Genomic DNA, 55,112 nt, shown 5'->3' with positions numbered 1-55,112 from the left:
TTTCACCCTGCACCACGTGATACCAGGCCGCCGTCAGCTGTACCTTCAGCATGATGCGATTGGTCGATACCCCGTCGAGGACAAGGATAGTTCCCTGCACAGACATAGTTGTTCACCGTTGATTGCATGCGTGAACAAAGTGTTTATGACTCTGGTTAACAAACCCTTTCCAAGACTGGATCTGACCCAAGTTTATGCCGATATCCTCTGATTCCGCCGAAACTCTTGCGCTGACGGCCCTGGCCTGGCTGGTCAGCAACGACGCGCTTTTGCCTGTCTTTCTGGGCTCCACGGGCGCATCGATCGAGGATGTGCGCGATCGGGCAAGCGATCCCGAGTTTCTGGCGTCGGTTCTTGATTTTCTGGTGCTTGACGATTCGTGGGTCATGGCGTTTTGTGACGCCAATTCACTCGCCTATGATCTTCCCGCCCAGGCAAGGGCGGTATTGTCAGGCGGCGCTGAGATACACTGGACATAACCATATTTTCCGCAGGAGCACCGGATGCCGATAGATGCGATCATCTTTGACAAAGATGGCACGCTGTTTGACTTTGCAAATACGTGGGGAGGGTTCGGACGCTCCATGCTGTTGCGCCTGTCCAACGGGGACGAAGATCGCGCGACCGAGCTTGGCCGTGTCATCGGATATGATTTCGAGCAAGGGAGATATACCGAAGACAGCATTGTAATCGCCGCCACGGTCGAGGAAATCGCAGAGGTTCTGATTGCCCATGTCGATGGCGTGACCTTGCAGGAGATCATCGATTTGATGAACTCCGAGGCCGCCTCGGCCCCGCAGGTGCCCGCCGTTCCATTGGTTCCGTTCCTGGAAGGTCTGCAAAACGCTGGTATAAAGCTGGGCGTTGCGACGAATGACAGTGAACATCCCGCTTTGCAGCATCTCGAATCTGTCGGGATAAGGGGGCATTTCGATTTCGTCGCAGGGTATGACAGTGGTCACGGGTTCAAGCCGGGACCGGGCCAGTTGCTTGCCTTTGCCGCCCATATCGGGGTCGAGCCATCTCGTATCGCGATGGTGGGCGACAGTCTTCATGACTTGCAGGCCGGGCGCGCGGCGGGGATGACCACGATCGGTGTTTTGACCGGTTTGGCCGAGGCCGATGCATTGGCGCCGATGGCGGATGTGATTTTGCCGGATATCGGGCATATTCCCGAATGGTTGGCCAAAATTTGATTTTCTAATCCGGGATTCGACAATACGGAATGAAAAACCGACATAATCTGTCGCAGACGGAGCGGCCATAGGCGTCTCTTCGGGGCTTGCTTGACGAAAGCAAGAACAGGAGGCACCGATGGCCGAGACCAAGACACGCAAGCGCCGCGGAGGAGGGCGTGCAGGGGCGGCTGCGCGCAGGGGCAGTGCAGCGATTGACCAGATGCCCTGGGATCCGCCGGTCAATATCGATCGACCTACAGAACCTTTGGGTCAGGCCGGCATCGAAGCGATCCATGAAGGGGCGATGCGCATCCTCGAAGAGATCGGAATCGAGTTTTACAACGAAGAGGCAATAGGCATCCTGCGCGAAGCCGGTTGCACCATCGACGGCGACAATGTCCGCATGGGGCGGGACTTTGTCATGGAGATGATCGCCAAGGCTCCCAGCCGGTTTTCGATCACCCCTCGCAATCCGGATCGCAAGATCGAAATCGGGGGGAAGAACATCCTGTTCGGCAACGTCTCTTCCCCGCCGAATTACTGGGACATGGAGATCGGGAAAAAAGTACCGGGCAATCGCGAGATGTGCCGGAACCTTCTGAAGCTGACGCAATACTTCAACTGCATCCATTTCGCCGGCGGATACCCGGTCGAGCCGGTCGATATCCACGCCAGCGTTCGCCATCTGGATGTGCTGTACGACAAGCTGACCCTGACCGACAAGGCCATGCACGCCTATTCACTGGGCAAAGAACGCGTCGAAGATGTCATGGAAATGGTGCGCATCGCAGGCGGTTTGAGCGACGAGGAGTTCGAGGCCGCGCCGCGCATGTATACCAATATCAACTCGACCTCGCCGCTGAAACACGATCACCCGATGATCGACGGGTGTCTGCGCCTGGCGCGGCGTGGTCAGGCGATTGTTGTCACGCCCTTTACGCTGGCGGGTGCGATGGCCCCCGTAACCATGGCGGGCGCCGTGGCGCAGTCGTTGGCCGAGGCGCTGTGTGCCATTGCGCTGTTCCAATACGTGCGCCCCGGTATTCCCTGTGTGATCGGTACATTCACGTCGAATGTGGATATGAAATCCGGCGCGCCGGCCTTTGGAACACCGGAATACATGCGTTCGACCCAGATGACCGGCCAGATGGCGCGGTTCTATGGTTTGCCCATGCGGTCTTCGGGTGTTTGTGCGGCAAATGTGCCGGACGGGCAGTCAGTGTGGGAGACTTCGAACTCGCTTTGGGCGGCCGTGCAATCGGGCACCAATATGGTCTACCACGCAGCCGGTTGGCTTGAGGGCGGTCTGATCGCCAGCCCGGAAAAGTTCATCATGGATTGCGAAATCCTACAGCAAATTCAACGCTATATGAACCCCGAGTTGACCGCCACAGGACCGGACGAGATTGCACTGGATGCAATCAGGGCAGTTGGTAATGACGGCCATTTCTTTGGCATTCAGCATACGCAGGATCGCTATACCACGGCCTTCTATCAACCCTTCTTGAGTGATTGGAAAAACTATGAAGGATGGGAGGCCGCCGGCGGTATCTGGACGGCAGAACGCGCGCATCACATGTTCAAAGAGATCATCTCGAGCTTTGAAGCCCCCCCGATCGATGAAGGCATTCGCGAGGAACTGGCCGCTTTTGTCGAACGCCGCAAAGCGGAAGGAGGCGCGCCCACGGATTTCTGACCGGACAGGTGGTATAGATCTGATACTCGGTTGAATTCGCTGCAACTCAGGGTGGATTTTGGCTATTTGTTAAGGTTTTTCCGGCCACAGTGCACAGGACACCAAACTGGGGCATCTGATGCATGGTCTGATCAATCGGGCGATACAGTCCTTTGTCTGTGCGACCTACGGGCGATCCTGCTGGTTGCGCGTGACCGAAGCCGCACGGCTGGGGTTTGTCGAGTTTGAAGCCATGCTCGTCTATGACGATGACATGACGTCCAAGGTAATGGAGGCGCTGGGCGCAGACCTCGATCGGCCGCAAGCCGAAGTCTTTGAGGACCTGGGAACGTATCTCGTGTCTCATCCGAATATGGAAGGGCTGCGCCGCCTTCTCAGGTTTGGCGGTGTCAGCTACGTGGAATTTCTTCACTCGCTCGACGATCTGGCGGACCGCGTGCGGCTCGCCGTGTCTGATTTGACCCTGCCGGCCCTGGAATTGAGAGAGCTGTCAGCCACGGAATTTCAGCTGAGTTGTTTCCCGGGTCTGCCCGGCTATTCCAATGTCATGGTTGGGGTCCTGCGCGCAATGGCGGATGACTATGGTGCGCTGGTGATGCTGTCACACGAAGGGCAGCAGCAAGACAGTGATGTCATTTCCATCATGTTGGTTGAAAGCGCTTTTGCTGAGGGGCGGCATTTTGATCTGGGGGCTCGGAACGGATGACAGATACCCAAGAACTGGCAGGTCTGCTGGAAACGATTTGCCCGATGTTCCTGTTAGTGAACCAAAACGGGCATATTCAGCAAGCAGGTCCGACCCTGCAAAAGTTGCGACCTGAACTGCCGCTGGTGGGGCAGGGGTTTCTGGATGTGTTTGAACTGATCCGCCCCAGAACGATCACCACCATTCCCGCCCTGATGTCAATGGCGGGGGCGAAGCTGCATCTGAGGTTTCATTATGAACCCCGCACAACCCTCAAAGGCCTGGTCGCTCCCTTGCCGCATTCCGGTGGTGCGGTCATCAATCTGTCATTTGGTATCTCGATTTTGGATGCGGTGCGGGACTATGCGCTGACAAGTGCGGATTTCTCGGGCACGGATCTGGCGATTGAGCTGTTGTATCTGGTCGAAGCCAAATCCGCCGCGATGGAGGCATCCCGCTCTCTCAACCTTCGGCTACAGGGTGCGATGCTTGCAGCCGAAGAGCAGGCCTTTACCGACACATTGACCGGACTGAAGAACCGAAGGGCGATGGATCACTTGCTCGAGCATTTGATCTCGGGAAATTCCACCTTCGCGCTCATGCATCTGGATCTGGATTTTTTCAAATCTGTAAATGACAAGCTGGGCCATGCGGCGGGTGATTTCGTCTTGCAGCAGGCCGCCCGCATCATGCAGCAGGAGACACGAAGCAACGACACCGTGGCCCGGGTCGGCGGGGATGAATTCGTCATTGTTTTCAAAGATCTGACTCGAGAGGATACTCTGGCCTGCATTGCTGGGCGTCTGATATCAAGGTTGAATGAACCGATGACGTTTCAAAATCAGAGTTGCTCGATCTCGGCCAGTATTGGCACCGCCCTGTCCACGCAGTTCGACTGCCCCAACGCCGCCGACATTCTTCACGCAGCAGACTTGGCCCTTTATCAGGCCAAACGCGACGGCCGGTCTTGCCATCGCATGTATTCAGCGTTGAGCAAGGCGCAAACCTGAATTCGTTCAGAAACACGATGGGCAACATATCGGGGCTTCAGGCTGAATCGAATGCCGCATTTATCTTTTTGGCAATCTGCTGCCGGATCGGTGGCAGCTCTCCCACCACCGGTAGGACCACGCCTGAAAACCCCGCGCGATCCAGCTCTTGCGGGACGTCTTCCTGCACATGCCCTCCGGCACAGGCAAAGAACGGAAGGCACAGTGCCTGATCTTCGGTGCCGTTTGCAGCGTCTGATATGGAAGGTGGCTCTTCGACGAAACCGACGCGAACGGATTTGAACGCAACCAATCCCGCAAGCTGTTTCGCAAACTGGAACGCCACGGCCGACGGGTTCCGGCTGCGCCCGGAACCATGCGCGGCAATGACCAGATCGGTGGACCGAGCGGCCCAGTGTTTGTCGGATAATTCCGATCGCAAGGCCTCTGCAGTCAGGGCCGGCAGGTCCGGGTCAATTCCAAGCGGGTCCAATATCCGTGCCGGATGGTGCCCAAGCCGTTTGGGTAGCGCGCTGGTGACAAACCACCCTTTTGCCATGAAAAGTGGATAGATGACCGATTTCTCGGGCGCGCGGTCCAGCGTCGCCTCTAACGCGCCCGGCGCGGCCAGAGTGGCCGAATGCACCGACACATGCCGGGTCAGCGCGTCGACCTCGGCGGCGAATGCCGCAAGTGCAGCTTCGGCCGGTTCCGGGTCTGACGGTTGGCCATGAGCGACAATTATGGCATGTGACATTCGGATCTCCTGCTGCGTTGCGCGATAGGTGTTTCACGTCAACCTGAAGTCAACACCACAGTTAGCCCAGAAGTGTCAGCCATAGCCAGACGGTCAGAATGGACGAGGCTGTTCCGATAAGTACCGCCGACGCTGCGACCCGTTTAGCGCGACCATACATGTTGGCGAAGATATAGGCGTTGAAACCCGGAGCCATGGCGGCATTCAAAACCCCCGACCGAAACAGATCCTGCGGCAGGCCCGTGGATTTGCCGAACACCCACACCAGGCTGGGATGCAGCATCAAAGAGATACAGCAGACATAAGCAATGGTGCGCAGGTCGCCCTCGGGTTTGTATTTGACCAGCACACCGCCCAGGGCAAACAACGCCCCGGGCAGGGCAGCACGGGTGATCAACCCCAGCGCTTCGTCGACCACGGCAGGGATCGCCAGGCCGGACAGGTTGACCAGAAACCCAAGGGCGATACCAAGGATCAGTGCATTCTTGAACATTGCAGACAAAACAGACCGTGCCATGCGGATGCCACCATGACCGCGATTTCGCACGACCTCCATCACCGTGATCCCAACGCCGTAACAAAACGGAGAATGGAAGGCGATGATCGCGTAGTTGCCCGTCAGGTTCTCGGGCCCATATGCGCGTTCGGTTATCGGCAAACCCAACAGGACAGAGTTTGAGAACAGGCAACAAAACCCGATGGCGACGCAATCCTCCCAATCGCGCCCGAAGATGATGCGCGCGCCGAACAGACCTGCTGTGAAACACAGGGCGGCAGCGGAATAGAAACTGGCCAAAAGCCGGGGGTCGAAACTGGCGCTGAGGTCCAGATGCGCGATGGCCAGGAACAAAAGGCAGGGAATCGCAAAGCCTTGGGTGAATTTCATCAGCCCATCGACATGCGCTTCTTTGAAGTACCCCGTGCGGGTTGCCGTATACCCGGCCCCGATTACAAGGAAAACCGGAAGAATGACGTCGATCAGGCTTTGCAGCATGTGACCCCCGTGCGACGGGCCTGCTGCGATATCTTGCGGGCGACGGGCAGCGGCCTACTGCGCCTGATGAATCACCATCCCGTCGAAGGCGGGGGTGATGTGGTCGGGGGTTTCCGCATCGACGGTCGCATAGTCGAGATCGATATGCATGTTGGTCAGAACCGCGCGCTTCGGTTGCAGCTTTTCGATCCACCCAAGCGTCTTTTCCAGATGCGCATGTGTTGGATGAGGTGAACGGCGCAGGGCATCGATGACAAGGCAGTCCAGCCCTTTCATCTCGGGCCAGGCGTCGTCGTAGATCTCGGCGACATCCGGAAGATAGGCGAGTTGCCCAATGCGGAACCCAAGGGAATCGATTGAACCGTGATTGACTTTGAAAGGACGAAACGGAATCGGGCCGCCGGGGCCGTCGATTTCAAATGGGCCGTCGATAGACTTGAGCTCGAGTATCGGAGGATAAGGAGAGCCTTCCGGCTGAATGAACGCGTATCCAAACCGCCCCAACAAGGCGTTCTGTGTGTCGCCATCCGCCCAAACGGGAACACGGGTTTTCATGTTGAACACGATCATGCGCAAATCATCGATTCCATGCACATGATCTGCGTGGGAGTGCGTATAGACGACCCCGTCCAACCGCCCTGTACCTGTATCCAGCAACTGGCTGCGCATATCCGGCGTGGTGTCGATCAGAACCGAGGTTGTCCCATCCGGCCCGTCGCGTTCGACCAGCATCGAACAGCGGCGCCGGATGTTCTTGGGGTTCGCAGGGTCACAATCGCCCCACTGACCGCCCAGCCGCGGCACGCCGCCAGAGGACCCGCAACCCAGAATTGTAAATCGGAAGCCGGTCATGCGGCGGCCTTGTATGATGCCGCTTTGGTAAACAGCCGGTCGAAGTTTGCCTGTGTCTGGTCAGCAAAGGCGGCATAGTCCATGCCAAAGATTTCAGCCCCCTTACGCGCCGTGTGCGCGGTATAGGCTGGTTCGTTGCGTTTGCCGCGGTACGGCGGCGGGGCCAGATAGGGCGCGTCGGTTTCCACCAAAATGCGATCCACCGGTGCGCTTGCGAAAATGTCTCGCAATTCCTGACTTTTAGGAAAGGCGGCTATGCCGGACATGGACAGATAAAACCCCAGCTCCAGCGCAGCCTTGGCCAGTTCAGCTGAGGATGAGAAGCAGTGCATGACGCAGGAATAGGGTGCGTTGCGATATTCTTCGGCCAGAATGCGGGCCATATCTTCATCAGCTGCGCGGGCGTGAATGATCAGGGGCAACCCGGTGCGCTGGGCCGCTTCGATATGGATGCGCAGTGACTGTTTCTGCACTTCGGCACTGTCGGCGGTATAGTGATAGTCCAAGCCGGTTTCACCGATACCGACGAATTTCGGATGCTGTGTCAGGGCGACCAGATCGTCGACCGAGGCCAATGGCTCGTCCGCGGCGCTCATCGGGTGCGTGCCTGCGGCATAGAAGACCGGCGCGTGGGCTTCGGCAATCGCACGGACGGCGGGTTCGTTGCACAGTTTGGTGCAGATCGTCACCATCCGGGTCACGCCAGCCTGGGCAGCACGCGCGACGATGTCGTCCAACTGGCCTTCGAAATCCGGGAAGTCCAGATGGCAATGGCTGTCGGTAATCTGGGGGGTGTCGCTCATCTGTTCTGACCGGCAGTTTCCTGTATCTTGAACACCGTATCTAGGACCAGAGCGGCAGGGTCAAGGTTGACTGCCTGACCATGTCGCGCTCGGGCTGTGATCGTTGCGGCGACCTCGGCCCAGCGACGGGCTTGATTTGGCGATGCTGACAGACGCGCCAGCGTTTCACCCTCGTTGGGGGCGGCTTCAGGAAGCGGGGGCGTACCCGTTGCCCCGGTGAGGGCCAGCCGTGACAAAGCGATGTCGATCAGGGTAAGCAAAAGTTCGAACCGGTCCGCCGCGCCGCGCTGTGCTGCCGCTTCGGCCAGGGCCAGCGCGCGCTGGCGATCCATGCGGGGCAGGGTGCCCAGAATGGCGATCAGTTCGGCATAGATGTCCAGACCACCCAGATTGATCAAACGCACTGCGTCTCCGACTGAACCCGCGGCAAGCGCGGCAAGGTGTTCTGTCTGCGCGGGAATTTCGGTTTCCGTGTGTGACAGGGCGGCTTGCATGTCTTGCGCGTTCAGCGGGCCGAGGCGCAGCGTGCGACAGCGTGAACGGATGGTTGGCAACAGGCGTGAGGGTTGATGCGATACCAGCAAAAGGGTGGTACGGGCAGGCGGCTCTTCCAGCATTTTCAGCAACGCGTTGGCGGCGCTGACGTTCATTTCGTCTGCTGAATCCACGATCACGACGCGGCGGCCGCCGTCCGCAGAGGACAGGCCAAAAAATTTCCCGAGCTTGCGGATGTCATCCACGACGATCTCACCGCGCATCCGTCCCTGATCGTTCAGCGACCGGGTTATCGCCGCCAAACCCGGTTCTGCCCCGGCCTGAATGCGATGGGCCACCGGGTGGTCGGGATCGATATCGAGCGTTTCGGGCGGAGGCGGCGCGCCGAACAACCCGCCATCCTCGGCCGGCGGAGTGGCAAGCAGAAACCGTGCAATTCGCCAGGCGAGGGTCGCCTTGCCGACACCACGTGGCCCAGTCACCAGCCAACCGTGATGCAAACGGTCCGATGTGTAGGCGGTCAGAAATGCCTGTTCAGCCGCGTCTTGGCCAAAAAGCCGACCGGTTTCGCGCGGATGTGGTGCGCCCGGCACCTGATCCGAAGAAGGGATATCGTCGCTCATCGTCTACCGCAGTGCTGTCTGGACGATTTCTGTCACATCCTGCGCAACGCTGTCCATGTCCCTGTTGCCATCCACGATGTGAAACCTGTCGGGGAACTCATCGGCCAGCGCCAGAAACCCGGCGCGCATCTTCTTCTGCAATTCCGGGCCAAAGTCCTCGAACCGTTCTTCGGTGCCTTGTCGCCCCTTGGCGCGTGCCAGGCCCGTTTCAGGGTCCATGTCGATCAGCAGCGTCATGTCCGGTTCGCGCCCGATCATCAGGCTGTGCAACTGATCCACCAGATTTCGCAGATCACCCCGGGACAAGCCCTGATACATTCGTGTGCTGTCAGCAAAGCGGTCGCAGATCACGACTTTCCCTGCCGCCAGAGCGGGCTCGATTGTACGCTCCAGATGGTCGCGGCGGGCTGCGGTGAACAGCAGAATCTCGGTCTCGGCCGACCAGCGATCCGGGTCGCCCTCCAAAACCAGGCTGCGAATTTCCTCGGCCCCCGCGGAACCGCCGGGTTCGCGCGTCAGTACCACCTCGTGACCCTGCGCGCGCAGATGTTCCGCCAGCATCCGCGCCTGGGTTGACTTGCCTGAACCGTCAATGCCTTCGAAGGTCAGAAATAACCCCGCTTTCGTCACATCGACTCCAGCGGGTTGTTGATCACGTCTTTCAATACGATACCGCCGACGGTCAGCATGCGCACCACAAACCCGCCAATCGCAACATCTTCGGCTGCCACCAGCGGGCGCCGGATTTCCGGCAACCCTTCGGGCTTGATCACCAGTTCGGCCAGTTGCTGACCTTTCTTGACGGGCGCGTTGATCGGGCCGTCATAGACCACTTCGGCCTCGACATTCTGAGCCCCCAGAACAGGGAACAGCACGTTCAGATCACCTTCGGGAACAAGCCCCACGGTCTTTTTCTCGCCCATCCACAGTTTGGCTTCGGCTATCGGCGTTTCCGCGGTGGCAACTGTCCTCTCGACAAAATTTCGAAACGACCAGTTAACCACGGCCTCAGCCTCCTCTGCGCGCTGGCCGGTGCTGTCGAGGCCCGTCAGCACAAAGATCACACGCCTGTCGCCTTGTTTGGCGGACCCGACAAGGCCATAGCCCGCTTCTTGCGTATGGCCGGTTTTCAGGCCATCTGCGCCGATATCCAGCCGCAGCAACGGGTTGCGGTTGCGTGCGTTTGACGGCGCGCGGCCATCGAATTCGAAAACTTCTTCGGCGAAAAGGGGGTAGTATTCTGGAAAGTCGGTGATCAGCCGGTCTGCAAGTACGGCCAGATCATGAACCGACATCATATGCCCGGCGGCGGGCCAGCCGTTTGAATTTGCGAAGTTCGAATTGTTCATGCCCATCTGCTTGGCGCGCTGGGTCATGTATCGCGCAAATCCTGCTTCGGTGCCATCCGGGCTGAGCGCTTCGGCAATGACGACGCAGGCGTCATTGCCCGACAAAACTATAATACCGCGCAGCAGATCTTCGACACGAACGCGATCCTGCGTATTCAGGAACATCGTCGAGCCGCCATAGCTCATCGCGTGATCCGAAACAGGCAGCGTTTCGTCCAGCGTCAAGCGCCCGTCCCGCAATGCTTCGAACGCAACATAAAGCGTCATGAGCTTGGACATCGACGCAGGCGGCAACGGTTGGTCGGCTTCTTTCGACAGCAGCACGGTGCCGGTGGTCTGGTCGATAACGTAAGCCGCGCGGGCGGATGTATCAAAAGCCTGGGCCGGTATCGCCAGAACGGCAAGCCCAAGAGCCAGAACAGATGTTCGTATTGAGGATAGCATGTTACGCCTCCCTGAATTAGTCGGTTACCGTGAACGCATCTTTGAAGCCAAGGTCTTTCACGTCCTTTTGAAAGGCTTTGCGCTCGGCCCGGGTTGAGGCCGGGCCGACCAGCACGCGCCAGACTGTACTATTTGCTGTTTTCAGTTCCCGAACAACTGTGGGCAATCCGTTGCGACGCACCTTTTGGGCTGCTGACTTTGCGTTCGCCTCGACGCTGAAGGTTCCAATCTGAACATAAGGTTTGTTCAAAGATGTCGCCGATGTCGCGGCGGCGGCAACAGGCGTGGCGTCTGACGCATCAATTGCGGCTTCGGCCCCCTCCACCGGGTCCAGCGGTGTTTCGGTGATCGCAGCGGGGTCTTTCTTTTGCCACCATTTCCGCTTGGCAGGTCGCTCGGCGGGGGGCGTGACCGGTGCATCCGACAAAGAGGGCGTCGCCACGGCTGCAGCGGCTTCGGCGGCTACGTCTGCGCTGTCGGTCGCTGTATCTGCCGCGGCCACGGCAGTTCCCGCAGCCGCAGCTGCGGGGGCTTTCTTCTGCCACCATTTCCGCTTGGCAGGTTTTTCGGCAGGTGCTTCGATCTGATCGTCGGCTGATGTCGGCGTCTCGGCATCTTCGCCTGCGGTCTCGACGTCTTCAGCCGTTTCATCGGATGAACTGGCCACACCCGCTGCAACCGCAGCCGTCCCAGCCGCGGCGGCGGGTGGTTCCTTTTTCTGCCACCACTTCCGTTTGACCGGTTTTTCCGGCTCTGTGGACGTTTGAGTGTCGGACGCTCCGTCAGCAACTGCGGCCGTGGTTTCGGCTGTCGATTCTTCTGCCTCTGGCGCATCCTCTGGCGATGGTTCTTCGATCTTTTCACGGCGCAGTGCGACGATGCTGACTTTTGTCGGCGCGCCCGCAAGCATTCCCAGCTCTTTCGCGGCAGCGGACGAGACCTGAAGCGCAGGTCCGGGCAGGTTGCGCTCGCGCCGGAACAGGGCGCCGGTCACGGATTTGTTGTTGGACGTGTTTCTGATCACGACACGTTCAGGTTGGGACGCATCCGGGTGCGCAACCCATATCCCGCCAAGAGACGGCCGGCCATCCCAAAGCCCTGCTTCGGTTGTCTGAAAAACCTCGGGGGCCTCGATATCACGCTGAGAGCCGGTGGCCACCTCGGGCAGGAGTTCCGTCTTGCCCGAATTGTCTTCCGGTTTTTCAGCCGAGTCAGAAGTTGACAAAACCTCTTCGCATCCGGCCAATAACGTGAAAGTCAACGCCAGATACGCCAGCCGTTTCGGCCCCGGGCGTGTCTCGATCGCTCGCTTCATCTGCTTTTCCCTTGCCTGAAGGGGTTTCGTTTTCCGAACCCCACTGCCGGTCTGCTGGTTCTGAATGCCAGCATGTTGCGGTCTTTCCTGCGGATCATAACGTGGCTGAAGTGTCATGGAAAGACCGCTGCACAGGCTTCGGCAAGATTTCCCGATTTCGACTTGCCTCTGGTCGAACTTGGCCTTAGACCCTGCTGTCGACGGGGAGGTGGCAGAGTGGTCGAATGCGGCGGTCTTGAAAACCGTTGGGCGTGAGAGCGTCCCCAGGGTTCGAATCCCTGTCTCCCCGCCATTGAAATATGGCAAATCCGACCACACGCTGACCACTTCCTGTATTTTCCAAACCTACGGTTTCTCCAGAATATTCCCATGTTTGGTTCCTGTTCTGGTCCGCTTGGTCTGAGCCCGCTTTGCGAGTCGCTTTTGGCCGGCACCTTTCGAGTATTCTTGAACCATCGAGAGGCTATTGTGACCTGTGGTGGCCGCAATCTGGTGGTCAGTATACCCAGCCTCGGCCAATTCGCTTGCTGCGCTGTATCGCAGGCAATATCGGCATCTACGAAGACCGCCCCCGGATGATCACCCGAAATGGGACTGGGGCGGGGGGCGGCCAGAAACTCGGCCCGGGTCAAGCCGGAGTGTGGCTTTCAGCCTTGCGGGTTGAATTGCTGGTCTCGTATGAAAAACCGGGTTGAGGCAGGCAGGCGCCTCAACAATCGACACGGCCATTCTGTATGCGCAAGCTTGGGCCGTGTCACAAACACCGCGCTGATAGAACTTCCACGGCGTCATCAAATGTTCGGGTGGTCTTCTCGGCCCGCGCCGTCAGATGAGCGCCTTCCAGCAAGGCCAATGCCGCGCGTGCTTCTGCTTTCGGATCCTCAACACCCGTGATCGAATGATCTGTTTTGCCAAGCGCAAAGACATTCTCGATCCACCGGGTCACCATGCGCCGGAACTCGCGGATTTTGTCGGTAACCTCATTCGACAAGCTTTCCCGGCTGATGATCAGCGACACACATAAGCACAGGGTTTTTCCGTCGTTCAAAGCCGCACGATACAGCGCGATCAGTGCACGCATGCGCGCGCCCGCCGTGTCACAAGTTTCCTCGATCTCGACGCAGCGCCCGGTAAACTCGGTATGGTAGCGTGTCATCAAAGCTGCTGACAGCGCGGCTTTGGTCGGGAAGTGATAGTGGATCGATGCCTTGCGGATGCCCACATCATTGGCAAGGTCGGCATAGCTGAACCCGTCGAAGCCTTTGCTGCGTACGGCAAATTCGGCAGAATTCAGCAGAGCAGTTTTGGTGTCTAATTCCATGCCGGGCTCCTCCTTCTTGCGCTCAACAATGCCGCGGTGTTTTCTGCCGCTTCCAATGCGCCTTCAAGATATCCCCCAAATTGCGCGGCTGTTTCAGTGCCACTGAAAATGATCCGGTCTTCCCAGATCCGCGTCATGGCCTTGGGCATGCCGTATTGCGGATGGGCATATACGGGCTGAAGATCCAGGTCGGTGGCTGTGAAGCGGTCAAACGCCCAGTCTTTTAGCAAAAGCGCGATGGGGCTGGTCGCCTTGCGCCCGAATAAGCGCCCCAGCTGAGCCAGAACCTGCTGCCGCAAAGCCCCTTCATCCCGGCGCGCTTGCCCAGCGATACCGATGAAACCGAACAGCGCGAAGGGACCACCGCTGGCAGGCGACGCGTCATGGATTTCCACCATGGGCCCGCGCCGGCTCATGGCGCCCCCTGACAGCCCGTCTTCGCGCCAGAACGGAGTATCATAGACCGCAACCGCTTTGGCCTGACCGGCCATCCAGGTCGCGATGTGCCGCATGGCTGACAACGTGCCATCGGGCAGGGCGGGCTCATAGATCAACTCGGCCGCGATGCGTGGGGGCATGGCAAGTACCACACGCCTTGCCCAAATATGCTGCCCAGATTGCGTGGTGACCCGAACTCCGCCTTCAGTGCGGGCCAAGGCGGTGATCTGCGTGGACAGGTGGATTGCCCCATCCGGCAACCGTGCCGACAGAGCATCCGTCAAAGCAGCGAGCCCCCCGACCAGACGATATGACCCTTCCATGGATGAAAACCCGCGGCCCCGCTCAACACGGCCCTGTTCATCTTCGAAGCTCAGCGCGCCGGAACTGAATTGGTCAAACCGGTGCAGGCCCAGCCGGTCAGTCAGCGCTGCAATTCGTGGCTGGCCGGGCCAGAACCAAGCCGGCCCCATGTCCAGATGGGCGCCCCCCTGGACCTCGGTCAGAATGCGCCCGCCCAGACGGCCGCGTGCCTCAACAACCAGTACTTCCTGACCCTGATCCACAAGCTGTGTCGCCAGGCCAAGCCCTGATAGCCCGCCGCCGATGATGAGCGTATCAGTGCGCATGGGTCAGAACCCCTCAGTTGCAGGGTGCAGGTCCAGCTTTTGGATCCAGGTCGACCGGGGTTGTTGCTCCAGGGGTTTTTGTCCAGCCATCGGTTACACCGCCGGCGGTTGGGCGTAAGGCAGGTGGCCTGTCTTCATCCAGATCTTGGCCCCACCCGGCCCCGCAGCGGCCATCAGGCTGTGGCCTTCAGGAAGGCGCAGCCAATCGTTTTTGACCAGTTCATCACCGCCTTCGGTGACCGACCCGTCGATGATCAGAACCTCGATCCCGCCAGGGGCGTCCGAGCGCAGGGTGGCGCCCGCGTCCAGATGAGAGTAGGTGACGATCTCGCGCGCATCCTCATGCAGGACTGCGGTGGCGATACCGTTTGCAGGCGCGCGCAGCTCATCCACCATGTTTTTGCGAAACTGGGTTCGGTCGTCCAGGTCGAACTGCCAGAGCTTGACGAAGATGGTGCAGCCCGGTTCCGACCCCGGTGTGTGCTGCGAGGTTGGCGGATTGCGCACATAGGTCCCCGCCGGATAGTCGCCATGTTCATCCTGAAATACACCGTCAAGGACAATGAACTCCTCGCCGCCCGTATGGGTGTGGGCCGAGAAATGACTGCCCGGCGCATAACGTACGATAGTGGTGGCCCGTGCGACCTCGCCTCCGATCCTGTCCAGCATCCTGCGATCCACACCCTTCATGGGAGAGGCCTGCCACTCCAGCTGGTTTGAGTGAACGACCACGCGGTCAGAGAAGTCCGAATTGATTTCCATGGGGTCAGTTCTCTTTCTTGGTTGCGACAAGGATGACTATCTACCAGTAGGTAGGCAAATGCCAACTGAAATGTTGGAATAGGCGACGCCTTTCACAGAGTGTTGAACGGTTTCTTGTCAGTGGGGCTTGGTTTTACGGTTGGGTGACGCAATTGCCGGGAAGAAGTGCCACGCCTTTTTTGGGGGTGGGCGCGATACGCAAGATCAGGCCCGTGAAGTATCGGAATGATATCAGTTGCTTCGTGCGAAAGGGCAGCTTCACCACCCGTTTTGAAACTTTTTGTGCCTTCTGCACGGGGCATTTCAGTGCTCAAGAAACCAGCGGGTATTTTCGGATTCACAGGTTTCGGAGGGGCAGTTTTAAATTGCGGGTAGTCGAAACAAACTTGCGAAAATACCGCATTCAAGAGGTATAAAAACGTATCCCTTGAAGGGTAGCGCATCCGCATGCTTCACTTTTGGAGCTATGTAAGCCTGTGAATTTGCTGGCCCAAAAAACCCGAAAGGCGCGGCCTTTCCACACCAAAAAACCTGAGCGCACCACTGCCCGAAAGGGTGAGAAAAACAAACGCGGATACGACCCAACACGGAGATATCAGATGAAAAAAACTGCAACGCTACTTGGAAGCGCGTCCTTCGCGATTGCCGGGCCGGCCATGGCCGCAGATATCGTGATCGGTGTGCCCAACTGGGCCTCGGTGAACGCCACGGCACATATTCTTGAGGTCGTGATCGAAGAGAACCTCGGCCTGGACGTGGAATTGCAAAACGGCACCAACCCGATTGTCTTCGAAGCCATGGACAGCGGCTCGATGCATGTCCATCCGGAAGTGTGGATGCCCAATCAGCAGAACCTGCACGATACCTATGTCAAGGAAAACGGCACCGTCGTCATGAACCAAAATCCGGTTCAGGCCGAGCAGGGCATGTGCGTGCCGACCTATATCGCGGAACAATATGACATCAAATCGATCGATGACCTGAGCGACCCCGACAAGGTCGCGATCTTTGATATCGATGGCAACGGAACACCCGAAGTATGGATCGGTGCGCCGGGTTGGGCGTCGACCGTTGTCGAGAAGATCCGGGCCAAGTCCTATGGCTATGACCAGATCTTCGATTTGACGGAATACGAGGAAACCATCGCCTATGCCAATCTGGCAAATGCGACCAAAGCGGGCGACCCGTGGATCGGGTTCTGCTACAGCCCCCACTATATCTTCGTGACACAGGATCTGACGGTACTGGAAGAACCGCCTCATGACCCGGCCACCTGGACAATCGTTCAGCCCACGGATGATCCGGATTGGCTGTCCAAGTCCGAGGCGTCCTCGGCCTGGAACGGGGCAACGCTTCATTTGCACTACGCCAAGGAACTGGAAGAGAGCTATCCCGAAGTGGCCGCCCTGTTCAGCAACTACCAGATGACAGGCGACGATCTGAGCGCGATGGGCAAGGCGCTGGCCGTCGACAACATCGAAGCCGCGGATTTCGCCAAGGAATGGGTGGCTGCGAATGAAGATACCGTCATCGGCTGGCTGACAAACTAAATCACCACTCATCGGGCCGTCGCGCAAAACCGCGGCGGCCTTTTTCTGTCGGGCAGGGCATCGCCCTGGGGGGATAAATGGACGAACCTGTCGTAAAATTGGAAAACGTTTGGAAGATCTTCGGCTCGCGTGCCGAAGAGGCAATGGAAGCCGTCAGAAGCGAAGGCATAGGCAAGCCGGAGGTTCTGGAACGTTTCAACTGTGTGGTTGGTGTTCAAGGTGCCACGTTCGAAGTGCCGAGGGGTGAGATTTTCTGTATCATGGGGCTGTCCGGCTCGGGCAAGTCCACATTGGTGCGACACGTGAATCGATTGATCGAACCGACGGCGGGCCGGATCGAAATTCTGGGTCACAATGTTTCGAAACTGTCGGAATCCGAGTTGCGGCGCATTCGTGCCCAGCAAATCGGTATGGTCTTTCAGCATATGGCGCTGATGCCGCATCGTTCCGTGCGCGATAACGTGGCCTATCCATTGGAGATCCGAAAGGTGTCCAAGTCAAAGCGCTGGGCCGTCTCGGATCACGCGCTGAGCCTGGTGAATCTGACAGGTTACGAGGACCGCCTGCCCAAAGAGCTTTCGGGCGGGATGCAGCAACGCGTGGGGATCGCGCGGGCGCTGGCTTCGGACCCGGAAATCCTGTTGATGGATGAACCTTTCTCTGCTCTGGATCCGCTGATCCGCCTGCAATTGCAGGACCAGTTCAAAGCACTTGTGGCGCAGCTCAAAAAGACCACGCTGTTCATCACCCACGATCTGGACGAGGCCATTCGGATCGGCCACCGGATTGCGATCATGAAGGATGGCGTCATCGTACAGATCGGAACCCCCGAAGACATCGTCATGAACCCGTCCGACGATTACGTGCGCGAATTCGTTCAGGGCATCTCAAAGCTCAAACTGGTCAAGGCGCATTCCATCATGGAGCCGTTGGACAGTTATTCAGGGTCACTTGACGGTGCGCCCCGAGCCGACGAGGGCGCGGATCTGGATCAACTGATCGACCTGGCCGTGAATTCTGATCTGCCGGTCGTCATCACGGATGCGGGTATCGATGTGGGTGTCGTGACCAAGCCGCGCCTGTTGCGCGGTATCCAAGGGGGCAAAAATGACTGATGCAGCAACAGAGATGAAAGTAACTGCCGCCTCTGATATCGAGGTCGATCGCGAGGCCCTGGACCTTTCCATCAAAGAGTTCGCTGGTCCGAACGGGGACTACTATGTCAATGCGTTCCACAGGATTCATGATGCGACCAGCGCGATTCCCAACACGTTCAACACGTGGGCCGCGGTGCTGGGGCCATTCTGGTCTGCGTCACGCGCCATTTGGGGCATGTTCTGGACCTTTCTGATCCTTGAAATCATCGCGTGGGTCCAGATCGGCAGGGGCGCGTGGGGCAATCCCGGCGCGGATTTCGCCGAGCGCGCCGCACGTCAGCAGGAACGCGCGGCCGAACTGTTGGCGCGCGCAGCGGATGCCACGGAACAGGCCGATATCGACCGTTTCACCAAACTGGCCGAGAACATACAAAAAGCAGCGGCCACAAGTCTGGAAAGGGCTGCCGCTGCCCAGTCCGAGGCGGCAGGAATCCTGATTACCGGGTTGTTGATGTTGCTGGTGTTCAAGTTGGTTCAAGGGTTCTACGCTGACCGCGTCTACGAAAAACAGTATTCGAACTGGCGCATCGATCCGGACAGCACTGAAAGCGGGCGTTCGACCCGTAATATCGTCATGGGTGCAATCCTTGTCGCAGCAATCGGACCTTTGATTGTGTACAAGTTCACCGTGAACGCATCCCTTCCATTGTTGGATGCGTTTCCGGAACAGCAAGTGTCTGCGATATTTCTTGGCGAAGGCAACGGCACGCTGTTCTCGAGCCTGGCAAGCTGGATGGAGGCCAGGATTGATGCCGCGGCGGCGGCGGGCGGCGACATCTTTGACGGGATCGTGGCGGGCGTGCGATCGGTGCTTGATGCGCTGACGATTGCGCTGATCGGGTCACCCTGGCCGGTGGTCATGCTGGTCATCTGTGTGACCGCCTGGCGCGCGGCGGGGCCAAGGGTTGCCATCTTCACCGCGTCTTCCCTGGCCTATATCGCGTTGCTGGGGTATTGGGGCGTGGCGATGGAAACGGTTGCTCTGGTCGGTGCGGCGGTGTTGCTGTGCGTCGTTTTCGGCATTCCGCTGGGTATCTGGTTCGGCAAATCGCAGCGCGCGTATCGCGCGGCGGAACCGGTTCTGGACCTGATGCAGACGCTTCCCGCCTTCGTTTACCTGATCCCGATCATCGCCTTCTTCGGCACCGGCAACCCGCCGGGGATTCTGGCCACCATCATCTTTGGCATGCCGCCTGTGATCCGCCTGACGGCACTGGGCATGCGCGGGGTGCCTGAAAGCATCAAAGAAGCAGCCGTCGCCTTTGGCGCGTCGAAATGGCAACTGTTGAAGGGTGTTGAAATCCCGCTGGCGCTGCCATCGATCATGACCGGTGTGAACCAGACGATCCTGATGTGCCTGTCCATGGTCGTCATCATCTCGCTGATTGGCGGGGGCGGTTTGGGAAAGGAGATCCTCGAGGCGCTGCAATACGCTGCCAAGGGGCCGGGCCTTCTGGGGGGTTTTGCCATCCTGTTCCTTGCCATGGTCATGGACCGGATCGTGCAGGGCGCATTCCGGCGGGAAGACGAAAAACTCTGAGCGCAAACGCCCCCGGTTCTGATCGGGGGCGCTTTTCTTTGATCCGAGGAAACCATGACAGATCCGTATGAACAATCGATGATGGACAACCTGTATTGGTGGGGCGTGCCCACATTGTTCCGGTGTCCCAATGTCGGGCCCGAAGGGCAGGATATTGCGCTGGCCGGCGTGCCGCATTCGACGGGCAACGGCACGACCGAACGGGACCAGCACCTGGGGCCACGCGCGTTGCGGCATGTCTCGGCCGTACAACGCCGGGTGCACTCGGTCTTTGAAATTGATCCCTGGCAGAGTGCGCGGATCGCCGATGTTGGTGATGTGCCCTTTCCAAAGGCCAACGACAACGAAGACTGCATCGAACGCATCACTGAATTCTACAAGACCATAGACATGGCCGGAGCGCGCCCCGTTTCCGTCGGGGGCGACCATTCCATCACCGGTGGCATTGTTCAGGCTTTGGGTAACGGCAAGCTTGCAGGCGGGCAGCCGGTCAGCTTTCTGCATCTGGACGCGCATACGGACGTCTTTACCAAGGTCGATCACTTTCTGGGGGCCAAGAAATCCGCGGCCCACTGGGGGGCCTATCTGGCCGATCAGGGGCAGGTGGATCCAACCCGGTCGATGCAGATCGGTCTGCGGGGCCATCCACGCAGTCTGGACTGGCTGCAACCGTCTTACGATTACGGGTACAACATCGTCACCATGCGAGAGTTCCGACAGCGCGGATTGCAGGACGTCGTGGCGCAGACCAAAGAGGTTTTGGGTGACCGCCCGGTTTACATCACCTTTGATCTGGACTGTCTTGACCCAACCGTCGCGCCGGCCGTGTCCAATCTGGAACCGGGCGAGAAGGGGTTTGACATAGATGAGGCGGTCGGCATCCTGCGTGCGGCGCGCGGATTGAACATCATCGGCGGCGATGTGGTCTGCATGATGCCCACCAAGGACAGCCCCAACAACATCACCGCGCTGACGGCGGCGGCGGTGATGTTCGAGATGATTTCGATGATTGCCGAGAACGTCGCGCGGGCCTAGCGCCGCGCGTCGATCGCCTGTGCCAGAACGCAAAGCAGCTCGAACATCAGCGAGATGCCAAGCCATGCCGTTCCACCTTGGGGGTCGAATGGCGGTGACACTTCGACAAGATCGGCGCCAACAAGGTTCAGGCCGGACATCCTGCGAATGACCTGCTGAGCCTGAAAGCTGTTGGGCCCGCCGATTTCAGGTGTTCCTGTACCGGGGGCGTAAGTTGGATCGACAAAGTCGATGTCATAGGTGCAGTAGGTCGGCTGCATGCCAACGATTTCGCGCACCTCGTTCATGACGTCGTCCATGCCCCGGTCGAACAGCTCTTCGACGCGAATGATGCGGATGCCCTGCGCCTCGCCCCATTCGATATCTTCAGTGTTGTAGGCCGTGCCACGGATTCCGACTTGTACAAAACGCTTTGGGTTCACCAACCCTTCCTCGACCGCGCGGCGGAACGGGGTGCCGTGGGTGAATTTGTGACCTCCGAAATAAGTGTCGAACAAGTCCGTGTGACTGTCGAACTGGATCAGACCAACCGGACCCGAAGCGGCCAGGGCTCGCAGGACGGGCAGGGTGGTCAGGTGATCCCCTCCGGCGGTCAAGGGTGTGATGTTGTGGGTTCGAAGATCCGTGTAGAAACGCGTGACCCGATCCAGCGTGTCTTCTATGTCGACGGGATTGGGGGCGACGTCTCCTAGATCTGCGCAGTTCACCATTGAAAACGGTGCCACACCCGTAACCGGGTTCATCGCCCTGATCATGGTGGAATAATCCCTTAATTGCCGCGGACCATGCCGGGCGCCGGGGCGATTGGTGGTTCCGCCGTCCCAAGGGATACCGACGATGCCCAGTTCGACCTCCGAGATCCGTTCGTGCGCCAGATCCAGCATGGGCAGGCGCATGAATGCGGGAATGCCGGCAAATCGGGCCAGTTCCATGGCGGATACCGGTTGAAAAAATGAATCGGCCATGATGCCCCATCCTCTGCAAGTTTCTTCAGCGACCCTAGCGGTTCAGGACCGGGCTGGAAATGCCCGCCGCTCTTCAAGACAGGATATGAAAACGCCGGCGGATTTCGGCGTCTTGTTCAGGGGTGAGATATTCGGGGTAATGCGTGCGCAACACCTCTTGAGCGACGCGCCGTGCGGATGACCACGCATCCATCGCACCATCGGTTTGCCAGGTGCGGGGCTCCTGACGATCGGCGAGTTTCGGATAGAAATAGTCTCGTTCCATGGCTTCATAGGTTTGCTTGCTGCCCAGAAAATGCCCATCGCCCAGAACCGAATGGCATATGGCGTCAAAGCCAAGGTTCGCTTCGGTGACCTCGATCCCACGCAAGACGCGATACGTGTGCGAGTGCATTTCGTTGTCCAGAACGAAAGCCTCGAAACTGACCCCGAGCAGAGATGCCGTCATCCCCGAGCTTTCATAGATCAGATTGCCTCCTGCCAGCGCTGCCGCCAGCGACGTGATGCCTTTTTCTGCCCCATGCTGGGCGTCGATGGCCTTGGCATCGGCCATCGAAGCGGCCACGCCCGACGGCAAACCCAGCCAGTTCGTGATTTGCGCCGACGCCGCATTCAGGATTGCGGTCTCGCCGCTGCCCCCTGCGAATGAGCCGGTCCTGAGATCCACGATGAAGGGCCAGTTGGAAAAGACCATCGGAAAGCCGGGTTTGATCGCGTTGACCATCACGAGACTGGCCAGCGTTTCGGCCAGTGACTGCGCCAGAAATCCGGCCAGAGTTGCCGGGGCGGTTGCGCCCGCCTGCGCGGCCGTGATGCAGGACATCGGTATGTTGTTGGCGATGCACTCATAAACTACGTCCACGGCATCCTCGCCGTATCGCATTGGTGAAATGATCGGACTTATATGGGCTTTCAGGAAGGGGCGTTTGGCGAATTCCCCGGCCCCTCCGGCGACGATGTCCAGCATCTCGACGATCGGGCCGACATGTTCCGCCAACGTGAAAGACGTTGCCATTGGCTTGGTTGTGTTGCGTACCAAAGCGTAAACGGTGTTGACGTCCAGATCGAACACATCGGGGACGTCGGTCGCCACGCAGCACCGGGTGAACCAACTCACATTGGCCAGCGTATCTTGTAGCCGGGTGAAATCATGCAGATCGGCCAAGGTGGACGGGCGATAAAGCCCGCTGTTGATATCAAGGGTCTGAACCGCAGCACCGCCGGTGCCAAAATACACGCGGTCGCCACCCAACTCAATGGATCGATTTTCATCCCGGCCATGAAAGGTAAAGCGCTTCGCGGCCGAGGCGATAGCCTGTTTGACCATTGAACGGGGAAAAACCAACCTGTTCTGTTCCCGATCCTGGGCACCCGCCGCCCTGAGATCGATCGCCAGCCTGTCCGGCACGTCTCCCATCCCCAGCTCTTCCAGCAAACGCAGCGCCGTGTCATAGATTTTCTCGATTTCCGATGGGCTCAAGGGCTTGAATGCCCCGCCTTTCTGACCGGGCGGGCAAGGATCAATGACGGGCTTGGCCGCACGCTGTGCATGCCGTGCTTTGCGTCCGCTTCGTTTGATGCTGTCGGATGGCATGTGTTTTCGTTACCTTGCGTTTTCCTGCACCGTAGGACCCAAATTGTCCCGGTATCAAAGAAGAAGTGCCGTTTTCAGAATCCGAAATCGCGGTTTCGATTTTCCGGCACCCGCATCTGCCCTGTTGTCTGCCCTTCCCGTTATTCAGCAAGACTGGTCCCGAAGATGAAGGAGCAATGCCATGAAGTCGCGTACCAGAGCCGTTGTGATAGGGGGCGGGATCGCCGGATGTTCGACGCTCTACCACCTGACCCGGGAAGGGTGGACCGATGTGGTTTTGGTCGAACGGAATGAACTGACCTCGGGCACGACATGGCATTCGGCGGCGCAGGTCACCAATTTCGGCATGAACCAGACGATGGTCGGCCTGAAGTCTCATTCGATCCGTCTGTACAAGGAACTGGCCGACGATCCAGATTACCCTATCAACTATCACCACGCAGACGGTGGGATCCGTCTGGCGAACACCGAAGGGCAAATGCAGGGCTATCGCCACTTTGCGTCGATGGCGCGGGGGATGGATGTGCATTTCGAGGTGATCGACGCGGATGAATGTGCCCGGCGACACCCGTTGATTTCGACCGACAATCTCATCGGTGGGCTTTGGGATCCGCTGGACGGCGACATCGATCCGGCGCAATTGTGCCAGGCCCTTGCGCGCCGGGCACGCAAGGCGGGCGCCGAGGTGTATCGAAATACGCCGGTGACCGCGCTGACACAGCACTGCGATGACACCTGGACCGTGCATACCGAGCACGGGGATATCGACTGTGATGTCGTCGTCAACGCCTGCGGCTACAGGGTCAACGAAGTCGGCGCCATGATGGGTGTTCATCATCCCGTGTCGTCCATGGAACATCAGTATTTCCTGACCGAAGAAATTGAGGCCATCCGGGATGCCGGGCACCGGATGCCGCTGCTGCGCTGCCCGATCAGCGATTACTATTGCCGGCAGGAAAAGAACGGCCTGTTGCTCGGGTTCTACGAGCAGGGGTGCAAAACCTGGGGTATGGACGGGATTGATCCGAACTTCGTGAACGCATTGTGCCCGGATGATCTGGACCGCGTGACCGATGTGCTGGAAGGGGCCTTTGCGCGCATGCCCGCCTTGATGGAGGTTGGTATTCACACCGTGGTCAACGGGCCGATCACCTATACCATTGATGGTGCCCCATTGGTCGGTCCGATTCCGGGCAAGCGCAACGCGTACTGCATCATTGGACTGCGGGCCGGGCTGGGTGAAGGTGGCGGTCACGGATGGTTGCTGGCACAGCAGATCGTGCATGGCGAGGCATGTTATGACACGTGGTGCCTCGACCCGCGGAGATTTACGGGTCATGCCAATGTGGAACTCACCGCGCTCAAGGCGATTGAAGATTATCAGAACGAATTCAGGTTCCATTTTCCGCATGAACATCGCCCTGCGGGCCGACCTGCCAAGACAACCCCTCTGACGCCTGTTCTGGCATCCGAAGGGGCCGAGTTCACTGTGGTCAACGGATGGGAAAGGGTGGACTATTTCAAAACCGATCCCGGTTTTTCGCCGACGCTCAGTTTCGATTTTGACGAAACCTTCGATTTGGTGGCCGCCGAAGTCGAAAGCATTCGAACCGGCGTCGGGCTTGCAGAGGTAAACGGGTTCAACCGCATCGAGATCACAGGATCGGACAGGCACGCATTCCTGGATCGGCTGTTTTGCGGGCTTGTTTCTGGGCGTGAGGGGCGTGTCGGGTTGGGATACCTGTTGAACGACCAGGGTATGATCAAGGCAGAAGCGACGATTGCCAATCTGCCCGCCAGCGACAGGGGTCCGGCCCGCGTTTGGTATGGTTCCGCTGCGGCAAGCGAGTTTCACGACATGGATTGGTTGCGCCTGCATCTGCGCAGCGATGAGGACGTTCAGTTGCGCAGCCTGACAAATGATCAGACCATTCTGGTTCTGGCTGGCCCGAAGTCGCGTTCTGTCTTGTCAGCCTGCGCCAGAGGAGATTGGTCGGCAGATGCGTTCCCGTGGCTCAGCGTGCGCGAGTGCTTTGTCGGTATTGCTCCGGCCACGGTCATGAACCTGAGTTACTCGGGCGAGCTGGCCTATGAAATCCATGTTCCCAACGCCTCGCTCTATGCGGCCTATCTTGCCTTGCGCGAAGCCGGCGAAACGCACGGGCTGAAACTGTTCGGTGCCAGGGCCGTTGAATCCATGCGCATGGAGAAAAGCTTTTTGCACTGGAAAGCCGATCTGATCACGGAATTTGATCCTTTTGAAACCGGGCTGGATCGGTTCGTCCGGCTGGACAAGGGTGCATTCGTGGGGCGCGATGCCCTGTTGAGACGGAAGTCGGAAGGACCACGACGCAAGCTGGTCCCCTTGCGCATCGATTCAACCCTTGGCCCGGCGCATCCCGGCGCATCACTGATGCAGGATGATACCGTCGTTGGCACTATCACGTCGGGTGAATGGGGGCATCGCACGGAACTGAATCTGGCGCACGCTTTCATTCTTCCGTCCCTGGCGCAGGTTGGCCGCGAAATGGAGCTGGACAGCTGCGGGAATCGGATTGGTGCGACGGTTATCAGCCCAAGCCCGTACGACCCGGATTTTGTGCGGATGAAAGCCTAGAATCGACCCTTTCGATCAACTTCTTCATTGCCGCATGGGCAAAACTTTGCTTCGCTAGTTTCGAACAAATCGAAACAATGGTCGGTTGCCGTGTCCAAATCTCTGAGTCTTCGATGGCTGGAAGTGTTTCAGCTGATCGCCAAATCCGGATCGATTCAGCAAGTCGCATCAGAAACAGACTTGTCGATCAGCACGGTTTCGAACCACCTGCGCAGCCTTGAACGCGCGTTGGGTATTGAATTGGTCGACCATGGGCGCCGCCCGATGGGCCTGACACCGGCGGGCGAGGTGTTTGCCCGTTATGTGCGTGAGGGTCTGACTGTGTTGAAACGCGGTGAGGCCGAGATACGAACGGGAAACTGGCAGCACGCGACAGATCTGCGGCTGGCTTTGATCGATGATTTCGACAACCAGATCGCGCCCGATCTTGTTCGTTTTCTGGCGCAGGCTCTGCCGCGGTGCAATTTCCGCCATTTCACGCGCCCAAGCCACGAAATTCTTGCCAAACTTCAGGAACACAAGCTTGACGTGGGCGTCGCCACACGACCGCTGGGTCGTACCGAGGGGCTGATCGAATATCCGTTGATGAGAGACCCCTTCATCGTCGTGGTTCCCAACAAGTTCGAAGGGTCCCCGGAAGAGCTGTTCAACCCGGATGCCGATTTGCCATTGTTGAGGTATTCGCGTGACTATGTGATCGGCAAGCAGATTGAAACTCAACTGGCCCGAAGCAAGTTCAGCCTGCCCAACCGGTTTGAACTGGAGTGTAACCAATCCATCATCGGCCTGGTCGCGCAGGGCAGTGGCTGGGCAATCACGACGGCGGCGTGTTTTCACCGAACGCAGAGGTTTCATAACAGCGTAAAGGCCATGCCATTTCCCGGCAGCAACTTCGTTCGCACAGTGTCGCTGTTTACAACCGAAGTATACCCGGCAACGACGTCGCAGCTGATCCAGAAGGCCATGAGCAAATTGATACGTCAGCATTTCACAAGACCGATGTGTGCCCGGCACAATTGGCTGAAGAATGAGTTCCGCACCATGGAGATAGAGGGCGTCTAGCCCCAATCTGACCGGGTTGCCGAACGGCTGGTGGCTGAGGACGAATGCTCGCAGGGCTTTGACTGGATTTGCCGTGTTGGTGTTTTGGAACACCGGGCCGGTGTTCGAATTGCGGTCTGCGCTGGTCCGGGTTCTTATTGACAGGGTGTCGAATTCATCTCGCCTCGGGCTCAAAGCGCTTCTAGTCTCGGAACCACAGGCAATCACGTCAACAGGAAGCCAAATGAGCTGGATCAGAACCATCCCATTCGAGCAGGCCACAGGTAGGCTGAAGAAACTCTACGACCGCGTCACGGGCCCGGACAACAATGTGGACAACATCATGATGGCGCATTCGTTGCGTCCGCATTCGATGGAAGGGCACATGGCGATCTACAAGGCGGTACTGCATCACTCGGGCAACAAGATACCGAAATGGTTTCTCGAGGTGCTGGGCGTGTGGGTCAGCTCTCTGAACCGATGCGGATATTGCGTCGAACACCATTTCGCAGGGTTGCAGCGGTTGCTGGACAACGAAGAACGGGGAAACGCGATCCGAGCGGCGATTGAGGCGCGCGATCCGGCAGCCGCCCCGTTGGATGCAGCGCAGGTGGCGGCCATGACCTATGCGCGCAAGCTGACCGAGGATCCGGGCGATCTGGTCGAAGCGGATGTGATCGCGCTGCGCACGGCAGGGTGGGATGATGGAGAAATCCTCGAGATCAATCAGGTCTGTTCCTACTTCTCTTATGCGAACCGCACGGTTCTGGGGCTGGGATGTTCGACGGAAGGCGACGAATTGGGTCTGTCGCCCAACAACTCTGACAACCCTGACGATTGGGGGCATAGATAAAGCCTGAAGCAAAGGGATCAGCGACCCGGTTCGCCATACGGGCGCCAGCTTTGGCCATGTTGGCCGAGGCTGGTTCAAAAAGATGTCAGTGAGGATTCAGGCAAGGGCCGCTCGGGCACAGCTTGAAAAATGGCGTTTGTATCGGAACCTCGGATCCGGTGTGGAATTCATGGGTTTTTGAGGCATCTATTTGACCCCAATCAAAGCGCATCCTTGGCCTTTCTGCTAGCTCCTTTTCGGGACAACAGAAAAGGAAAGATTTCATGGAAGCCATTGCTCGGGTCGAAACAAATTCAACTCAGGTCAAGACCGGGCCGACGCCGGTTGCAGACGTCGCAGAGCCCAGCCCTGAAAAGATCCGGCAGGCGTTTGAAAGCGGCAAGTACCCTTATGGTCGCAAGATGGCGCGGTCGGTGTACGAAGAACAAAAGGCCAAGCTTCAGGCAGAGTTGCTGAAGGTTCAGTTGTGGGCGCAGGAAACCGGGCAGCGTTTCGTTCTGCTGTTCGAAGGGCGCGATGCTGCCGGCAAGGGCGGTACGATAAAGCGCTTCATGGAGCACCTCAATCCGCGTCAGGCCCGGGTCGTGGCCTTGAATAAACCCACTTGGGAAGAAAAGGGGCAGTGGTATTATCAGCGCTATATTCAGGAACTGCCAACGGTTGGCGAAATGGTGTTCTACGACCGGTCCTGGTACAACCGCGCGGGTGTCGAGCGGGTGATGGGCTTCTGCTCTCCCAATGAATATCTGGAGTTCATGCGGCAAACGCCAGAGTTGGAGCGGATGCTGGTACGTTCGGGCATCCAGCTTTACAAATACTGGTTCTCGGTCACGCAGGAAGAACAGCAGCGTCGTTTCAAAAGTCGCGAGACGGATCCTCTGAAACAGTGGAAATTGTCACCGATTGACAAGGCCAGCCTCAGCAAGTGGGACGATTACACCGAAGCTAAAGAGGCCATGTTCTTTTACACTGATACCGCGGACGCGCCGTGGACGATCATCAAGTCGAATGACAAGAAACGCGCGCGGCTGAATTGTATGCGCCATTTCCTGTCGACACTGGACTATCCGGGCAAGGACCACGACATTGTGGGTGAACCCGATCCGTTGATCGTGGGGCAGGCGCATCACGTGATTCACCGATCCGAGCATATTCTGGGTACAGCGCTGCATCCGGACGCTCGTTAATCACGCCGGTGCCCGCCTGGACCGCGCAAGCGGGCACCGGAGTCTCAAAATGAAATTGTGGTAATCCTCTCTTGTCTCGCGCCAAGCCCGCGCATATGGCTGGTGCGATGACAAAAGTGATGACATATCCGGCCCACTTTCGGGCAATTGCCGTGCTTGGCCTGCCGTTGATCGGCGGCCATCTGGCGCAGTTCGCCATAGGCCTGACCGATACCGTCATGCTGGGCTGGTACGGGGTCGAGGCGCTGGCGGCGGTTACCCTGGCCAGCAGCTATTATTTCGTTCTGTTTTTGTTTGGTGCCGGGTTTGGCTGGGCCGTCATGCCGATGGTTGCCACCGCAGCGGCAGAAGGGGACGAAACCAGCATTCGCCGCTCGACCCGCATGGGGCTGTGGTTGTCACTGCTATACGCTGCGGTGGTCATGCCGTTGTTGTGGTGGTCCTATCCGATCCTGATCGCCATGAAACAAGAGCCGCATATCGCTGAAACCGCGTCGGAATATTTACGTGTTGCCGGTTGGGGGTTGTTTCCGGCGCTTATCGTGATGGTGTTGAAATCCTACCTTGCGGCTCTGGAGCGAACTCAGATCGTGCTGTGGATCACGGTTACGGCGGCGGTTGTGAACGGGTTTACCAACTATGCGCTGATCTTTGGCAACTGGGGCGCCCCAGAGCTGGGCGTGATGGGCGCAGCGATCGCTTCGATCGCGACGCAGGTCGTTTCACTGGTCGCGGTTGTCGTCTATGTGGTCCGGACCTTGCCGGAACACAGCCTGTTCCAGCGCTTCTGGCGTCCGGATTGGGAAATGTTCATCAGCGTGTGGAAACTGGGCGTGCCCATTGGCCTGACCACCCTGGCCGAGGTGTCGCTGTTTGCAACATCCGCCGTGATGATGGGCTGGCTGGGTCAGGTTCCGCTGGCCGCGCACGGGATCGCCCTGAATCTGGCGTCGGCCACATTCATGGTGCATCTGGGGCTGTCAAATGCGGCCACCATCCGGGCTGGCAACGCGTTGGGCCGCCGGGACAAGGCGCATCTGGAGAAAGGTGCGATTGCCGTGACGGGCATGTCGCTGGTCATGTCCGTCGTGACCGTCATCCTGTTCCTGACATATGCCGAGCCGCTGATTTCCCTGTTCATGGAGGCCGATGATCCGCAGCGCGGACAAATTCTGGCAATCGGGACAGGGTTGCTGGCCATGGCTGCCCTGTTCCAACTGGTCGACGGGGCGCAGGTGATTGCGCTGGGACTGCTGCGTGGTTTGCAGGATGCCAAGATACCCATGGTTATGGCGGCGCTCAGCTATTGGGTGGTGGGAATTCCGGCGTCCTACTATTTCGGCTTCGTCCGTCAGATGGACGGCATCGGCGTCTGGCTGGGGCTGGTGCTTGGCCTGGCTTTTGCGGCGGTGCTGCTGATGGCCCGGTTCTGGATGCACTCGGTGCGGCAGATGCAGGCGCCGGCGGAACCTGCCTAGTCTTTGCTCAACCGGTCGGCCTTTTTCCGAACCAGAACCGTGCGCAGATCGTGCATCGCCATCAGCAACCTGTCGGTCACATCTTCAAGCTGTTCGTCGCTTGCCTTGGACTGCGCCCACTGTGTGGTCAGATTCAGATGGTCGACCGCGCGGTGAATGTCGTCGATGTCGCGCTGGGCCAGTATGGCCCGGCGCTCGTCCATCCATTGGGCGATCTCTGCCTGATCCCGTTCGGACAAAACCCGTTGCCCGTGCGGCTTGACCTCACCGTTGCGGATGTTGATGACGGCGATCTGGTCCATCTCGATCCGGCGCTGGCGGTTTTCCGTATCGATCCGAAACACCGCGGCCCCGTTTTCACGGATGCGAAAATAGTATTCGGGCAGGTCAGCAGACATGTTTACCTCAGCGATGCACAAAAGCGCTGTATACGAGCGCAGGCTTCGGTCAGGGCTGCATCGGACGTCGCATAGCTGACCCGAAAGTTGGGTGACAGGCCAAAGGCCGCGCCAAACACGACGGCGACATCCGCCTCTTCCAGCAGGGCCGTGGCAAAGGCTTCATCGTTTTCGATGACGGTTCCCGCGGGTGTTGTTTTGCCAATCAGCCCGGCGATCGAGGGGTAGACATAAAACGCGCCCTCGGGTGTCGGGCAGGTTATACCGTCAATCTCGTCCAACATGCGCACCACCAGATCACGGCGGCGTTTGAACGTTTCATTGTTCGGGGCCAGAAAATCCTGTGTTCCGTTCAGCGCTTCCACCGCCGCCCACTGGCTGATCGAGCAGGGGTTCGAGGTGGATTGCGACTGGATCTTGCGCATCGCCGAGATGAGTTCGACCGGACCGGCCGCATAACCGATGCGCCAGCCGGTCATGGCGTAGGCTTTCGAAACCCCGTTGCAGGTGAGTGTCCTGTCATACAGGCCTGGTTCCACCTCGGCAGGCGTGCAGAATTCGAACCCGTCATAGGCCAGGTGTTCATACATGTCGTCCGACATGATCCAGACATGCGGATGGCGCATCAGAACATCGGTGAGGGCCCTGAGCTCATCCCGGCTGTACCCTGCGCCTGTCGGGTTCGAGGGCGAGTTGAAGATGAACCACTTTGTCCTTGGGGTAATGGCGGCTTCCAGTTGCTCGGCCGTCAGCTTGAAGCTGTTGGCCAGCGTCGTTTCAACAACAACCGGCGTTCCACCTGCCAGCAAGACCATGTCGGGGTAGCTTACCCAATACGGCGCGGGGATGATCACCTCGTCACCGTCATTCATTGTGGCCATCAAGGCGTTGTACAGCGTCTGCTTGCCGCCCGTTCCAACCGAGATCTGCGCGGGCGTGTAGTCAAGCCCATGATCGCGCTTCATCTTGGCGCAAACCGCCTGCTTCAGTTCCGGAATGCCGTCCGGTGCGGTGTACTTGGTTTTTCCGGCTGCAATTGCTGCAACGGCAGCGTCCTTGATGTTTTGCGGGGTGTCGAAATCCGGCTCACCCGCGCTCAGGCCGATCACGTCGCGCCCGGAGGCTTTCAACTCGGCGGCCTTGGCTGTCATAGCGATTGTGGGCGATGGTTTGACGCGTGACAGTGTCGCAGACAGGAAACTCATGGATGGCCTCGGTTTGTATGTTCAACCCAACTGTCATAGGGTGCGCCGGAATGACGATCAAGCCGAATGGACAATGTGAATTGGAGACCCCGATGAATGATGAAAAAGACTGGTATGGACCTGAGTCTGCGACATTCGGGGACCGTTTGGCAGGCGCGCGCGAAGCGGCCGGAATGACCCAGGCAGAGCTGGCGCGCCGCCTTGGCGTCAAGAAGACGACGATTGCAGATTGGGAAAACGATTTGTCCGAACCGCGTGCGAACCGGTTGTCGATGATGGCGGGTCTGGTCAATGTCTCGATCATGTGGCTGCTGACCGGTGAGGGCGAAGGCATGGATGCCCCGGTGGAAGAGGGCGAAGGTGGTATGGAACTGTCGACCGCGGTGGCCGAACTGCGCGCCATCCGAGGAGAGATGCGGGTTTGCGCTGAACGTGCGGCGCGGCTGGAAAAGAAAATGCGTCTGATGCTGGAGCAGAAGAATTGAGTGAACCTCGGGACGTACGCATCAAGCGAATGAAAATGCGATCCATGCGGCGCGGAATCAAAGAGATGGACATCATCCTGTCCGCTTACGCTGATCGCAACCTGGCCGATATGGATGCGGCCGGGCTGGATGTCTTTGACGCGCTGCTGCACGAAAACGATCAGGACCTTTATCAATGGGTCACAGGTCAGGTGCCGCCACCTGCGCAGTTTGCAAGTCTGATCTCAAGCATCGCGCAGACCTTTCAGAAATAAGAAAATACCGGCTTAACCGATTTTTCGGACTTTCAGGTCATCGTGTCTCAAACAGCACGACTGAATCGGAGGGTCGGATGAGTATGGAAATGCAGGTCTCCGGGCTGGGAGCCAAGGGGTTCATGACCAGCTATCTTGAGGCGCTGGCCCTGGTGGAACGGCTGCACCGGTTGCTGCTGGACGTCATCAAGGATGAATTCGAGCGCGTCGGCGTGCTTGAAATCAACGCGGTTCAGGCGTTGCTGCTGTTCAATATCGGCGATCACGAAGTGACGGCGGGTGAGCTGAAAAGCCGCGGCTACTATCAGGGCAGCAATGTCAGCTACAACCTCAAGAAGCTGGTTGAGATGGGGTATATGCACCATCAGAGATGCGAGATTGACCGCCGCTCTGTCCGCGTGCGTCTGACACCACGAGGCAGGGAAATCCGCAACATCGTGTCCGACCTGTTTGCACGTCACGCCGAAGGATTGCAAAGCAGGGGCGTGTTGGAATTGGAAGGTATCGAAGACATCACCACGTCGCTGCGCCGTGTGGAGCGGTATTGGACGGACCAGATCCGATACATCTACTGACCGGGGTTGGGCGTCGCGCAGAACCGAGCCCGTCCTGCACTGATGCACAGGCCTGGCGGCCTTGTTCAAATGCCGGTCCAGAGAACAGCCCCGCAAAATCAGCACTCAGGCGCGGATTTATTGCCGGTTTTCATCAAGCGCACCAATCTGCAAACCGCTCAATTCCCGTTTCAGCTTTTTCCGCATGGCCCGTTCGAAATCTTCGAACCCTTGAGCGACCTCCAAAAAGGCACCGGGACCATGCAGGACATTGTTTTCAAAAAAGGGGATCAGAAAAAGTTCGCCTTCAAAATCCGCAGCGTTGATCACGAGGCCATTGACCACCACATTCTGAAAAGAGAAGTGCCGATAGGCTATCCGTGGTCCATAGCCATCATTGTTGGAACCATCTCCGGACAGGTCAATCGTTTGAAACAAGCACTGGGGTGCCTGGCTCATCAAAGTTGACCCGAAAGCCAGGGCATGGCCCATGGCGGTCGCTGAACCGGTATCTGACCGCACAGAGGCACTTATCTGACCAGAGGCGAAAAGCAGGTCAGCAACATCGTCTATCAGCAACCAATTCAAAATGACATGCTGCGTGGAACGACCGCTCCATTCGTAAACAGCCAAAGCAACCGGCATAGGAGAGGAGAAAAAGGCCTCCTGCACTTCGGGTGCGATCAGCGCAGCGGCCAAACCCTGCCGTTGCAGCAAGTCCTCGGCCTCATCGACCGAAACTGAAATGTCCATGGCCAGTGCAAGGGCCAGACGACACGGCTCGGCCTTGATCGGGCTGGCCAGCACGGCCAACCCAAGTGTTATGACCCACCGGATCACCAGTGGCCAACGCTTTCCATGCTGGCCCAGGGTTCCTTCGGCTCCAGAGCGGTGCCGGTCTGCAAAAGCTCGATCGAAATGTTGTCGGGTGAGCGTACAAAGGCCATGCGACCATCACGCGGAGGGCGATTGATTGTAACACCATTGTCCTGAAGGTGCTGGCAAACCTCGTAGATGTTGTCGACGCCGTATGCCAGGTGACCGAAATGGCGGCTGTCGCCGGGAAGGTCGTCATCGCCGTCCCAGTTATAGGTCAGCTCGATCGGCGCATCTTCCTGTCCCGGAGGGGCCATGAAGATCAGTGAAAACCGCCCGGCTTCGCTGTCATAGCGGCGTGTTTCCTTCAGGCCCAGAAGCTTGTAAAACGCCATGGATTTTTCCAGATCCTTCACGCGGACCATGGTGTGAAGATATGTCAGCGCCATTTTGGCCATCCTTTTCGACTCAGTTTGCAAAGAGCTTAGCGCGCCGACCTGGTGTGTCGAGACCGCCGGGTCTGGCGAATTGAAATTTGCGTGGGTTGCGGCATATATCGCGGTTTCGATGTTGCGGCTGGCGAGATATAGTAGGGGGCGACTCATTGCCAGAAAGGAAAACCTGATGCCGCTGTCCGCTGACCAACAGGCCGAGATCGAAGCGCAACGTGCGCAATCGCATCCCACTCGTCGCGTCGTTTCAGCGGGAATGGAAGATCACCTGTACACCGCGCATCAGGTTCTGGATCACGGCTTTGTCCGTGTGATTGATTACATGGGCGATGATGCGGCCATCTGTCAGGCAGCGCGTGTGTCCTACGGCAAAGGAACCAAATCGGTTCAGAATGACGAAGGTCTGATCCGGTACCTGATGCGGCACTGGCATTCGACCCCTTTCGAAATGTGCGAGGTCAAACTGCATGTTAAGCTGCCGGTCTTCGTGGCGCGGCAGTGGATTCGGCACCGTACGGCCAATGTAAATGAATACTCGGCGCGGTATTCGATTCTGGATCGTGAGTTCTATATTCCCGCACCTGAACATGTGGCCGCCCAATCAGAGGTGAACAATCAGGGCCGTGGATCCGCTCTGGAAGGTGAAGAGGCCGCGCGTGTTCTGGACATTCTCAAGGCCGACAGCGCACGGTGCTATGACAATTACGAGTCGATGATCAGCCAGGACGGGCAACAGGGGCTGGCACGTGAACTGGCCCGGATGAACCTGCCCGCAAACATCTATACGCAGTGGTATTGGAAGGTCGATCTGCACAACCTGTTCCACTTTCTGCGCCTGCGCGCTGACCCTCATGCACAATATGAGATCCGCGTTTACGCTGATACGATGTGCAAGATCGTCGCCGACTGGGTGCCCTTTGCCTACAAAGCATTCGAGGATTATCGTCTTGGGGCCGTCAACCTGTCCGCTCAGATGGTTGAAAGCCTGCGCCGCATGCTGGCGGGTGAGGACGTTACGCAGGAAAGCTCGGGCATGACGGCTCGGGAGTGGCGCGAATTCGAAGAGATCATTCGCAAATAGAATTCGATTTTGCCCGGCGCCAATTTGTTCGGATTGTTATGCCAAGCGGCCCATCGCCAGGACAATGTGTGGGCTTTGCGACGTATGCACGATGATCTGAAATCGGAACGAAGGGCGTCGCAACGTGCAAGCGTCGCCCCAAGCACACAATGAAAGCCTGGGAAATCCGGGTTTAGGGCCGGGCTAAGGGCTGGCCGCAGGAAGCCGGGGTATCCGACACCACCGCAACGAATATACATCATTGACGCCGCGCAAATGAACAATCCGCGCGCGGGTAATGGAACAGGCCCGGTAGGGGGTGGTTGACGGCCGGAAATTGGCCGCCATCCTTAATGGAATCATCCCGCGATCAGCGGCGATGTCGTTACAACGGCTTCAATTCCGCAGCCATTTGTCGGCCGTCGCGCCCGTCCTGCAACTCGTACGAGACTTTCTGATTGTCTGCGAGCCCGGTGAGGCCGGACCGTTCTACGGCCGAGATATGTACAAACACATCCTTGCCCCCTTCATCAGGGGCAATAAAACCATAACCTTTAGTGGTATTGAACCATTTCACGGTGCCGGTTGGCATGTCCCGTGTCTCCTTCTACTTGCGCATTGTCCCACAAATTGGTGGGGGCTGTGGTCAGCGTCACCACAAAAACGACCGTTTGGCGCTTGCTGAACAGTCCAATTCGTGTGTTTCGCCTTTTTCAACATTGCACGGTGAAGTAAAAAATCAAGAATAACCGCCTGAAACTGGCAAGTTTGCCTAAAATGCAATCAAATGCAGGAGCAGCAAAAATATGCGCCTTTACGGACTGAAGACCTGTGACACCTGTCGCAAGGCATTGAAAACGTTACCAGACGCAGAGTTCATAGATGTCCGCAGCGATGGCGTGCCGGATGCTGTGCTGTCGCAGGCTCTTGCTGGCTTCGGCGAGGCTTTGCTCAACACCAGATCAACGACATGGCGCGGATTGGATGACAACCAGCGCGCGAAAGCGCCTTTGGAACTTTTGAAACAGCATCCCACCCTGATGAAGCGCCCGTTGATCGAGAAAGACGGAGAGCTGTTTCTTGGCTGGACCGCGGAAACTCGCACGCAGCTTGGCATTTCTTGAGAAATGCTTATGTGCCTGCAAGCAACAGTGAGGACGTTCAATGCGTAATGCCGCCATGATCTTGGGCGTGATTGCCGGGCTGATCGGGATGATCGTCGGCTTTTTCGGGTATGCGAAGGTGGTCGTCATTGATCACGTCGGCGAGATAGACGGCGTTCTGAGGCAGGTAGACAACCCTGATCTGATTCAGGCTGTGTCGATCATTGCGCCTTTATTGGCCATTACCGGGGGGGCGATGGCGCCCGCACGCGCCCTTGTTGCCGGGATCCTGCTGCTGATTTCAGCGGGGGCGATGTATTACGCATTCGGATTTGGTGTGTTCACCATGTTCCCGATCGCGTTTGCCGGGGTTGCCGGGGTGCTTGGGCTGGCGGCAGGTAAACCGGACCAGCCCAAAGCGCATTTCTAGGTCACTTCAGACGCAGGATCCGATCAAGTGAGATGGGGCCCGCACCGTTGATCACGATCACCAGCATCAGGAACGTCCACATCGTGCGCTGATCCATTATGGATGGCGCCGCGTCGAACAGGCTGCCCAGTTTCACGCCATGGCCGGTGACATCGACCAGGGTCTGCACCCAGATGAAACCGATCATGCCCAAGGCAGCCAGGCGGGTGAACAGACCGACCAGCAGCAGCGCAGGCAGGACGAATTCTGCGACCGTGCCAAAGAAAATGACCACCCGTTGAAAGAATGTCATTTGGGATACGTCGTAAAGGACGGCTTCGGCGGCTTTGGGGAAAATCTGACCGAAGGCACCGGCCGAAGGTGAAAAGATCGAGCCGTCGATCTTCAGCATCGCCGAGTTCCAGTAATAGACCAGAAGAACCGCGACAAAGACCAGTCGCGCCAGCGTGGGTGTAAGCCAGTTGGACGCCAGGTCCACTTTTCCCAGAACGTTGTTGTGAAGTGAGATCAGGGCAGTCATGTCTCCAGCCTTTCGATAGTCACAGAAGTTATTGCACCGCCCTGCAGAAGCAGTGCCAGAGTGGTTCCAAGGTCAAATTCCGGCTGCGCCGCAGCGGTTTTTTCAAATGCTTCGCCGATCATGTCGCCGCCTTGCATATGGGCGATCCAATCGGCGCCGCCGGCGGGCAGCAACTGGGCAACCGGGTCGAATTCCGGGCGCGTGATCAAAACATCCTCGGCTTGCGCATCGGGTTTCGGCGCGTCGGTTTCGGTGTTGAAGCGCCATATCGCGTGAATGGGCCAGTCCGAGCGCACCACCCGCATGGCCGGGGCAAAGCGTAGCCGGGCCCGCATGACCTGTTCGGGGTCTATGGCCAGTGCGTCTGCCGGGGCGGGTTGGCTGTCGGCCGCGTGGTAAGAGTGGCGCAACGCAAGTTCCAGCCGCGCCACATCCGGCAGGTAACCAAGATGCGAAAGCTGCTGCATTCCCACCAGAAATTCGGGAAAGGCTTCGCCATAGAACATCATCACCGGTGATGATGGCGGGTGCTGGCGCAGAAATATCCCGGCCAGCCCGTCCATATTCTGCGGCCCCAGCAACTTGGTAATGACTGGAAACGCCTGATGCATCGCCTCGGTCAAGGACACGGCGACATTGTTGCGATAGACGCTGAACCGACGACCGGCTGGCTGCGCCTCGGCGTCCAGCAAACCTTCGGGGACAGGGGCTGACGCATCCATCATGGCCGCGCGAAATTCGGATTGCGAAACGCTCATGCCGGGATCTGCTCCAGGGCGGACTGTGCGCGAACGGCCTCTTCCCGCAAAATGGACCAGTCGGGTACGTCGGTGTCCCACTCGATCAAGACGGGTTTAGGCCCCGTACGTTCCAACACGTAGTCCAACAACGCCCAGACCGGATCGACGACTTCACGCCCGTGGCTGTCGATCAGCAGCGGATGGCCGTGATCGTCTTCATCCTGGTCGTGACCGCCAAGGTGAATTTCCCCCACTTTTTCCAGTGGATAGGCATCGATGTAACCCTGAGGAGAGAAATCCAGATTGGTGGCAGAGACAAAGACGTTATTGACATCCAGCAACAAGCCACATCCGGAGCGACGTGCAATTTCGCGCAGAAAGTCCGGCTCGGACCAGGTGCTTTCTTCGAAAGCCAAATAGCTTGACGGGTTTTCCAACAGCATCTGCCGTCCGACGGTGTCCTGAACCTGATCGATATGATCGCAAACCCGCGCCAGAGTTTCGTCGGTATAGGGCAGGGGCAGCAGGTCGTTGTAGAAATGGCTGTCATGGGTGGACCAGGCCAGGTGTTCGGAAAAGCTGGCGGGGTTCAGCCAGCCCACCAGATGTTTCAGCCGGGCCAGATGATCAGGGTCCAGCGCGCCTTCGCCGCCGATGGACAGGCCAACGCCATGGACCGAGATCGGGAATTGTTCGGAAAGGTGGCGCAGCTGCGCCAGAGGCCGCCCGCCGTCGCCCATGTAGTTCTCGGCATGGATTTCGAACCATGCGACGGGCTGTGCGTGTTCAAGTATCTGAGCGAAGTGTTGCGGCTTGTAACCAACGCCCGGCGCTGCGGGCAGACGGTTCGACCGATGGGCATCATCCAGCATGGGTCAGTTCCTTGATCACGAAAGGGAAGGGGCGGGCGATGGTGCCCGCCCCTGAATTCGTCAGGCCGTTCTTATGCGGGCAGATCGCGATCCAGAGCTTCCAGCGAGCCTTTGCGCGGGCTGCCGTCTGCCTGTGCGGGCAGTTCGATATCCGCGCAGGTGCCTGCGTCAACCAGGGTCCATGCGTTGCCCTGATAATCAACGGTCGAGGTGCCCGCGCAGGTGGTACCGGGGCCTGCGGCGCAGTCATTCTGACCGGCCAGCGATACGCCATAGCATTTTTCCTTTGCCTGAGCGGATGCAGTGGTTGCGGCGCCCGATACGGCGGCTGCGACTGCGGTTGCGATAACCAGGGACTTGGCTGTGTTCGACATCTCGGTAATCCTCTTGATGACTGGGTATGTCTGCTTGTGACAATGACAAAGGTAGTAGCTTGATAGACAGAGTTGAATTCACGAGCCCGTGTCTCACAAGCACGTCAAAGGGCGGCGTGCCCTCTTGCAGCGTAATGCATTGTTTTTGATGAAGAAAGAGTGAATTGTTTCAATCTGGCCCCAATTCGGGGGCCAGATTCACAGCAATATGCTGCCGATTGTTACAGCAAATCCGGCGGGGTGGCTGCCTGCGACAGCTCGTTTGTTACAACGTCAAGCGGTTGGACCTGCGTCTGTTTTTCGCCCAGACGCCGGACACTGACGGTGCGGTCTTCAACTTCGCGATGGCCGACGGCCAGAATGACCGGAACTTTGCCGACCGAGTGTTCACGAACCTTGTAGTTGATCTTTTCGTTGCGAATGTCGGCTTCGGCCCGCACACCGGCGGCGCGCAGCGTTTCGACCACTTCGGCGACATAGCCATCCGCATCGGAGGTGATGGACGCAACCACGACCTGACGCGGCGCAAGCCAGAAGGGCAGCTTGCCGGCGTGTTCTTCGATCAGGATACCGATGAAACGCTCGAACGAGCCCAGCGTCGCGCGATGCAGCATGACGGGGCGGTGCTTGCCGCCGTCAGCGCCGATATAGGTGGCGTCAAGGCGTTCGGGCAGCACAAAGTCAACCTGGTGCGTACCGCATTGCCAATCGCGACCGATCGCATCTGTCAGAACAAACTCCAGCTTGGGACCATAAAAGGCGCCTTCGCCGGGGTTGAGCTCTGGCTCGATCCCGGCAGCACGTGTCGCGCTGAGCAACGCGGCTTCGGCCTTGTCCCAGACTTCATCCGACCCCGACCGTTTCTCGGGGCGATCCGAGAATTTGACCGAGAAGTTCTCGAATCCCAGATCCTTGTAGATCCGGGACAGGAACCGGATGAACTCTGCGGTTTCAGACTCGATCTGGTCTTCGGTGCAGAAGATGTGCCCATCGTCCTGGGTAAAGCCGCGAACACGCATGATACCGTGCAGCGCACCTGACGGTTCATAGCGGTTGCAAGACCCGAATTCGGCCATGCGCAGCGGCAGGTCGCGATAGGATTTCAGGCCCTGATTGAAGATCTGCACATGGCAGGGGCAGTTCATCGGCTTGAGCGCGTTGATCGCCTTTTCGCGGGCGTGCTCCTCGTCCACTTCGACGATGAACATGTTTTCCTGATACTTGTCCCAATGGCCCGATGCTTCCCACAGCTTGCGGTCCACAACCTGCGGCGTGTTGACCTCGACATAGCCGCCGTTGCGCTGCTGGCGGCGCATGTAGTCCTGCAACTGGGTGTAGATCGTCCAGCCGTTGGGGTGCCAGAAAATCTGGCCCGGGGCCTCTTCCTGCATGTGGAACAGGTCCATCTCGCGGCCCAGCTTGCGATGGTCGCGCTTGGCTGCCTCTTCCAGCATGTGCAGGTGCGCTTTCAGCTTTTCCTTTCCGGTGAAGGCCACGCCATAGATGCGTTGCAGCATGGCGCGGTCGCTGTCGCCACGCCAATAGGCGCCGGCGATGGACATCAGCTTGAACGCATCCCCCGGAACCTGCCCGGTATGTTGCAGGTGCGGACCTCGGCACAGATCCTGCCAGTGGCCGTGCCAGTACATACGCAACGGCTCATCCCCGGGAATAGCCTCGATCAGCTCGACCTTGTAGGGCTCGTTGTTGGCCTTGTAGAACTCGATCGCGCGCTCGCGGTCCCAGACCTCGGTGGTGACGGGATCACGCTTGTTGATGATCTCTTTCATCTTTTTCTCGATAAGACCGAGATCTTCCGGCGTGAACGGTTCTTCACGGTCGAAGTCATAATACCAGCCGTTTTCGATGACAGGACCGATGGTGACCTTGGTGGCGGGCCAGATTTCCTGAACCGCGCGCGCCATGATATGGGCCAGATCGTGGCGGATCAGCTCGTTGGCCTGGGCCTCATCCTTCATGGTGTGGATGGCGATCTGCGCGTCGGATTCGATGGGCCATTGCAGGTCCCAGTGCTGGCCGTCAACGGTGGCCGAGATGGCCTTTTTGGCCAGCGAGGTTGAGATGTCGGCAGCCACCTGCGCGGGCGTGACGCCTGCGGCGTAGGTGCGTGCATTGCCATCGGGAAAGGTGAGAGAGACGGATTGAGAATCCAGGGCCATATCGGCTCTCCTCGTCGGTTTGGCGCCCACTGAACGCCCGGTTGCGGGTTATGTGTGTTCGGCCCATGTGGCAGGTGGATGGGCCTGTGTCAAGAGTGAGGGCGAGGGGCCAGCCCCTCGCCCTCCCCGGAGTATTTGGAAAAAGATGAAGTGGGCGGAATTGCACTCGGGGGTGGGGCGTGCATGATGCAGGAAAAGGAAAGAGGGTTTCATGGCAGCGACGGATTTTCTGGAGACGCCGCAGGGGCGGCGACTGGCTTATCACAAGACCGAAGGGGCAGGACCGACCATCGTTTTTCTGGGCGGACTCAAATCGGACATGGAAGGCACCAAGGCCGTGCATCTGGAAGCCTGGGCGCAGGCGCAGGGACAATCGTTCTTGCGGTTCGATTATTCCGGCCATGGCGAAAGCTCGGGCGCGTTCACCGAGGGCTGTATCGGTGACTGGCATCAGGACACATTGGAAGCGGTAAAGGCATTGACGGACGGACCCTTGATCGTGGTTGGGTCGTCAATGGGGGGATGGCAGGCATTGCTGCTGGCCAAGGTCATGCCCGAGCGAATTGCAGGCATGGTAACAATCGCCGCCGCGCCGGATTTCACGGAGGACGGGTACTGGGCTTCGCTCAGCGACGAACAAAAAGCTGCGCTGGACACTGTCGGCCATGTCGAGCTGCCGTCCGACTATATGGAACCCTATATCATCACCAAGCGCATGATCGAAGACGGACGCCAGAATTTGGTTCTGCGGGGCGCTCTGGACCTGCCGTTCCCGGTTCGTTTCCTGCAAGGCACCGCAGACACGGCCGTATCGACCGAAACAGCCGTGCGGCTGCTGGAACATGCTGCGGGCCCTGACATGCGGCTGCTGTTGGTCAAGGGGGCTGATCATCGCTTCTCGGACGAGAAGTGCCTGGGCCTGATCGAGACCGCGGTTCTTGATGTGTTGGGAGAAGCCTGATGCGGCGCTTTGGTTGGTTCCTGGGGCGCGCGCTTCTGGCGCTGGTTGTTCTTGGCGGTCTGGTCTTCTTGTTCGGCCCGCGCGAGGAAGTGAACCTGCACCCGACCTTTGATTCTCGGAAATTTGGTGAAGGTGTTCAGGTTTATTTTGAAAGCACCGAGTCTGCCTATGATGACATCGTTCCGGGCGTCGAAAAGCGCGTGGTCTGGCAGGACGGGTTCAAGGAACAGCGCACGCCTTATTCTGTTCTGTACATCCACGGTTTTTCAGCAAGTTCTGAGGAAATCCGCCCCGTGCCTGATCTGGTGGCTGATGCTTTGGGCGCCAATCTGGTCTACACGCGGTTGCAAGGTCACGGTCGGGATGGGCCGGCAATGGCCGAGGGTACGGCCTCGGGCTGGATGCAGGACACTGCCGAAGGGCTGGCAGCGGCGCGTGCGGTCGGGGAAAAGGTGATCGTCATTTCCACGTCGACCGGAGGAACGCTGGCGGCGGCCGCTGCGTTGGATGCCGACCTCAGCCAGGATGTGGTCGGCATTGTTTTTGTCTCTCCGAACTTTGGTGTGAATACCGTCGCGGCGTGGGTGCCTTCGTTGCCTTGGGCAAGAAGCTGGTTGCCCGTTCTCATGGGGCAAGAACGCGATGTGTCAGGTCCGGACCCAGAGAAGAACAGGTACTGGACGTCGGTCTACCCGTGGGAAGCCGTCGTGCCGATGTCCGTGCTGGTGGATACGGTCTATGCGCTGGATTTCTCTGACGCTCAGATCCCCGCCTTGTTCTGGTTTTCGGATGATGATCAGGTTGTGCGGCCGGACCGGACGCACAAGGTTGCCGAGGTCTGGGGCGCTCCGGCAACGGTCAGGCTGGTGACGATGGGGCCGGGTGACGATCCGTCTTCGCATGTTATCGCGGGGCGGTTGATGTCGCCGGGTCAAACCGATGCTGCCGTTGCTGGCATTCTGGAGTGGCTGAAGGGCTTGGGAGTGGAATAAACCCTTACTGGAAAAGGATGTAAGATGCGTAAGCCGGGCAGCATGTGGAGCCTTGAGACCCTGGGGCGTGTCCGCTTGTCCCGGCACTTCTTCATGCGCGATTTTCTGTATTCGGAAATCGGCAACTTCCACCAAAAGCAGAATATTCCGGACAACCCGGATCTGGCGATCGAAACAGGCCGCGCCTTTTGCGAAACCCTTCTTGACCCTTTGGAGGAGACATTTGGCCGGGTTGCTGTCAGGTCGGGTTATCGTTCATCATCCTTGAACCGGTTTGGCAATGAAAACAAGCTGAACTGCGCGCGAAACGATCACCCGTTGGAATGCCACATCTGGGATCGCGGGGAAGGGGATGCGCGGATCGCCGGGGCCTCCATCGTTATCCCGTGGTTTGCGGATCAATATGCGCAAGGCAGGGACTGGCGGGATCTGGCGTGGTGGATGCACGATCATCTGGCGTATTCCGAAATCTGGTTCTTCCCCAAGCTCTGTGCGTTCAACCTTGTGTGGCGGCCCAGGCCGCATCGCCGGATCGACAGCTATATTGCTCCGCGTGGATGTTTGTTGAAGCCCGGCACTGAACCCGGTGAAGACCTTGCGGCCCGGCAAGCCCGTTACGCCGATTTCCCAGCATTTCGGGCCATCGCCTACCCGTGAAGTTTTCCTTGCCCGGTTGCGGTAAAACTCTCATCCTGACAACAAGTGGAAGGACTCGGAAAACCGAGCAGATGGAGCCCCCGCGTGAACGAACCGCTGGTGTTGTTGCCTGGGTTGATGTGTGATGCCCGGCTGTTTCGACCTCAGATCGAGGTGTTGTCACGGTCACGGCCTGTCACTGTTGCACCTGTTTCCGGAGGCGAGCGAATTGAAGAGATCGCCTCGGGGCTGTTGGATCAGCTTCCACATCGGTTTGCATTGGCCGGGCTGAGCATGGGCGGTGTGGTGGGGCTGGAACTGACCCGGCGGGCACCGGAACGGGTGACGCGCCTGTGTCTGATGTCGACGGACGCACAGGCGGATACACCTCAGATCGCGGCCAGTCGCGAGGACCTGATCATCGGGGCCCTGGGTGGGCGGCTGGAAGAGGTCATGCGCCAACTGGTCGGCACCGATACTTTGGCGCCGGGGCCCAGGCGAATCCCGATTCTGAATGATCTTCTGACAATGGCGAATGATCTGGGCGCCGAAACATTCGTGCGCCAAATGCGTGCCTTGCAGCGCCGACCAGACCAACAGGGATCGTTGCGCCGCATCAAAGTCCCCACTTTGATCATGTGCGGTGCCCATGACACGCTGACCCCGGTCAGACGGCATTCTTTCATGTCTGACCTGATACCGGAATCTGCGTTGGAGATCGTCGAAAATGCCGGACATCTTCTGCCGCTCGAAGCGCCCGATGCCGTGAACAAAGCCTTGGAAACCTGGCTGAATATCCCGCAAAGGTTTGTCTAGGGGTAAAGCGCCGCGCGTTCGTCTTTCGAAATGACATTCGGTACGGCCGCAGGCTCGCCGGTTTCAGGGTCGAAGAACGGCGTATTCTTCCAGCGTCCTGACAGGCGCGATTGCAGGGCGCGGCGCAAAAGGCCAAACGCCGCAAACCTGACCTTTTCGTGTTTTTGTTTTCCATCGGGTCGAGGGACAAACCCACGGGTCGTGACCGGCCCCAATACAGAAACATCACCGGTAATCCTGCCGACGATAAACCCTGCAAAGGGCAAACGAGCAGTCCGTGGCGTCGTCGCCAGCGGGGCGTTGCAGCAGTTGGCATACCATCGCAGCATACCATTTGGGCCAAGTTTCATGGCCGAAAGGAATTGGCCTCCGGTGGTGATTTCAATTTCATCCGGTGCCATCTGGAAGATGTCCACCGGGCCGGGGGCCGGGTCGGGCTGCCCGAAATACAGCTGCGCGGCGTGGCAGTCATGACAAAAACACTCGACATGGGTTCCAAGCCGAACGCCCCGGCCCGAGATTTGACCCTTCAACTGGCCACAATTGCAGGAAAAGGCGAGTCCACCATGTGCCGGCCCGCCCATGTTCATCAGGCGACCTTGTTGGTGTTCGCTGCGCGGTGAGGTTTCTTGCGGCTGTTTTCGTTCATGAAATCAATCACAAGCGGGCGAATGTTGTCGCGCCAGCTGCGGCCCGCGAAAATGCCGTAATGGCCCGCGCCGGGTTCTACGTGGCTGGCCTTTTTGCTGTCTGGCAAACCGGTGCACAGGTCCAGGGCAGCGATACATTGACCGGGCGCCGAGATATCGTCATTCGCACCTTCAACCGATTTCACCGCAACATCCGTGATCTTGCCGATATCCACCTTGTGGCCGGCGACAACAAATTCGTTGCGTGCGATCTCGCGGTTCTTGAACACGCGTTCGACCGTCGAAAGATAGAACTCGGCCGTCATGTCCATCACCGCAAGATATTCGTCATAGAAACGGTTATGGGCATCCAGATCCGAGGCTTCGTTGCGGATAACACGCTGAATCTGATCGGAAAACGCCTTGGAGTGGCGATCGGCGTTCATCGACATGAACGAGGCCAGTTGCAGCAGGCCGGGATAGACCATACGCCCGACACCTTTGTACTTGAATCCGACCCGTTGAATCATGGTTTCTTCCAGCTGACCCATCGTCACACGGCGTCCAAAGTCGGTAACATCGGTCGGAGTCGCGTCCGGGTCGACCGGCCCGCCAATCAGTGTCAGGGTACTGGGTTGAGCCTTGGGCTCGACCTCGGCCAGATAGGCGGTGGCCGCCAATGTCAGCGGGGCGGGCTGACAAACCGCCACGACATGCGTGTCCGGCCCCAGTTCCTTCATGAAATCTACAAGGTAGAGCGTATAATCTTCGACATCGAACTTGCCGGCAGACACAGGAATATCGCGCGCATTATGCCAATCGGTGATGTAAACTTCGCAATTGACCAGCAGGCTTTTGACAGTCGAACGCAGCAGCGTGGCGTAATGGCCGGACATGGGCGCAACCAGCAGAACCTTGCGCGGTTGTTCTTCCCGGCCGTTGACACGGAAATGAACCAGATCACCGAAGGGGCGTTCCAGAACGGTCGTGATCTCGACCAGATGGTCCTTTCCGTCCTCGCAGGTAAAGGTTCGAATGCCCCAGTCAGGTTTGACGACCATTCGCTGGAAGGTCCGTTCGGTGACTTCACCCCATGCGGCCATCCAGCTGAACGCCGGGTTGGGTGTCATGGAAAACAGGGGGTAGGACGCCATCGCGCTTGCGGTTGCACCAAGCCATTGGTTGGTGTTACGCATGGACTCCATAAGGTCGTAGGTCATCATGTAGCGCATAAATGGGGCCTCCTGAGTGTCAGCCTGAGAGTTCGGACCATTCGCCGCTTTGCCCCCCAGCACCCACGACGTTATTCTGCATGGCAGCGAGGTTAGGGTGGAATTGTTAAAATGACAACAAGTGAAGACCAAATGCCGGACGTGTCCGAAGAACATATTGAACGCATTAAAGAAAATATGGAAAAGGTCGAGCAGCTCGCGAAGCGCCTGGTCGAGATCATGGCGTCAAAAAAGTCGCACACGCCCGCGCTGGACGGCCCGAATCAAGAGCTTTTCGCACGAGCAGCAACAGCCTATTGGGCCGAGGCATGGCAAAATCCCGCCAAGTTGTTGGAGCAACAGATAGAATTCTGGGGCAAGTCGGTTCTCAACTTTGCCGAAGCACAGAAAGCGCTGACGACCGGAGAGGTGGAAACCGAGGAAGCCAAGCCCGGCGACAAGCGGTTTTCCAATCCTCTTTGGGAGACAAACCCTTATTTCCGACTGATCCGGCAGCAATACCTGACGAACGCGGAAGCGATCGCGCAGGCTGTCTCGTCGGTCGATGATCTGGATGCCAAGGACAAACGACGCCTACAGTATTTCTCGCAGCAGATCATCGACATGATGGCGCCCACGAATTTTCTGGCGACCAACCCGGATGCCCTGCAAAAGGCGGTCGAGACCGAAGGCCAGTCGCTGATCCAAGGATTGGAGAACCTTGTTTCAGACCTTGAGGCCAATGATGGCGAGTTGGTCGTCAAACTGGCGGATGAAAGCGCGTTCGAGGTTGGTGGAAACCTGGCGACAACGCCGGGCGAGGTTATATACCGCAACCGGATGATGGAGCTGATTCAGTACAAGCCGGTGACTGAAACGGTTTACGAGACGCCCATCGTTCTGTTCCCGCCCTGGATCAACAAGTTCTATATTCTGGATCTGAAAGCCCAGAACAGCTTGATCAAATGGATCACCGAACAGGGCTATACCCTGTTGGTCGTAAGCTGGGTGAACCCGGATGAAAGCTATGCCGAAACCGGTATGGAAGACTATATTCAGGACGGTTTCCTGACCGCAATCGAAACGGCCAAGAAGATCTGCAAGGTCAAACAGGTCAACGCAGTGGGCTATTGCATCGCAGGCACAACGCTGAGCCTGACCTTGTCCTTGCTGAAACAGCGTGGCGACAAATCGGTCAAATCCGCGACGCTGTTCACGGCACTGACGGATTTTTCCGATCAGGGTGAGTTTACGCCATTCCTGCAAAACGACTTCATCGACGGAATCGAAGAGGAAGTAAAAAAGGAGGGCGTTCTGCGGTCGTGGATCATGGCGCGCACGATGTCGTTCCTGCGGTCACGCGACCTGATTTATGGCCCGGCCATTCGCAGCTATATGATGGGGGAAGTGCCTCCGGCCTTTGATCTGCTCTACTGGAACGGCGATGGTGCAAACCTGCCAGCAAAAATGGCCGTGGAATATCTGCGAGGCCTCTGCCAGCGCAACGAGTTCGCGACCGACGGGTTCGAGTTGATGGGGCACAAGCTGAAACTCGAAGACGTGGATGTGCCGCTGATGGCCATAACCTGCGAAACCGACCACATCGCGGCATGGAAAGACTGTTACCGCGGCGTGCAGAGAATGGGCTCGCGGTCCAAAACCTTCGTGGTTTCAGAATCGGGGCATATTGCGGGTATCGTGAACCCGCCTAGCAAGAAGAAATATGGCCACTACACAAATCCGGATATGAAGTCGGATGCCAGCACCTGGCTGAAAGAAGCTGATTTTCACGAAGGATCATGGTGGCCCATGTGGGACGCGTGGTTGAAGAAGCGGTCCGGCAAGCAGGTTCCGGCCCGTGAACCGGGTGATTCGAAGCACCCGAGCCTTGCATCCGCACCCGGGACTTACGTTGTGGCGAAACCAAACGACTGATTTCATTTTGAAACTTAAAAATTCTGCGCCGCAGCAAGAAAAAACTTGCAATGCTGCGGTGCAGCAATCATATTGTCCTCAAGCTGATGAAACCCGGGGTGGGCCCGGACCGGCTAAAAGGATTAGGACAATGGCAAAGACCCAAGACTTTACCGCGATCATGAAAGACATGATGGGTGCATTTCCGGTGGACACCACCGCAATGGAAGGCGCATTCAAATCGACCGCTTCGCTGAACGAGAAGCTGTCGGGCGTTGCTCTGGACGCTGCTGAGAAATCGGCCGAGATCTCGAACAAATGGACCAAGGACACCCTGGCCAAGCTGAGCGAGATGTCGAAAGCCAAGGCAGAGCCTGCCGACTACGCAAAAGCCGCAACCGACTTCGCAAGCGCGTCGGCTGAAGTTGCAGCTGAAAACCTGGCCGCTTTCGCTGAAATCGCGAAAAAAGTTCAGACCGAAACCGTCGAGCTGCTGATGGCTGCTGGCAAAGACGCAGCAGAAGAAGCAACCGCTGCTGTCAAAAAGGCGACCAACGAGGTCACCACCGCAGCCAAGAAAGCTGCAACTGCAAAGTAAGAAACGTCCGCGAAGCGCACCCAACCCTCCCATTAGGTGCAATCGCGTTGGGCAGGTCCATTGACCTGCCCTTTCTTTTTGTGCTGCACTCGCATAACCTGTGCTGCAACGCATCATCCTTGGGGAGGGAACCCGGTGTCGGACCAAGAAAAACCGCTGCTTATCAAGCGCTATGCCAGCCGTCGACTGTACAATACCGAGACCAGCGATTACGTGACGCTCGAAGATATCGCGGGGTTCATCCGCGACGGGCGAGAAGTGCAGATCATTGATCTGAAAACCGGCGATGACCTGACTCGCCAGTATCTTCTGCAAATCATTGCCGAACATGAAAGCCGGGGTGAAAATGTGCTGCCGGTGAATGTACTGAATGATCTGGTGCGCAGTTACATGCTGCCGGGCGGGGGGATGATGCCCCAGTTTCTGCAAAGCTCGTTCGAGATGCTGCGTGAAAGCCAAAACAAGATGATGGAAAACATGAGCGCGATGAATCCGATGTCTCAGATGCCGGGTTTTGACGCGTTGCAGGCGCAGCAACAGGCTTTCCTGAAGGCGATGACCAGCGGGCTGTCCAGCGGATGGTCCAGCCCGGAAAAGGAAGAGGAAAAGTCCGAACCGAAAGAGGATCTGGACGACATCAAGAAACAGCTGGCCGAGTTGCAGCAAAAACTGTCCAAGCTGAACTGATCCGTTCCAAACAAAGAATCAGGCCCGCATTTTGCGGGCCTTTCTTGTTCAAAGTGCCGCTGTCTTACGTGCCGTAAACCGGCATCGGACCTGTCACTTCGCCAACCGATGCCAGCAGGATGTCTGCGATCACGTCCAGCTCTTCGCGGGTCAGGCGGACGGGCAGGCGGACATCACAGGCCTTCATCAGCATGTCGCGCGTCTTGGGCAGGTCGTAAGTTTCCGGAAGGAATTGCCAGTTCCAGAAGGCGCGGGCGTTGTCTTCGCTCAGACCAAAAACCTGCACCTTGACGCCGCGTGCCTCGGACGCGGCGGCAAAGGCGCGGATCTCATGTTCCTGCATTCCGACAAGATTGAACTGGATCGAATCCGGCGCACGCTGCTCGGGGGGCAGCGGGGCGGGAACCTCGATATGAGACGAGGTGTTCAGGCGACCGGCCACGTAATCGTGGTTTGCCAGGCCATCGCGGACACGGCGTGCCAGTTCCGGAAGTTGAGGGCGGATCACGGCGGCGCTGAGGTTGCTTAGGCGAAGGTTGTACAGCGGCAGCTTGTTCTGCCAGCGGGCAAAGGCCTCTTCCAGTTCGGGTGAGTTGTCGCCCTGCGGACCTTTGTGCTTCTTCCAATTGTGTTCATACGCGCCCGACATGATGACGGCACGCGCGACAAGATCCGCATCATTCGTGATCAGGATGCCACCTTCGCCAGCATTGATCATCTTGTAGGATTGGAACGAGAAACATCCGACCCTTCCGATCGTACCGATATTGCGGCCATGCCAAGTGGTGCCCAGCGAATGCGCGGCGTCCTCGATCACCGGAATGTTACGTGCGTCGCACAAGGCCATGATTGCATCCATGTCGGATGTATGCCCGCGCATGTGGCTGATGATGACCGCCTGAACGTTGTCCAGCTTGGCCTCGAAATCGGCCATGTTGATGCGATAGTTTTCACCCACTTCGCACAGAACCGGAATGCAGTCGGCATGGACGATCGACGACGGTACGGCAGCGAAGGTGAAGCCGGGGATCAGAACGCGCGCGTCGCGGGGCAGGCCCAGCGCTTTGAGCGACAGAAACAGCGCGGCCGAGCAGGACGACACCGCCAAGGCGTATTTCGTACCCAACAATTCCGCGAACTCGGCTTCCAGCAGGGCCACCGGGGCGTCCTGCGGTGCGGTATAGCGGAACAGGTCACCTGATTGCATCAGGGCCTCGATCGCGTCCTTGGCGGCAGCAGGGATGGGTTCGGCGTCGTGAACGTTGGGTGGCAGCGTCATATTTGGAATTCCCGAATTCTATCTTTGGGAAAGATAAAGATATTCAGAAGGCAATCCAAGCCCCCAATCGCCAGGCAGGCGAAAATTCACCAATCTGTCGCAATTTACGTGGATCAGATCCCAAGCCGGTCGCGCAGTGCGAACCACGTCATGGCCAGCACCAGCAACGGGCTGCGCAGGGCAGGGCCGCCGGGGAAAGACAGCGCGGGCACGCGTGCCATCGTGTCAAACCCTTCGGCCTGACCCTGAATCGCCATGGCCATGAGTTGTCCGGCATGGGTCGCAGTGCCGACACCATGACCGGAATATCCCGAAGCCGAAAGAATATTGGGTGCGACACGGGCCAGGTACGGCATCCGCCGCATGGTGATGGCCAGCGTTCCACCCCAGGCATAGTCGATTTTCACATCCCGCAAATGCGGGAAAATCTCGGTCATCGGTTTGCGGACCTTGGCGGCGACATCTGATGGAAAGCGATAGCCATAGCTTTCGCCGCCTCCGAACAAGAGGCGGCCATCGGCGCTGAGGCGAAAATAGTTCACCACGAATTTCGTATCCGCAACCGCCACGTCCCGGGTCAAAACCTGCGCGGCGTCCGTTCCAAGGGGTTCGGTGGCCGCAATGAAATTGTTGATGGGCATGACCCTGGCGGCGACGGAACGATCGAGATCGCCCAGATACCCGTTGCAGGCCAGAATGACGTGCTCGGCCCGAACGTTGCCGTGTGCCGTTCGGATCACTGTCGTCTGGCCCTCGTCGATCCCGGTCACTTCGGTGCTTTCATGGATACGAACGCCCGCTTTGGCCGCGGCTTGCGCCAGTCCCAAGGCAAAGTTCAAAGGGTGCAGATGGGCCGCACCCATATCCAGATACCCCCCCTGATAGGCTGGTGACGGGCACAGCGAATGACCCGCGTTTTCGTCCAACAGCTCGATCTGGTCGTATCCATACCGCTCGGAAAGATGGCCGGCGTGGTCATGCAGTTCTTTCTGCTCGGATTTGTTCAGGCCCAGAACGGCGACACCGGGTTTCAGGTCACACGCGATCCGGTGTTTTGCAATCAGGGATTTGACCAGATCCTTGGCGTCTTCGGCCAATTCCCATAGCCTGGCGGCGTCAGCATCGCCAACAAGTCGCTCAAGGTCTTCCTGATCCATCCGCTGCGCGCTGCCCAACTGGCCGCCGTTTCGGCCCGACGCGCCAAAGCCGACGCGGTGCGCTTCAAGCAGCACGACGTCGAACCCGGCTTCGGCCAGATGAAGAGCCGCGGACAGCCCCGTATAACCGCCACCGACAACGCACACATCTGCTTTGGTGTCTTCTGACAACGCAGGAAAACGATCCGTCGGATGTGCCGTCGCAGCATACCAGCTGTCAGGGTACTCGCCCTTGCGGTCATTGGAATAGAGCAGGTTCACGGAAGGTCTCAGACGTTGATCAGCAGATGTTCACGTTCCCACGGAGAGATGACCTGTAGGAACTCCTCGTACTCGGCCCGTTTGACGATGCCGTAAACGCGGGCGAATTCGGGGCCCAGAACTTCGTGCAGGGCGGTGGCTTCGTCGAACAAATCCAGTGCTTCGCCCATGACCTGCGGGATATCGCCCTCGCCTTCATAAGCGTCGCCATAGAACTGACGACGTGGGCGTTCCTGCTCGACCAGGCCGAGATAGCCGCAGGCCAGCGACAGCGCGATGCCCAGATACGGGTTGCAGTCCATACCGGCGATGCGGTTCTCGACGCGCCGCGATTCCGGGCCGGACAGGGGCACGCGAATGCCGGTGGTGCGGTTGTCACGGGCCCATTCCAGGTTGATCGGTGCCGCGTGATCCTTCACATAGCGCCGGTAGGAATTCACATAAGGCGCCATGACCGCCAGACCGGAGGGCAGGTGGTTCTGCAAACCGGCGATAAAGTGGTAAAACGCGTCCGTCTCTCCCCCTTGAGGACCAGAGAAGATGTTCTGGCCGGTTTCCATGTCGATGATCGAGTGATGGATATGCATGGCCGAGCCCGGCTCTTCCTCGATCGGTTTGGCCATGAAGGTGGCAAAACAATTGTGGCGCAGCGCGGCCTCGCGGATCAGTCGTTTGAAATAGAAGACTTCATCGGCCAGTTTTACCGGATTGCCGTGACGCAGGTTGATTTCCAACTGCCCGGCGCCGCCTTCCTGCGTGATGCCGTCGATCTCGAACCCCTGATGCTCGGCGAAATCATAGATGTCGTCGATCACCGGGCCAAACTCGTCCACGGCCGTCATGGAATAGGCCTGCCGTGCCGCGGCCGGGCGACCGGAACGCCCCATCATCGGCTTGATTTCCTGTGCGGGATCGACGTTGGGGGCGACCAGAAAGAACTCCATCTCTGGCGCAACAACCGGCTTCCATCCCTTGTCATGATACAGCTGGACCACGCGTTTCAACACGTTGCGTGGGCTATAAGGGATCGGATCACCGTCCCGGTCGTAGGCGTCGTGGATCACCTGCAGCGTCCAGTCCCCTGTCCAGGGCGCGGCTGAAGCCGTCGAATAGTCGGGCTTCAGGATCATGTCCTTTTCGATGAACCCGTCGTCACCTGCGGCTTCACCCCAGTCCCCCGTGATGGTCTGGAAGAAGATGCTGTCGGGTAGGTGAAAGTAGGATTGCTTGGCAAATTTCGTGGCAGGCACGGCCTTGCCGCGTGCAATTCCGGGAAGGTCCGAGATGATACACTCAACCTCGTCCAGCCGCTGTCCGTGGAAATAGGCTTTGGCGGCTTCCGGCAGTTTGTCAGTCCAATCAGCCATCAGGCTCTCTCTTTCTTTAAAAACTCGGCCATATGGCGCGCGATTGTGGCGTTGTCATCCGGGGCGGTTTCGCGATTTGCGGCCTCGCGCATCAGGTCTTCGGGCACCACGCCCTTGCCCCGTGTGCGCATCAGGCCCGCGACAAAACCATTGGTGAATTCGGGGTGGGCCTGAACCGTCCAGATCGTGTCCCCATAAGCCAACATCGCATTTTCGCAAAATGCGTTCTGACCCAGAACGCACGCCCCTTCGGGCAGTTCGACAACCTGATCCTGATGCCAGGCATTCAGCCATAATTTGTTGCCGTCATATTCGTATTCAGTACGACCTACGGCCCATCCTTTCGAGAATTTCTCGACCTTGCCACCCAGTGCCTGAGCAATGATCTGATGGCCAAAGCAAACGCCGATCATTGGTTTTCCACTTTCCCGAATCTTGCGCACCAACGCTTCCAGCGGGGCGATCCATGGAAGGTCCTCGTAAACCCCGTGACGCGATCCGGTAATGATCCATCCATCCGCATCATCCGCACCATCGGGGAAGGTGCCGTCCACGACGGCGAAGGTGACGAACTCGAACCCGTTGCCACGCAGCAACGTGGGGAAAAGTTCGTCATAATCCCCGAATTCTTCCTGTAGCACCTCGGGGGTGTGGCCGGTTTGTAGAATACCGATTTTCATGTGTCACCAAATTTGATCAAATTAATCCTAACCGAGACTGGTTGACGCGGCAAGGGGGTCAAACCGTCTCGAGATAGCTCAGCCAGTGATCCTCGGGCGGGATGTTCTCGAACCGGGTGATTTCTTGTCGTTTG

At 58.3% G+C, this 55,112-nt stretch carries 58 protein-coding genes and 1 tRNA gene (2 of these 59 running past the window's edge); 28 read left to right on the top strand and 31 right to left on the bottom strand.

Going from position 1 to position 55,112, the window contains the following annotated elements:
• Positions 1-106, bottom strand: the 5' end (the start) of a protein-coding gene (locus tag AC2FNN_RS01345) for a diguanylate cyclase (RefSeq protein WP_496756056.1). 1,295 nt of this gene lie to the left of the window's left edge; the window shows 106 of its 1,401 coding nt (coding positions 1-106); its start codon is at positions 104-106; the stop codon falls past the left edge of the window.
• A gap of 88 nt (positions 107-194) precedes the next feature.
• On the opposite strand from AC2FNN_RS01345, the gene AC2FNN_RS01340 reads away from it, so the two are divergent.
• The 5 genes from AC2FNN_RS01340 to AC2FNN_RS01320 all read left to right on the top strand — a co-directional run bounded on the left by AC2FNN_RS01340 (position 195) and on the right by AC2FNN_RS01320 (position 4,569).
• On the top strand, positions 195-479 hold the full coding sequence (locus AC2FNN_RS01340; protein WP_496756055.1) for a DUF3572 domain-containing protein: 285 nt from the start codon (positions 195-197) through the stop codon (positions 477-479).
• Positions 480-503: 24 nt separating this feature from the next.
• Positions 504-1,196, top strand: a complete 693-nt coding sequence (locus tag AC2FNN_RS01335; protein WP_496756053.1) for an HAD family hydrolase — start codon at positions 504-506, stop codon at positions 1,194-1,196.
• A gap of 118 nt (positions 1,197-1,314) precedes the next feature.
• Positions 1,315-2,874: a trimethylamine methyltransferase family protein gene (locus AC2FNN_RS01330; RefSeq protein WP_496756051.1), complete on the top strand. Its 1,560-nt coding sequence runs from the start codon at positions 1,315-1,317 to the stop codon at positions 2,872-2,874.
• A gap of 118 nt (positions 2,875-2,992) precedes the next feature.
• A complete protein-coding gene (locus AC2FNN_RS01325) occupies positions 2,993-3,580 on the top strand; it encodes a heme NO-binding domain-containing protein (RefSeq protein ID WP_496756049.1) in 588 nt (195 codons plus the stop codon).
• A complete protein-coding gene (locus AC2FNN_RS01320) occupies positions 3,577-4,569 on the top strand; it encodes a diguanylate cyclase domain-containing protein (protein WP_496756047.1) in 993 nt (330 codons plus the stop codon). Before AC2FNN_RS01325 ends, AC2FNN_RS01320 begins: the two co-directional genes overlap by 4 nt.
• 37 nt (positions 4,570-4,606) lie before the next feature.
• Here the strand turns inward: AC2FNN_RS01320 and AC2FNN_RS01315 are convergent, their stop codons facing one another.
• The 8 genes from AC2FNN_RS01315 to AC2FNN_RS01280 form a co-directional block, all read right to left on the bottom strand.
• A complete protein-coding gene (locus tag AC2FNN_RS01315) occupies positions 4,607-5,305 on the bottom strand; it encodes a CbiX/SirB N-terminal domain-containing protein (protein WP_496756046.1) in 699 nt (232 codons plus the stop codon).
• Between the two features lie 61 nt (positions 5,306-5,366).
• Positions 5,367-6,299: an AEC family transporter gene (locus tag AC2FNN_RS01310; protein ID WP_496756044.1), complete on the bottom strand. Its 933-nt coding sequence runs from the start codon at positions 6,297-6,299 to the stop codon at positions 5,367-5,369.
• A gap of 54 nt (positions 6,300-6,353) precedes the next feature.
• Positions 6,354-7,151 (bottom strand): MBL fold metallo-hydrolase, encoded by a 798-nt coding sequence (locus AC2FNN_RS01305; protein ID WP_496756042.1) that lies wholly within the window; start codon positions 7,149-7,151, stop codon positions 6,354-6,356.
• Positions 7,148-7,954: a TatD family hydrolase gene (locus tag AC2FNN_RS01300; protein ID WP_496756040.1), complete on the bottom strand. Its 807-nt coding sequence runs from the start codon at positions 7,952-7,954 to the stop codon at positions 7,148-7,150. The genes AC2FNN_RS01305 and AC2FNN_RS01300 overlap by 4 nt, the downstream gene beginning before the upstream one ends.
• A complete protein-coding gene (locus AC2FNN_RS01295; protein ID WP_496756038.1) occupies positions 7,951-9,072 on the bottom strand; it encodes a DNA polymerase III subunit delta' in 1,122 nt (373 codons plus the stop codon). Before AC2FNN_RS01295 ends, AC2FNN_RS01300 begins: the two co-directional genes overlap by 4 nt.
• 3 nt (positions 9,073-9,075) lie before the next feature.
• The gene (tmk, locus tag AC2FNN_RS01290; RefSeq protein WP_496756036.1) at positions 9,076-9,702 is read right to left on the bottom strand and encodes a dTMP kinase; all 627 of its coding nucleotides are present in this window, start codon (positions 9,700-9,702) and stop codon (positions 9,076-9,078) included.
• Positions 9,699-10,865 carry a D-alanyl-D-alanine carboxypeptidase family protein gene (locus AC2FNN_RS01285; protein ID WP_496756035.1) on the bottom strand — a complete coding sequence of 389 codons (1,167 nt, stop codon included), beginning with the start codon at positions 10,863-10,865 and terminating at the stop codon, positions 9,699-9,701. Before AC2FNN_RS01285 ends, tmk begins: the two co-directional genes overlap by 4 nt.
• A 16-nt stretch (positions 10,866-10,881) precedes the next feature.
• Complete coding sequence (locus AC2FNN_RS01280; RefSeq protein WP_496756034.1) at positions 10,882-12,180, bottom strand: SPOR domain-containing protein; 1,299 nt, start codon at positions 12,178-12,180, stop codon at positions 10,882-10,884.
• A gap of 202 nt (positions 12,181-12,382) precedes the next feature.
• On the opposite strand from AC2FNN_RS01280, the gene AC2FNN_RS01275 reads away from it, so the two are divergent.
• Positions 12,383-12,472 (top strand) — tRNA-Ser (locus tag AC2FNN_RS01275).
• 462 nt (positions 12,473-12,934) lie between these two features.
• On the opposite strand, the gene AC2FNN_RS01270 is transcribed toward AC2FNN_RS01275, so the two are convergent.
• The 3 genes from AC2FNN_RS01270 to AC2FNN_RS01260 all read right to left on the bottom strand — a co-directional run bounded on the left by AC2FNN_RS01270 (position 12,935) and on the right by AC2FNN_RS01260 (position 15,330).
• Entirely contained in the window at positions 12,935-13,501 is a 567-nt protein-coding gene (locus AC2FNN_RS01270) for a TetR/AcrR family transcriptional regulator (protein WP_496756033.1), read from the bottom strand.
• Complete coding sequence (locus AC2FNN_RS01265) at positions 13,492-14,568, bottom strand: flavin monoamine oxidase family protein (RefSeq protein WP_496756032.1); 1,077 nt, start codon at positions 14,566-14,568, stop codon at positions 13,492-13,494. The genes AC2FNN_RS01270 and AC2FNN_RS01265 overlap by 10 nt, the downstream gene beginning before the upstream one ends.
• 93 nt (positions 14,569-14,661) lie before the next feature.
• Positions 14,662-15,330: a cupin domain-containing protein gene (locus tag AC2FNN_RS01260; RefSeq protein ID WP_496756030.1), complete on the bottom strand. Its 669-nt coding sequence runs from the start codon at positions 15,328-15,330 to the stop codon at positions 14,662-14,664.
• A 599-nt stretch (positions 15,331-15,929) separates the two neighbouring features.
• Here AC2FNN_RS01260 and AC2FNN_RS01255 point away from each other — a divergent pair.
• From AC2FNN_RS01255 to AC2FNN_RS01240, 4 genes are all read left to right on the top strand, one after another.
• The gene (locus AC2FNN_RS01255; protein WP_496756029.1) at positions 15,930-16,880 is read left to right on the top strand and encodes an ABC transporter substrate-binding protein; all 951 of its coding nucleotides are present in this window, start codon (positions 15,930-15,932) and stop codon (positions 16,878-16,880) included.
• A 77-nt stretch (positions 16,881-16,957) separates the two neighbouring features.
• Positions 16,958-17,995 carry a quaternary amine ABC transporter ATP-binding protein gene (locus AC2FNN_RS01250; protein WP_496756028.1) on the top strand — a complete coding sequence of 346 codons (1,038 nt, stop codon included), beginning with the start codon at positions 16,958-16,960 and terminating at the stop codon, positions 17,993-17,995.
• Entirely contained in the window at positions 17,988-19,577 is a 1,590-nt protein-coding gene (locus AC2FNN_RS01245; RefSeq protein ID WP_496756026.1) for an ABC transporter permease, read from the top strand. Before AC2FNN_RS01250 ends, AC2FNN_RS01245 begins: the two co-directional genes overlap by 8 nt.
• Positions 19,578-19,631: 54 nt before the next feature.
• Positions 19,632-20,612: an arginase family protein gene (locus tag AC2FNN_RS01240; protein ID WP_496756025.1), complete on the top strand. Its 981-nt coding sequence runs from the start codon at positions 19,632-19,634 to the stop codon at positions 20,610-20,612.
• Here AC2FNN_RS01240 and AC2FNN_RS01235 read toward each other — a convergent pair.
• Both AC2FNN_RS01235 and AC2FNN_RS01230 read right to left on the bottom strand, forming a co-directional pair.
• On the bottom strand, positions 20,609-21,577 hold the full coding sequence (locus AC2FNN_RS01235) for an agmatinase (protein WP_496756024.1): 969 nt from the start codon (positions 21,575-21,577) through the stop codon (positions 20,609-20,611). The genes AC2FNN_RS01240 and AC2FNN_RS01235 overlap by 4 nt on opposite strands.
• Before the next feature lie 73 nt (positions 21,578-21,650).
• A complete protein-coding gene (locus AC2FNN_RS01230; RefSeq protein WP_496756022.1) occupies positions 21,651-23,171 on the bottom strand; it encodes a trimethylamine methyltransferase family protein in 1,521 nt (506 codons plus the stop codon).
• 181 nt (positions 23,172-23,352) lie between these two features.
• Between AC2FNN_RS01230 and AC2FNN_RS01225 the strand changes: the two genes are divergently transcribed.
• The 5 genes from AC2FNN_RS01225 (at position 23,353) to AC2FNN_RS01205 (ending at position 30,347) form a co-directional block, all read left to right on the top strand.
• Positions 23,353-25,788: a GcvT family protein gene (locus tag AC2FNN_RS01225; protein ID WP_496756021.1), complete on the top strand. Its 2,436-nt coding sequence runs from the start codon at positions 23,353-23,355 to the stop codon at positions 25,786-25,788.
• A 90-nt stretch (positions 25,789-25,878) separates the two neighbouring features.
• Positions 25,879-26,850, top strand: coding sequence for a LysR family transcriptional regulator (locus AC2FNN_RS01220; protein WP_496756020.1), 972 nt, complete (start codon positions 25,879-25,881; stop codon positions 26,848-26,850).
• 223 nt (positions 26,851-27,073) lie between these two features.
• Complete coding sequence (locus AC2FNN_RS01215; RefSeq protein ID WP_496756019.1) at positions 27,074-27,682, top strand: carboxymuconolactone decarboxylase family protein; 609 nt, start codon at positions 27,074-27,076, stop codon at positions 27,680-27,682.
• A 263-nt stretch (positions 27,683-27,945) separates the two neighbouring features.
• Positions 27,946-28,869 (top strand): polyphosphate kinase 2, encoded by a 924-nt coding sequence (gene ppk2 / locus AC2FNN_RS01210; protein ID WP_152458496.1) that lies wholly within the window; start codon positions 27,946-27,948, stop codon positions 28,867-28,869.
• A gap of 119 nt (positions 28,870-28,988) precedes the next feature.
• Entirely contained in the window at positions 28,989-30,347 is a 1,359-nt protein-coding gene (locus AC2FNN_RS01205; protein ID WP_371807885.1) for an MATE family efflux transporter, read from the top strand.
• On the opposite strand, the gene AC2FNN_RS01200 is transcribed toward AC2FNN_RS01205, so the two are convergent.
• Both AC2FNN_RS01200 and AC2FNN_RS01195 read right to left on the bottom strand, forming a co-directional pair.
• Positions 30,344-30,745, bottom strand: coding sequence for a hypothetical protein (locus AC2FNN_RS01200; RefSeq protein WP_480618113.1), 402 nt, complete (start codon positions 30,743-30,745; stop codon positions 30,344-30,346). The two genes, AC2FNN_RS01205 and AC2FNN_RS01200, sit on opposite strands and share 4 nt — an antisense overlap.
• Before the next feature lie 2 nt (positions 30,746-30,747).
• The gene (locus AC2FNN_RS01195) at positions 30,748-31,950 is read right to left on the bottom strand and encodes a pyridoxal phosphate-dependent aminotransferase (protein ID WP_496756018.1); all 1,203 of its coding nucleotides are present in this window, start codon (positions 31,948-31,950) and stop codon (positions 30,748-30,750) included.
• A 92-nt stretch (positions 31,951-32,042) separates the two neighbouring features.
• Here AC2FNN_RS01195 and AC2FNN_RS01190 point away from each other — a divergent pair, with 92 nt between their 5' ends.
• The 3 genes from AC2FNN_RS01190 (at position 32,043) to AC2FNN_RS01180 (ending at position 33,264) form a co-directional block, all read left to right on the top strand.
• Positions 32,043-32,435 carry a helix-turn-helix domain-containing protein gene (locus AC2FNN_RS01190; RefSeq protein ID WP_496756016.1) on the top strand — a complete coding sequence of 131 codons (393 nt, stop codon included), beginning with the start codon at positions 32,043-32,045 and terminating at the stop codon, positions 32,433-32,435.
• 29 nt (positions 32,436-32,464) lie between these two features.
• A complete protein-coding gene (locus AC2FNN_RS01185) occupies positions 32,465-32,689 on the top strand; it encodes a succinate dehydrogenase assembly factor 2 (protein ID WP_496756101.1) in 225 nt (74 codons plus the stop codon).
• A gap of 77 nt (positions 32,690-32,766) precedes the next feature.
• Positions 32,767-33,264: a MarR family winged helix-turn-helix transcriptional regulator gene (locus tag AC2FNN_RS01180; RefSeq protein ID WP_299894401.1), complete on the top strand. Its 498-nt coding sequence runs from the start codon at positions 32,767-32,769 to the stop codon at positions 33,262-33,264.
• A 117-nt stretch (positions 33,265-33,381) separates the two neighbouring features.
• Here AC2FNN_RS01180 and AC2FNN_RS01175 read toward each other — a convergent pair whose 3' ends face one another.
• Both AC2FNN_RS01175 and AC2FNN_RS01170 read right to left on the bottom strand, forming a co-directional pair.
• Positions 33,382-34,083: a DUF1194 domain-containing protein gene (locus tag AC2FNN_RS01175; RefSeq protein WP_496756014.1), complete on the bottom strand. Its 702-nt coding sequence runs from the start codon at positions 34,081-34,083 to the stop codon at positions 33,382-33,384.
• Positions 34,080-34,508: a VOC family protein gene (locus AC2FNN_RS01170; protein ID WP_496756013.1), complete on the bottom strand. Its 429-nt coding sequence runs from the start codon at positions 34,506-34,508 to the stop codon at positions 34,080-34,082. The genes AC2FNN_RS01175 and AC2FNN_RS01170 overlap by 4 nt, the downstream gene beginning before the upstream one ends.
• A gap of 175 nt (positions 34,509-34,683) precedes the next feature.
• Here AC2FNN_RS01170 and thyX point away from each other — a divergent pair, with 175 nt between their 5' ends.
• Positions 34,684-35,592, top strand: coding sequence for an FAD-dependent thymidylate synthase (thyX, locus tag AC2FNN_RS01165; RefSeq protein ID WP_152458489.1), 909 nt, complete (start codon positions 34,684-34,686; stop codon positions 35,590-35,592).
• Between the two features lie 364 nt (positions 35,593-35,956).
• Here thyX and AC2FNN_RS01160 read toward each other — a convergent pair whose 3' ends face one another.
• Positions 35,957-36,163: a cold-shock protein gene (locus AC2FNN_RS01160; RefSeq protein ID WP_152458488.1), complete on the bottom strand. Its 207-nt coding sequence runs from the start codon at positions 36,161-36,163 to the stop codon at positions 35,957-35,959.
• A gap of 214 nt (positions 36,164-36,377) precedes the next feature.
• Here AC2FNN_RS01160 and AC2FNN_RS01155 point away from each other — a divergent pair, with 214 nt between their 5' ends.
• Positions 36,378-36,695: an ArsC/Spx/MgsR family protein gene (locus AC2FNN_RS01155; protein WP_496756012.1), complete on the top strand. Its 318-nt coding sequence runs from the start codon at positions 36,378-36,380 to the stop codon at positions 36,693-36,695.
• 40 nt (positions 36,696-36,735) lie between these two features.
• Entirely contained in the window at positions 36,736-37,104 is a 369-nt protein-coding gene (locus AC2FNN_RS01150) for a hypothetical protein (RefSeq protein ID WP_496756011.1), read from the top strand.
• 1 nt (position 37,105) lies between these two features.
• On the opposite strand, the gene AC2FNN_RS01145 is transcribed toward AC2FNN_RS01150, so the two are convergent.
• The 5 genes from AC2FNN_RS01145 to thrS form a co-directional block, all read right to left on the bottom strand.
• Positions 37,106-37,624: a DoxX family protein gene (locus AC2FNN_RS01145; RefSeq protein ID WP_152458485.1), complete on the bottom strand. Its 519-nt coding sequence runs from the start codon at positions 37,622-37,624 to the stop codon at positions 37,106-37,108.
• Positions 37,621-38,382 (bottom strand): HvfC/BufC family peptide modification chaperone, encoded by a 762-nt coding sequence (locus AC2FNN_RS01140; protein WP_496756010.1) that lies wholly within the window; start codon positions 38,380-38,382, stop codon positions 37,621-37,623. Before AC2FNN_RS01140 ends, AC2FNN_RS01145 begins: the two co-directional genes overlap by 4 nt.
• Entirely contained in the window at positions 38,379-39,236 is an 858-nt protein-coding gene (gene bufB, locus AC2FNN_RS01135; RefSeq protein ID WP_496756009.1) for an MNIO family bufferin maturase, read from the bottom strand. Before bufB ends, AC2FNN_RS01140 begins: the two co-directional genes overlap by 4 nt.
• Positions 39,237-39,307: 71 nt before the next feature.
• Positions 39,308-39,610 (bottom strand): BufA1 family periplasmic bufferin-type metallophore, encoded by a 303-nt coding sequence (locus AC2FNN_RS01130; RefSeq protein ID WP_171631275.1) that lies wholly within the window; start codon positions 39,608-39,610, stop codon positions 39,308-39,310.
• 221 nt (positions 39,611-39,831) lie between these two features.
• Complete coding sequence (thrS, locus tag AC2FNN_RS01125; RefSeq protein ID WP_496756008.1) at positions 39,832-41,790, bottom strand: threonine--tRNA ligase; 1,959 nt, start codon at positions 41,788-41,790, stop codon at positions 39,832-39,834.
• A gap of 211 nt (positions 41,791-42,001) precedes the next feature.
• Here thrS and AC2FNN_RS01120 point away from each other — a divergent pair, with 211 nt between their 5' ends.
• The 4 genes from AC2FNN_RS01120 to AC2FNN_RS01105 all read left to right on the top strand — a co-directional run bounded on the left by AC2FNN_RS01120 (position 42,002) and on the right by AC2FNN_RS01105 (position 45,195).
• Complete coding sequence (locus AC2FNN_RS01120) at positions 42,002-42,751, top strand: alpha/beta fold hydrolase (protein WP_496756007.1); 750 nt, start codon at positions 42,002-42,004, stop codon at positions 42,749-42,751.
• Positions 42,751-43,743, top strand: coding sequence for an alpha/beta hydrolase (locus AC2FNN_RS01115; protein ID WP_496756006.1), 993 nt, complete (start codon positions 42,751-42,753; stop codon positions 43,741-43,743). The genes AC2FNN_RS01120 and AC2FNN_RS01115 overlap by 1 nt, the downstream gene beginning before the upstream one ends.
• Positions 43,744-43,785: 42 nt before the next feature.
• Positions 43,786-44,400 carry a hypothetical protein gene (locus AC2FNN_RS01110; protein ID WP_496756099.1) on the top strand — a complete coding sequence of 205 codons (615 nt, stop codon included), beginning with the start codon at positions 43,786-43,788 and terminating at the stop codon, positions 44,398-44,400.
• Positions 44,401-44,484: 84 nt separating this feature from the next.
• A complete protein-coding gene (locus AC2FNN_RS01105) occupies positions 44,485-45,195 on the top strand; it encodes an alpha/beta fold hydrolase (protein WP_496756004.1) in 711 nt (236 codons plus the stop codon).
• Here AC2FNN_RS01105 and AC2FNN_RS01100 read toward each other — a convergent pair.
• The gene (locus AC2FNN_RS01100; RefSeq protein WP_496756003.1) at positions 45,192-45,785 is read right to left on the bottom strand and encodes a DUF6151 family protein; all 594 of its coding nucleotides are present in this window, start codon (positions 45,783-45,785) and stop codon (positions 45,192-45,194) included. The genes AC2FNN_RS01105 and AC2FNN_RS01100 overlap by 4 nt on opposite strands.
• The gene (gene phaZ, locus AC2FNN_RS01095; protein ID WP_496756002.1) at positions 45,785-47,056 is read right to left on the bottom strand and encodes a polyhydroxyalkanoate depolymerase; all 1,272 of its coding nucleotides are present in this window, start codon (positions 47,054-47,056) and stop codon (positions 45,785-45,787) included. The genes AC2FNN_RS01100 and phaZ overlap by 1 nt, the downstream gene beginning before the upstream one ends.
• A gap of 111 nt (positions 47,057-47,167) precedes the next feature.
• Here phaZ and AC2FNN_RS01090 point away from each other — a divergent pair, with 111 nt between their 5' ends.
• The 3 genes from AC2FNN_RS01090 to phaR all read left to right on the top strand — a co-directional run bounded on the left by AC2FNN_RS01090 (position 47,168) and on the right by phaR (position 50,234).
• Entirely contained in the window at positions 47,168-48,970 is a 1,803-nt protein-coding gene (locus AC2FNN_RS01090) for a PHA/PHB synthase family protein (RefSeq protein WP_496756000.1), read from the top strand.
• Positions 48,971-49,100: 130 nt separating this feature from the next.
• Positions 49,101-49,547, top strand: coding sequence for a phasin family protein (locus tag AC2FNN_RS01085; protein ID WP_171228035.1), 447 nt, complete (start codon positions 49,101-49,103; stop codon positions 49,545-49,547).
• A gap of 135 nt (positions 49,548-49,682) precedes the next feature.
• Positions 49,683-50,234, top strand: a complete 552-nt coding sequence (gene phaR / locus AC2FNN_RS01080) for a polyhydroxyalkanoate synthesis repressor PhaR (protein WP_171115229.1) — start codon at positions 49,683-49,685, stop codon at positions 50,232-50,234.
• A 64-nt stretch (positions 50,235-50,298) separates the two neighbouring features.
• Here the strand turns inward: phaR and AC2FNN_RS01075 are convergent, their stop codons facing one another.
• The 5 genes from AC2FNN_RS01075 to AC2FNN_RS01055 form a co-directional block, all read right to left on the bottom strand.
• Entirely contained in the window at positions 50,299-51,513 is a 1,215-nt protein-coding gene (locus tag AC2FNN_RS01075; RefSeq protein WP_496755998.1) for a DegT/DnrJ/EryC1/StrS family aminotransferase, read from the bottom strand.
• Between the two features lie 113 nt (positions 51,514-51,626).
• The gene (locus AC2FNN_RS01070; RefSeq protein WP_496755997.1) at positions 51,627-52,931 is read right to left on the bottom strand and encodes an NAD(P)/FAD-dependent oxidoreductase; all 1,305 of its coding nucleotides are present in this window, start codon (positions 52,929-52,931) and stop codon (positions 51,627-51,629) included.
• An 8-nt stretch (positions 52,932-52,939) separates the two neighbouring features.
• Positions 52,940-54,298, bottom strand: coding sequence for a glutamine synthetase family protein (locus AC2FNN_RS01065; RefSeq protein ID WP_496755996.1), 1,359 nt, complete (start codon positions 54,296-54,298; stop codon positions 52,940-52,942).
• Positions 54,298-54,978: a type 1 glutamine amidotransferase gene (locus tag AC2FNN_RS01060; protein WP_496755995.1), complete on the bottom strand. Its 681-nt coding sequence runs from the start codon at positions 54,976-54,978 to the stop codon at positions 54,298-54,300. The genes AC2FNN_RS01065 and AC2FNN_RS01060 overlap by 1 nt, the downstream gene beginning before the upstream one ends.
• A gap of 58 nt (positions 54,979-55,036) precedes the next feature.
• Positions 55,037-55,112: the end of a glutamine synthetase family protein gene (locus tag AC2FNN_RS01055; protein ID WP_496755993.1), read on the bottom strand. It continues 1,244 nt past the right edge of the window; the window shows 76 of its 1,320 coding nt (coding positions 1,245-1,320); its start codon lies off the right edge, out of view — the gene reads right to left on this strand; it ends in the stop codon at positions 55,037-55,039.

This window comes from Ruegeria sp. BHSA118, assembly GCF_059613405.1.
The sequence above is the reverse complement of the archived record's forward strand: the minus strand, read 5'-3'. Positions and strand labels throughout refer to the sequence as shown.

Excerpts from the sequence above, each read along its gene's own strand:
- ppk2 (WP_152458496.1), top strand. The coding sequence starts at position 27,946 with ATGGAAGCCATTGCTCGGGTCGAAACAAATTCAACTCAGGTCAAGACC.
- AC2FNN_RS01140 (WP_496756010.1), bottom strand. The coding sequence starts at position 38,382 with ATGAGCGTTTCGCAATCCGAATTTCGCGCGGCCATGATGGATGCGTCA.
- AC2FNN_RS01185 (WP_496756101.1), top strand. The coding sequence starts at position 32,465 with ATGAAAATGCGATCCATGCGGCGCGGAATCAAAGAGATGGACATCATC.
- AC2FNN_RS01215 (WP_496756019.1), top strand. The coding sequence starts at position 27,074 with ATGAGCTGGATCAGAACCATCCCATTCGAGCAGGCCACAGGTAGGCTG.
- phaZ (WP_496756002.1), bottom strand. The coding sequence starts at position 47,056 with ATGCGCTACATGATGACCTACGACCTTATGGAGTCCATGCGTAACACC.
- AC2FNN_RS01255 (WP_496756029.1), top strand. The coding sequence starts at position 15,930 with ATGAAAAAAACTGCAACGCTACTTGGAAGCGCGTCCTTCGCGATTGCC.
- AC2FNN_RS01065 (WP_496755996.1), bottom strand. The coding sequence starts at position 54,298 with ATGGCTGATTGGACTGACAAACTGCCGGAAGCCGCCAAAGCCTATTTC.
- AC2FNN_RS01250 (WP_496756028.1), top strand. The coding sequence starts at position 16,958 with ATGGACGAACCTGTCGTAAAATTGGAAAACGTTTGGAAGATCTTCGGC.
- AC2FNN_RS01280 (WP_496756034.1), bottom strand. The coding sequence starts at position 12,180 with ATGAAGCGAGCGATCGAGACACGCCCGGGGCCGAAACGGCTGGCGTAT.
- AC2FNN_RS01240 (WP_496756025.1), top strand. The coding sequence starts at position 19,632 with ATGACAGATCCGTATGAACAATCGATGATGGACAACCTGTATTGGTGG.
- AC2FNN_RS01295 (WP_496756038.1), bottom strand. The coding sequence starts at position 9,072 with ATGAGCGACGATATCCCTTCTTCGGATCAGGTGCCGGGCGCACCACAT.
- thyX (WP_152458489.1), top strand. The coding sequence starts at position 34,684 with ATGCCGCTGTCCGCTGACCAACAGGCCGAGATCGAAGCGCAACGTGCG.
- AC2FNN_RS01300 (WP_496756040.1), bottom strand. The coding sequence starts at position 7,954 with ATGAGCGACACCCCCCAGATTACCGACAGCCATTGCCATCTGGACTTC.
- AC2FNN_RS01130 (WP_171631275.1), bottom strand. The coding sequence starts at position 39,610 with ATGTCGAACACAGCCAAGTCCCTGGTTATCGCAACCGCAGTCGCAGCC.
- AC2FNN_RS01270 (WP_496756033.1), bottom strand. The coding sequence starts at position 13,501 with ATGGAATTAGACACCAAAACTGCTCTGCTGAATTCTGCCGAATTTGCC.
- AC2FNN_RS01100 (WP_496756003.1), bottom strand. The coding sequence starts at position 45,785 with ATGAACATGGGCGGGCCGGCACATGGTGGACTCGCCTTTTCCTGCAAT.
- AC2FNN_RS01110 (WP_496756099.1), top strand. The coding sequence starts at position 43,786 with ATGTGGAGCCTTGAGACCCTGGGGCGTGTCCGCTTGTCCCGGCACTTC.
- AC2FNN_RS01340 (WP_496756055.1), top strand. The coding sequence starts at position 195 with ATGCCGATATCCTCTGATTCCGCCGAAACTCTTGCGCTGACGGCCCTG.
- AC2FNN_RS01180 (WP_299894401.1), top strand. The coding sequence starts at position 32,767 with ATGAGTATGGAAATGCAGGTCTCCGGGCTGGGAGCCAAGGGGTTCATG.
- AC2FNN_RS01310 (WP_496756044.1), bottom strand. The coding sequence starts at position 6,299 with ATGCTGCAAAGCCTGATCGACGTCATTCTTCCGGTTTTCCTTGTAATC.
- AC2FNN_RS01335 (WP_496756053.1), top strand. The coding sequence starts at position 504 with ATGCCGATAGATGCGATCATCTTTGACAAAGATGGCACGCTGTTTGAC.
- AC2FNN_RS01200 (WP_480618113.1), bottom strand. The coding sequence starts at position 30,745 with ATGTCTGCTGACCTGCCCGAATACTATTTTCGCATCCGTGAAAACGGG.
- AC2FNN_RS01315 (WP_496756046.1), bottom strand. The coding sequence starts at position 5,305 with ATGTCACATGCCATAATTGTCGCTCATGGCCAACCGTCAGACCCGGAA.
- AC2FNN_RS01320 (WP_496756047.1), top strand. The coding sequence starts at position 3,577 with ATGACAGATACCCAAGAACTGGCAGGTCTGCTGGAAACGATTTGCCCG.
- AC2FNN_RS01190 (WP_496756016.1), top strand. The coding sequence starts at position 32,043 with ATGAATGATGAAAAAGACTGGTATGGACCTGAGTCTGCGACATTCGGG.
- AC2FNN_RS01325 (WP_496756049.1), top strand. The coding sequence starts at position 2,993 with ATGCATGGTCTGATCAATCGGGCGATACAGTCCTTTGTCTGTGCGACC.
- AC2FNN_RS01330 (WP_496756051.1), top strand. The coding sequence starts at position 1,315 with ATGGCCGAGACCAAGACACGCAAGCGCCGCGGAGGAGGGCGTGCAGGG.
- AC2FNN_RS01260 (WP_496756030.1), bottom strand. The coding sequence starts at position 15,330 with ATGGAAATCAATTCGGACTTCTCTGACCGCGTGGTCGTTCACTCAAAC.
- AC2FNN_RS01150 (WP_496756011.1), top strand. The coding sequence starts at position 36,736 with ATGCGTAATGCCGCCATGATCTTGGGCGTGATTGCCGGGCTGATCGGG.
- AC2FNN_RS01115 (WP_496756006.1), top strand. The coding sequence starts at position 42,751 with ATGCGGCGCTTTGGTTGGTTCCTGGGGCGCGCGCTTCTGGCGCTGGTT.
- thrS (WP_496756008.1), bottom strand. The coding sequence starts at position 41,790 with ATGGCCCTGGATTCTCAATCCGTCTCTCTCACCTTTCCCGATGGCAAT.
- AC2FNN_RS01235 (WP_496756024.1), bottom strand. The coding sequence starts at position 21,577 with ATGGCCGATTCATTTTTTCAACCGGTATCCGCCATGGAACTGGCCCGA.
- AC2FNN_RS01195 (WP_496756018.1), bottom strand. The coding sequence starts at position 31,950 with ATGAGTTTCCTGTCTGCGACACTGTCACGCGTCAAACCATCGCCCACA.
- AC2FNN_RS01170 (WP_496756013.1), bottom strand. The coding sequence starts at position 34,508 with ATGGCGCTGACATATCTTCACACCATGGTCCGCGTGAAGGATCTGGAA.
- AC2FNN_RS01245 (WP_496756026.1), top strand. The coding sequence starts at position 17,988 with ATGACTGATGCAGCAACAGAGATGAAAGTAACTGCCGCCTCTGATATC.
- AC2FNN_RS01075 (WP_496755998.1), bottom strand. The coding sequence starts at position 51,513 with ATGACGCTGCCACCCAACGTTCACGACGCCGAACCCATCCCTGCTGCC.
- AC2FNN_RS01145 (WP_152458485.1), bottom strand. The coding sequence starts at position 37,624 with ATGACTGCCCTGATCTCACTTCACAACAACGTTCTGGGAAAAGTGGAC.
- AC2FNN_RS01285 (WP_496756035.1), bottom strand. The coding sequence starts at position 10,865 with ATGCTATCCTCAATACGAACATCTGTTCTGGCTCTTGGGCTTGCCGTT.
- AC2FNN_RS01060 (WP_496755995.1), bottom strand. The coding sequence starts at position 54,978 with ATGAAAATCGGTATTCTACAAACCGGCCACACCCCCGAGGTGCTACAG.
- bufB (WP_496756009.1), bottom strand. The coding sequence starts at position 39,236 with ATGCTGGATGATGCCCATCGGTCGAACCGTCTGCCCGCAGCGCCGGGC.
- AC2FNN_RS01120 (WP_496756007.1), top strand. The coding sequence starts at position 42,002 with ATGGCAGCGACGGATTTTCTGGAGACGCCGCAGGGGCGGCGACTGGCT.
- AC2FNN_RS01155 (WP_496756012.1), top strand. The coding sequence starts at position 36,378 with ATGCGCCTTTACGGACTGAAGACCTGTGACACCTGTCGCAAGGCATTG.
- AC2FNN_RS01265 (WP_496756032.1), bottom strand. The coding sequence starts at position 14,568 with ATGCGCACTGATACGCTCATCATCGGCGGCGGGCTATCAGGGCTTGGC.
- AC2FNN_RS01160 (WP_152458488.1), bottom strand. The coding sequence starts at position 36,163 with ATGCCAACCGGCACCGTGAAATGGTTCAATACCACTAAAGGTTATGGT.
- AC2FNN_RS01090 (WP_496756000.1), top strand. The coding sequence starts at position 47,168 with ATGACAACAAGTGAAGACCAAATGCCGGACGTGTCCGAAGAACATATT.
- AC2FNN_RS01205 (WP_371807885.1), top strand. The coding sequence starts at position 28,989 with ATGACATATCCGGCCCACTTTCGGGCAATTGCCGTGCTTGGCCTGCCG.
- AC2FNN_RS01230 (WP_496756022.1), bottom strand. The coding sequence starts at position 23,171 with ATGCCATCCGACAGCATCAAACGAAGCGGACGCAAAGCACGGCATGCA.
- AC2FNN_RS01225 (WP_496756021.1), top strand. The coding sequence starts at position 23,353 with ATGAAGTCGCGTACCAGAGCCGTTGTGATAGGGGGCGGGATCGCCGGA.
- AC2FNN_RS01305 (WP_496756042.1), bottom strand. The coding sequence starts at position 7,151 with ATGACCGGCTTCCGATTTACAATTCTGGGTTGCGGGTCCTCTGGCGGC.
- AC2FNN_RS01085 (WP_171228035.1), top strand. The coding sequence starts at position 49,101 with ATGGCAAAGACCCAAGACTTTACCGCGATCATGAAAGACATGATGGGT.